This window comes from uncultured Pontibacter sp., from assembly GCF_947492645.1.
In the GTDB taxonomy this organism is placed as follows: domain Bacteria; phylum Bacteroidota; class Bacteroidia; order Cytophagales; family Hymenobacteraceae; genus Pontibacter.
On sequence record NZ_CANLMZ010000010.1, the window covers coordinates 57,672 to 115,342 of the forward strand.

Sequence of the window (57,671 nt, forward strand, 5' to 3'; positions counted from 1 at the left end):
GCAGAGAAACCGACTCTACTGAAAAAGCAGAGAAAGTAGTAAAGCCACCCAATATGCCAGTTGCCAGGAAAGGCCGCCATGTAGCGGCTAAATCTCCTTTGGCTAGCAAGGCAAATATCACTCCCATTAAAAAGCAGCCTATTAAATTAACGCCAAGCGTGCCAAAAGGAAAAGCGATGGCAGAGCGAGTTTGTATAAACTGTGCTAAAGTATAACGCAGTACACCACCAATAAAGCTGCCTGCCCCAACTGCTAAAAGTATCTTCATGTAAGTAAAAGTATCCTAAAAAGTATAAAAGCAGCCATTTTAAGCTTTCTGCAAAAGTATAGTAAGGATGCGCGGTACTCCTGTGTTCTCGTTATCGTCGAAATATTCATTTATATCCAGAAGCTTAAGGCCGTGCTGCTTTGCTGTTTGCGTAAACTCCGAAAGGTGATGCGTATAGCACTCCACTTCCTGCCTCCCCTGCTCAGTTTCAAACCTGGCTTTGGTACCGGTATACTGTTTAAAAGGATGCAACTCACCAATGTATACATACCCGCCTTGGTGTAGCACCGCAGCTGTTTGCTTAAAAATATGATCCAGGTTTGCAATGTGCTCCAGCACCAGGCTAAAACTTACAAGGTCGTAGGGCTGTGTTGCAAAACTCCATTCCTGGGTAATATCGGCCTGCAGAAACTCCGCCTTATTTGAGCTGACCTTTTTTCTTGCCCGCTGCAGCATCTCCTCCGAGAAGTCTACGGCAGTAACGTGCATGGCTTTCCGTACCAACCACTCTGTATTTTTGCCTGTACCACAGCCAACCTCCAGGCAAGCCTTAAAAGGTATACTTGCCAGCGTGGCGCGCAGGGCCACAGCTTCTAAATCGCGTGTGCGGTTTTTGTTGGTGTCGTATTGATTGGCCCAGTTATTATAGGCTTGTTGTGTGTTCATAATTCTTTCAGCATCCAGATATTACAGGCAAAATGGCCTGAGTTGCCAAGCGCATGCGGCAAAGGCTTAAAACCTGCTTTTTCATACATTCCTACGGCCTTTGCCAACTCAGGAAACGACTCTAAGTATAGCTGGCTGTAACCTAACTTCCGGGCTTGTGTTATACTTTGCTGCATCAGTCTGTTCCCGATTCCTTTGCCGCGGGCATTGGCAGATAAGTAAAATTTAACCAGTTCAGCACATCCTGCAGGCAAACCATCGGTGGGGTATATGCCACAGCCACCTACTATTTCTCCGCTTTCTTCGGCAACAAAGTAAACGCTGCCCGGCTGCCGGAAAAGGCCGAACAAATTATCTGTTGTAGGATCGGTGTAAACGGTGCCTGGCCTGTCAATTTTAAACTCCCTGAAAACCCGCCGTATTAGTGTTGCCAGCGCCTGGTTGTCTGTTTCCTGTATTGGCCTTATGGTAACGCTCATTTTAGTAAATCGTTTATCTACAGCAGTTTAATCAAAACACAAAGCATTTTTTAAGCCGCCGCTGTTACAAGAGTTAATACCTGAAATCCAGAGTTGCTCCGTTCTCAACAGGTATGCACAGCTTCAAACATAATAAAAATGGCGAAAACGCTTCAGAATAAATTTATCCGGTGGCAACTATGCGCTTTTACTAAAGTCTGTTTTGTTACTGTTAGCTTGCGCATAAAGTTCAGGCACCTGAAGTTACAGGAATTCCTCTTCCTGAAGTCTTACGCACAAACTGCACCTCTCCTACCAACTATCCCTCTACAATACACTATATTTGCAGGCAGATACTCAAGAGCTGCGAGGCTTTGAATTACAACAAAGTATAAATTTTGAAGTTACTCTACGACATCGGACTTAAAGCTTACCAGGCTGCTATTGCGCTGGCTTCACCTTTCAGCGAAAAGGTCAGGCTAATGCAACAGGGCCGCGTGGGGCAGTTCGAGAAGCTGGAGAAGGCTTTTGAAGGCAACCAGGCGCCGGTAGTGTGGTTTCATTGTGCCTCGTTGGGTGAGTTTGAGCAGGGGCGGCCGCTGATGGAGGCATTTCGGGAAGCATACCCAAAGTATAAAATCCTGCTTACCTTCTTCTCCCCTTCGGGCTACGAAATTCGTAGAAACTACACAGGCGCTGACTATATTTTTTACCTGCCCCTGGATAGCGCCGCTAACGCCACACGGTTTCTGGACATTACAAAGCCAGAGCTGGCGGTGTTTGTAAAGTATGAATTCTGGCATTATTACCTACAGCAGCTGCAGCAGCGCAACATACCTATACTTTCGGTCTCCGCTATTTTCCGGCAAGAGCAGGTTTTCTTTAAGCCCTACGGCGAGTTTAACCGCAGCATGCTGCGCCGCTTCACGCATATTTACACCCAGAACAACACCTCGCTGAAGCTGCTGCAAAGTATAAGCATAACCCAGGCAAGTATAGCCGGCGACACCCGCTTTGACAGAGTTTTACAGACAGCGGCAAGTATAAAAACCATATCTTTAGTTGAAGCTTTTGCTGCCGGCAGAGAGGTGTTTATGATAGGCAGCAGCTGGCCCGCTGACATTGAAGTGCTATTACCGCTTATTCAGAAGTATAGCCCAAGTATAAAATTCATCATAGCGCCCCATGAAGTAAACGAACCAAGTATAAACCAAGTAATGCAAACGCTCGGCATAGGTGCTGTTCGGTTTTCTAAAACCAGCGAAACAGACGCAGCAAAGTATAACGTGCTGGTAATTGATAACATCGGCATGCTGTCGTCGCTGTACAGCTACGGCACATACGCCTATATTGGCGGCGCTTTTGGAAAAGGGCTGCACAATACCCTGGAGGCCGCTGTGTTCGGTTTGCCGTTGTTCTTCGGGCCTAAGTACAACAAGTTTCAGGAAGCTAAAGACTTAGTAGCCATAGGCTGCGCCTTTCCGGTAAACGATAGCCAGGAACTGTTAAAAAAATTTGAGGAGGTGCACACAACACCCGGAATGCGGCAAAGTATAACCAGCAAAGAAAAAACATACGTACAAGAGCAAGCCGGCGCCACCGCTAAAATCATGGCCGACATTAGTGCTTTGCTTAAAAAGAATTCATGAAAGGAGTTGTAGTAAAATCAACGGGGTCGTGGTACCTGCTGCGCGACGAAGAAGGACAATTACACCGTGCCCGCCTGCGCGGTAAGTTTAAGCTGAAAGGCATGAAAGTGAGTAACCCGCTTGCCGTAGGCGATAATGTGGAGTTTGATGTAGAAACGACCGGAGAAGACACAGCAGTAATCCATAAAATAGCGAACCGAGACAACTACATCATCCGTCAGAGCACACATAAATCGGCTTACTCTCATATTATAGCCGCCAACCTCGACCAGGCCCTGCTTATAGTAACGCTGGTATCGCCACGCACTTCGTTTGGCTTTATAGATCGGTTTTTGGTTACTGCCGAGGCTTACAGCATTCCTACTGTTATCGTGTATAATAAAACCGACATGTATGACGATGAGATGCGGGATTACCAGCGCCAGATAAGCCATATGTATGAGCAGATAGGATATAAAAGTATGGCTGTATCTGCAAAAACCAGAGAAGGATTAGATGAAATTGAGGAATTGCTCCAAGGCAAAACCACATTACTTTCCGGGCATTCCGGCGTAGGAAAATCAACGCTCATCAACTTGCTGGTACCTGATCTGGAACTGAAGACATCTGAAATTTCTGATTTTTCAGACAAAGGCGTGCACACGACCACATTCGCCGAAATGTTTGAAGTAAATAAAGACACCTTTATCATTGACACGCCAGGTATAAAAGAACTCGGCATTGTGGATATACCCGCGGCAGAACTAGGGCATTACTTCCCGGAGATGCGTGAGCGTCTGAACCAATGCCGCTTTAACAACTGCACACACTTTAACGAGCCCGGATGCGCTGTGATAGAAGCCGTACGCCAAAACGACATTTCGCTTACGCGCTATGAAAGTTACCTAAGTATGATGCACGGGCAGGATAACCGCAAATAAGGCAGGAACACAAGTTTTAGGGAGGTGGTATGCTGTAATAGCTTACCACCTTTTTTTGTTTTATCGAATCCAGCCACCACCTGATCAACAATTCCCCTCCTGCTCCGTTAGTTACAACTAAACATTCAAACTTAATCTCCTGCAATGAAACTTAACAACGCAAACATTCTGATAACCGGCGGTACTTTAGGAATTGGACACGCTACCGCAAAACTATTGATAGAAAAGGGTGCCAATGTAGCCATTACTGGTCGCGACGAAAAAAGAACCTTGAAAACGGCACGTGATATCGGAGCAATGCCTATTACAGCAGATGTGGCTAACCCGGAAGATGTCCGCCGTACTATCCACACGTTTATGAATGAGTTTGGCCGGCTGGACGCATTGATCAACAATGCTGGCATTGGCATGTCTAAGCCTCTTGAAGAACTAACCGTTGAGGACTTTGAAAAGATATACCGCGTAAATGTATTTGGAGCAGCTATGATGGCGGCACAGGCAGCCAAGGTATTCAAGAAACAGAACTACGGTAACATCATCAACATTGGCTCTACAGCTGGCAGTAATGGCTACGAAGGTGGTTCGGTGTACGCATCGTCTAAGGCGGCCCTCAAAAGTATGACCCAAAGCTGGCAGAAAGAGCTACGCAAGCATAACGTGCGAGTTATGCTGATAAACCCAAGTGAGGTTACTACGGCCTTTGGCAACACCAACCGCGAAGAGCGTGACGACCAGCCAAACAAGCTGCGTAGCGAGGAGATAGCCTGGGCAATAAAAAGTGCGCTGCAAATGGATGACCGAGGTTTTATACCAGAATTAACTGTATGGGCCACCAACCCGTTTTAAAATAAAGCAGCAGGGGCAGGTAATTTTTACCTGCCCCTGCTGCTTTAATGTGGTTACCTAATAAGTTATTTTGCCTCTGGCACCATCACTTTGTTTATCACATGCACAACACCGTTAGAACTCATATTGTCGGCCGTCTCTATTTTGGCGCCATTTATCATGGTGTCTGCACCGCGTTTGCTTACCCTTAGCTGCTGCCCTCCTATCGTTTTTAAGATGGCTCCGTCCTGCAGGCTTTCCGCTGAAAGCTTTCCGGCTATCACATGGTTGTTCAGCAGTTCCACCAGTTGCTGCTTGTTCTCGTTTTTCATTAGGTCGCTTAACCGGCCATCTGGCAAAGCTTCAAAAGACCCGTTGTTTGGCGCCAGCACCGTATAGGGACCTGTGCCGTTTAGGGTTTTAACTAACTCAGCTTTACGCATGGCAGATGCAAACGTCGTGATGTCGGGTACAGAGTTGATGTTCTCAACTATATTCTGAGACGGGGACATTTCTCTGCCACCTATTTCTGAGATTGTTCCGGAAGCGTCAACCTCTCTTCCGCCCTTAGAGTCTCCTTCTCCGGACTGGTGTCCGTCTGTGTTTTGGTTCGTTCCCCTTGCTTCAGTTTCTGAGCCAAGGTTTGGCCTGCTTCGCTCTTCCTGCATCGGGTTTTCGTTTCTGCTGTCGTCGGCACCGCCACACCCAGCCAGCATGGTACTGCACATTAGCGCACAGGCAATTAGATATAAGCTTCCTTTTTTCATAGCTGTAGTTTTATTACTGTTGTCACGCATTAGCCACCTTATAAAGGCACTAGTTTGTCTTCTTAAACTATAAAATCCGTACTTTTGTTATCTACATTGTTTTACCGAAAAAAGATAAACCATGAAAACTGCAGAAATCCATACTGGCAAGGGTGTCATGAAAGTTGAGTTCTACGAAAAAGATGCTCCCAAAACAGTACAAAATTTTATAGATCTGGCTAAAAAAGGCTTTTACGACGGGCTTACTTTCCACCGTGTTATTCCTGATTTTGTGATACAGGGCGGTTGCCCTAACTCTCGTGAGGGTGCTAAAGGCGTGCCAGGCACAGGTGGCCCAGGCTACAAAATCGACTGCGAACTAACAGGCGAAAACCAATACCACGACCGTGGCGTGCTTTCGATGGCGCATGCTGGCCGTAACACCGGCGGGTCGCAGTTCTTTATCTGCCACAGCCGCAAAAACACCGCGCACTTAGACCGTAACCATACTTGTTTTGGCAAGGTGGTAGAAGGCGACGAGGTAATCGACCAGATCAAAGCCAATGACAAGATCGAAAAAATCGTTGTAACAGAAGAATAAGCTAAACAGGTTACCTGTTCACACCAACAAAAAAGCCGCTCCCGTAGCGGCTTTTTTGTTTCTTTACCTGCCCTGCTTCCTGTATTTTTACAAGTTATAAAGGTATGTTTTAAACATTAAATTCTCTTACTGAGTAATTATGCTTAGCTTTACCTTAAGCCTGTCCTGTATTAAAAAGGGCATTTTTACTTCGCCCATACTTGCTTAGAGCAACACCAGGCTGTGTATAACTACTATTATACTTTACTTTAACCGGGTATCCGCCCTTGGTGTGGCCCCATTCTGGTAACATGAAAAAACTTGCATTACATTGGCAGATCCTCATCGGCATGACGCTTGGCGTGTTGTGGGGTATTTTTGCCAGCTCTACCGGCCTTGTCAGCTTCACCCTGGATTGGCTAAAACCGTTTGGAACGATCTTTATAAACCTGCTTAAGCTTATTGCCGTGCCGCTGGTGCTGGTATCGCTTATAACAGGTGTTTCCAGCCTTAGCGATATAAGCAAGCTGTCGCGCATCGGCTCCAAAACCATAGGCATTTATTTAGGCACCACAGTTCTGGCAGTAACCATGGGCCTGCTGCTGGTTAATATTTTTGAGCCAGGCAAAGCCTTTTCACCGGAAAAGCGCGAGGAGTTTAAAGAGCAATTCGCCTCCACTACAACCCAAAAATCAACTGATGCAGCTGCCGTGGAGCAGCAAGCGCCGCTGCAACCGCTTATTGATATTGTGCCTGACAACATCTTCAGTTCGCTGACGGACAATGGCAGTATGCTGCAGGTTATCTTTTTTGCGCTACTCTTCGGTATTGCCCTCATTATGATACCACCCAATAAGGCCGCCCCGGTAAACGATTTTTTTGAGGGTGTGAATATGGTTATACTTAAGATAGTAGACATCATTATGAAGTTTGCCCCCTATGGCGTGTTCGCGCTGCTGGCTGGGCTGGTGGTAGAGTTTGCCGGCGATGATCCCGGTGCCGCCGTAGAACTGCTGATGGTGCTTGGCTATTACTGTATTGTAGTTGTTATAGGCCTTGCTTTGATGATTGCGGTAGTATACCCGGTATTGGTGACTACAATAGGTAAAACAAAGTATAAAGACTTTTTTAAAGGAATTTTTCCGGCGCAGATGCTGGCTTTCTCCACTTCATCAAGCGCGGCAACTTTGCCTGTAACCATGGAGCGTTGCGAGCAGAACCTGGGCATAAACAAAGAAATATCGAGCTTTGTGCTGCCATTAGGTGCCACCATCAACATGGACGGCACTAGCCTTTACCAGGCTGTAGCGGCTGTATTTATTGCCCAGGCGTATGGCATGGACCTGGACCTGATGACTCAGCTTGGCATTGTACTTACGGCAACATTAGCCTCTATTGGCGCTGCAGCCGTACCAGGCGCAGGCACTATCATGCTGGTAATTGTGCTGCAACAAGCAGGTATACCTGTAGAGGGCATTGCGCTTATACTTGCCCCTGACCGTATTCTGGATATGTGCCGCACCGTAGTAAACGTAACCGGCGATGCAACAGTAGCAATGGTAGTAGCCAGAACCGAAGGCCAGTTGCACCCCCCTGTTGAAGAGACGGTATAGCGCTAACTGAAATTTAGAACAGCCCTAAGAAATATGTTTTCTTAGGGCTGTTCTTTTTTGGCTTAAACCGTTTCCTTCGCTTCTTATAACAAACTTAAAGTGTAAAATTTAAAATGCGATTTACTATCTTAGGTCTTAACAGTATTTGTTTCAACCTCACGACTCCACACATAGGGCAGATAAGCGTATGTTTTCGTTTAGTTGCTAGTTAAACTTCCTGCTACATCCAACGGTAGTGCACACTCAACCAGATTTGATGGAGACTGCATTTTATCTCCGGCCTCACAACACCATAAAAATAAAGGCCTTCTGGCAAAGCACAAAAGCTGCAGCAATCGTATAGATTGTTTTCTGACAAGCGGCATCAACCACAAGAAAATCTGCCCGGTTTTTGTTAGAACCATTCCCAAACAACAAAAGAACATTACCAACTATAACATGAGAGCAAACCTCCTTCGCAACCTAAAGGCAACTGCTGCCTTTTTCTTACTTAGCGGCTCGTTGGCCTTTGCCCAGGACGGCGGCGTAACGTCGGTATCGGAGTTAGATAAAGCTTACCATAACTGGTATAACCTGGATGCCAGGCAAGACAAGGTGCCAGGTGTAAGCGTAAACCGCGCCTATAACGAATTACTGGTCTCTAAAAAGCCAAAGAAAAAAGTAGTGGTAGCTGTAATAGACAGCGGCACCGATATAAATCACGAAGAGCTAAAAAGCAGGATATGGGTAAATAAGAACGAGATTCCGGGAAATGGCATAGACGATGACAATAACGGCTATGTGGACGATGTGCATGGCTGGGGCTTTTTGGGAAATGCCGCTGGCGAGAACATAGAGTTTGAAACTTACGAATACGTGCGCCTGCTGCGCAAGCTTGCCCCAAAGTATGAAAATGTAACGTCGGTACAAGGCCTATCTGAAGCAGAGCAGCAAGCGTATAATACTTACCTGACTACCCGCCAAAACTACGAGAAGGAGCTGGACGACCGCTTGAAGGTAAAAGAGAACCTCGACGCTTTTGCAGAAGTGCTGGCCCATTGCGAAGCCATCATCGGAAAACATCTCGGCAAAGACACTTATACGGTACAGGAGCTAAAGGCCATCCAGACAAAAGACCAGGACCTTGCCCGCGCCCGGAACTGGCTGGTGCTAAAGTATAACCAGGGTTTCACGCCAGAGTCGTTTAGGGGCTACCAAGCGCACATTGATAAGTTTGTAAACTACCACCTTAACCTGAATTTCGACCCAAGGGCAGCTGTGGTACAAGATAACCCCGAAGACATTACCGATAACAAGTATGGCAACAACGATGTAATTGGCCCAAGAGCCGACCACGGCACGCCTGTGTCAGGTATAATTGCGGGCATAAGAGGAAACGGCGTGGGCATAGATGGCATTGCCGAAAACGTAGAGATTATGGTGCTGCGTGCTGTGCCTAGCGGCGATGAGTACGACAAAGACATTGCGCTGGCCATACGCTACGCAGTAGACAACGGAGCCAATATTATCAATATGAGCTTTGGCAAGGATTTCTCTCCACAAAAGCAGTTTGTAGACGAAGCCGTAAAGTATGCCGAGTCTAATAACGTGCTGCTGGTGCACGCTGCCGGCAACGACAGCAAAGACATAGATACGGAGAACAACTTCCCGACAAAGCAGCACCTGGATGGCACCCGCGCCAGCACCTGGCTTGAAGTAGGCGCTACCTCCAAAAACCTGGATAAGACATTTGTAGGCGAGTTTTCTAACTACGGTAAAAAAAACGTGGATATTTTCGCACCCGGTGTAGACCTGGTATTGCTAGCCCCAGACAATAAGTATGACATAATGGACGGCACCAGCTTCGCCAGTCCTGTCGTATCAGGTGTGGCTGCCTTGGTATGGTCATACTACCCAGAGCTTACTGCCGCAGAATTAAAAGAGGTGCTGCTACAGTCTTCTGTTAAGTACCCAAAGCTTAAAGTATACTACCCTACCGAAGACCCCAAAGGTAAAAAGACAGCAAAATTCGCTGACCTGTCGGCTTCTGGTGGCCTGGTGAATGCCTACGAGGCGCTAAAGCTGGCGGAGAAGGTTGCACAGAAGAAAAGCTTGTAAAACGTATAAACAGGAAGCATGTAGCTTCCTGTTTTTTTATTTAAACATACTTTAACGTTAATCATAAAGTATAGCACATGAAAATTGCGATTATTGGTACTGGTGGCGTAGGCGGATTTTTTGGAGCAAAACTGGCAAAGGCGGGCCATGAGGTTACGTTTCTGGCAAGAGGCAGGCACCTGCAAGCCATGCAAACAAATGGCCTTAGCGTAAAAAGTATAAAAGGCGATTTTAAGCTTGATAAAGTAACAGCCACCGATAGTATAAAAGCCATCGGCCCCACAGATTTAATGATGGTATGCGTAAAGGCCTGGCAGGTAAAAGAGACTGCTGCAGAGCTGGCCGCCATCGTATCCCCGGACACACTTATACTTCCGATGCAGAACGGCGTTTTGGCCACAGAAGAACTGGCAGCGCATTTACCAGAAAAAAATATACTTGGAGGGTTGTGCCGCATCATCAGCAAAATAGATGCACCGGGGGTTATCAATCATTTCGGAGTGGAGCCTACCATCATATTCGGGGAGTTAGACAACACGCAATCTGACCGTGCAAAGCAGTTGCAGGCAACATTTGAGCAGGCAGGCATCCAAACTAAATTAGCCGATGATATACAGGCTGAGCTTTGGAAGAAGTTCATCAGCATTTGCGTAAGTGGGCTGTTAGCGGTAACGCGCTCAAACTACAGGCAGGTGCTGGAACTGCCACAAACAAAGCAGTTGCTGGAGGATGTTTTAACTGAGGTTTACACGTTGTCGCAGCGCATTGGCATTACCATAGAGCCAGACTTTGTGGCCAAAGCCATTGCAACTTTCAAGTCTCTCCCACCCGAGTCCACGGCATCGCTTACCAGGGATGTCTGGGAAGGCAAACCCTCTGAGATTGAGTATCAGAATGGCACCGTCGTGAAGCTGGCCGAAAAGTATAATGTACCGGTACCGGCTAACCGCTTTATCTATTACAGCATATTGCCCATGGAGAAACGCGCACGTAAGCCAGTATACACCCATGAGCCTGCACATCTTTAAGCAAAGCCTGGCTGCTGCCACACCACCTTCAGGTGCAACGGTATACTTACAAGCGCTCTGGCACGAAGCAAAAGGAAATTGGGAGCAGGCACACATACTTGTACAGGACCTTCCGGATAAAACCGCTGCCTGGATCCACGCTTACCTGCACCGCCAGGAAGGCGACACCTGGAACGCAGATTACTGGTACAGCAAAGCAGGCAAAAAAAGACCCGCCACATCGCTTGAGGCGGAGTGGGAAAGTATAGTTTCTACATTGCTGGTTGAAGAATAGCATGCACATTTATACTTTAGACTTCACTAGCCCCGATGCCGTTAACTTAAGCTAAAAGATTGGCACCTTAGTCTTATTAACCTTCGGGAGAAACCTGGAGCAGCTCGGAGATCTGAGTACATCACAGGTTTATCACTAAGCTTAAACTGAAAGCCACAAGTATAAAACGGCAAAGGCGCAGAATCTGCGCCTTTGCCGTTTTATACTTGTGGCTTTTATACCTTAAAAGTCATCCTCATCTTCGTCGCCAAAGCTTGGCATACTAAACATACCACTAAGCAGATCCTTAAACTGCAGACCGGTAGTGAGGCGGTTTTTACTTAGCTGGCTGTGTTCTGCAAGGCCGTGCAGGGCAAACTCCATCAGAAACAGCTTTTCATCACCTTTTGCTTTTGGCTGGTGCTTCTCTACAAGGTCCTGCAATCCCGGCACCTTGTTTAAGGTTTTCTTGTAATCAGCAGCAGCGGCATCATTTAATATATCAATGGTGTTGCCGTCGCCAAACCAGTCTGTTATGGTTTTGTAGGTGTTGCCTGTTTTTGCTTTTTTGGCTTTGTCCGGGTCAGGGAAGTATTTTAGAAATTGCGTACGGATGGCTTTTCCCATCAGCACCTGCGCCACATGGCCTGCTCCTTCCTGTTCGCCTTCGTACACCAACTCTACTTTACCTGTAACCGACGGGATGGTGTTCAGGAAGTCAGAAACACGGATGTAGGTTTTGGTTTCGCCGTTAAGCAAGGCACGGCGCTCGGCAGCGCTTAGCAGGTTTTCGTAAGCCGATATGGTTAAGCGCGCTGATACACCACTTTTCGCATCCACATACTCACTCTCACGGGCCTCAAATGCCACCTGCTCTATCAGGTCGCCTATAATATCGTTTGTTTGCACCAGTTCGCCTTGTCCGGCCTTCACCCTTGCTTCCTGGCTTGTAATTTTCTTTCCTGTCTCGATGTCTTTCGGGTAGTGCGTGATGATCTGCGAATCAATACGGTCTTTCAGCGGCGTTACAATAGATCCACGGTTTGTATAGTCCTCCGGGTTGGCGGTAAACACAAACTGGATATCCAATGGCAGCCTCACTTTAAAACCGCGTATTTGTATATCGCCTTCCTGCAAAATATTAAACAGCGCCACCTGTATGCGCGCCTGTAAGTCAGGCAATTCGTTTATTACAAATATGCAACGGTGCGAGCGCGGTATCAGACCAAAGTGTATCACGCGCTCATCAGAGTATGGCAGCTTCATGGTGGCCGCTTTTATCGGGTCTGCGTCGCCTATCAGGTCGGCTACCGATACATCGGGTGTGGCCAGCTTTTCGGTATAGCGGTCAGAGCGATGCAGCCAACTAATAGGAGTGTCATCGCCATGTTCGTGCACCTGGTCTTTGGCATAGCGTGAGAGCGGCTGCAGCGGGTCGTCGTTCAGTTCTGAGCCCTGCACAACAGGTATGTACTCGTCCAGGAGGTCTATCATCTGGCGGGCAATTCTTGTTTTGGCCTGCCCTCTTAAGCCCAGCAAGTTAATGTGATGCATCGATAGTATGGCGCGCTGCATATCCGGGATTACGGTTTCCTCATAACCCCATATACCCGGAAAAATCTCCTCCTTTTGCTGTAACTTTTTTATCAGGTTTTGCCTTAGCTCCTGCTTTACACTCTGTGGTTCGTAACCAGCGGCCTTCAGTTGGCCAAGTGTTTTTATCTTCAGTAAGTTTTCGGCTGGTATGTCTTTATAGTTCATCTATGGTTGATAGTTGAATGACTGATTAAAGTTTGACTAAATACTATTGTTAGCTTCATATTAAAACTATATCTTTAGTTTATGAAAAAGCCATCTATTTATACTTTGTTACTGTGCCTTGCAACACTTATCGTTGTCGGTGGAGCAGTTTTAAGGATAATGCACATAATTAGCTCCAGCGCATCTCAGCTAACCTTTGCTGCTTCTCTCCTCCTTTATTTTATAGCGGGTAGGTTTAAACCTAACAGCAAAAGCCAAGACGCATAAAGCATAAACTGCTGTTTATCAAATAAGCAAAGCCTTTCTGACAACGCCAGACATCCTTCTTAAAACGATTTGCGGCGGTTTTGTTTATAATCCTTAAACACCAGGTGCCCCAAGCCCTTTAAGCTGCTGTAGTACGCCTGGCCGTTATTCACCTTCGTAAACTCATCAACAAACTGCTGCAAGTATGGGTCTGTAGCAATCATAAAAGTAGTTATAGGGATTTTAAGGCGGCGGCATTGCGCTGCCAGGTTCAGCGTTTTGTTTACCACCTTTCTATCTAGCCCAAAGCTGTTCTTGTAGTAATGCAGGCCTTCTTTTAAGCAGGTGGGCTTGCCATCGGTAATCATAAAAATCTGCTTGTTGGGTGTTTTGCGTTTGCGAAGTATATCCATAGCCAACTCTAGGCCGGCAACAGTATTTGTATGGTAGGGGCCAACCTCTAAGTATGGCAGGTCTTTTACCTCAATTTGCCAGGCATCGTTACCGAACACAAGTATATCCAGGGTGTCTTTGGGATATTTTTGCTTGATAAGTTCTGCCAGGGCCATCGCTACTTTCTTGGCCGGAGTTATACGATCTTCTCCGTACAAAATCATGGAGTGCGATATGTCAATCATCAGTACCGTGGAGGCTTGTGTTTTATGTTCCGTCTCGGTTACTTCCAGGTCCTGCTCTGTGAGCCGCAAATCGCCGATGCCGTGGTTTATCTGGGCATTACGGATTGAGTCTGTCATGGAGATCTGCTCCAGCGCATCACCAAAACGGTATTCGCGGCGGTCGGTGCTGGCCTCGTCGCCGATGCCGGTATGCGGTGTGGCATGGCTGCCTTTGCCGCCTTTCTTCAGTTTGCCAAAAATTTCTTCTAAAGCACTTTTGCGTATACTTTGCTCGCTTTTGGCGGTAAGCTGGAATGCGCCTTTCTCCTGCGGTTTCTCATCCAGGTAACCTTTCTTTTTAAGGTCTTCTATAAAATCGCCAATACCGTAATCATCGCCGGTCAGGTTGTATTGCTTGTCCAGGGAGCTCAGCCAGTTTAGCGCCTCTCCTACATCGCCGGCGCTTATTGTTACCAGCTGCAGGAAAATCTTCAACAGCGATTCAAAGCCTGGCTTATCGTCCTGCGGAGGTATATAGTCTGTAAATCGGTATCCTAAGGCCATAGTGTTAAGTAGTTTAATGGTATAACAAGGTTTAGCTGTGTTATGTTACTGCAAACCTTAAACCCGAAAGTATAGAAACGAAAAAGGGTTAGCTTTTGGCTAACCCTTTCCTTTATTTTAAAAGCTACTGCTTAGTCAATCCAACGGAATTTGTACTCTAACTGAGGCACTCGCATACGTTCCGCTACGCGCTTCAAACGGTTAGGCAATGCCACTACGTAATCGCGGGCACGCTCACCGGCTTCGTTAAGGCCTGATAGCGTCTCCACTTTCCACTCGGCAATCAAGCCCTCCAGAATATCTGTGTAATCAGCAGAAGTATAAACGCCGATACGCTGCGCGGCATCTGTAAAGTGACCAAAGGTTTTGCCCAGGTCAACTCCTAACTCACGCATGTAATGGGCAGGCATTACGATTTTCTTACGCATCATGTCCTCAAAAGCCAGCATCATCTCGTTCGGGTCGGCTTCAAATATTTTACCAACAAACGACTTGTACGCTTTAGCATGTCTTGCTTCGTCGGCGGCAACGTGGCCACAAAGTTTTGCAAGCATGTTATCGCCCTGCTTCTTGGCAATCTGGGCTACCCTACGGTGCGAAATATTGGTGGCGGTTTCCTGGAACGAAGTATAAACAAAAGAACGGTAAGGATCATTGTCTGTCATCAGGTCAAAGCCATCAGCAATTAAGTATTGCGTTGAGGCTTCCATTTCGCGCATGTTGATGCGGCCGCTCAAATAAAGGTAACGGTTAAGCGCATCGCCGTGGCGGTTTTCTTCAGCAGTCCAGGCACGGTTCCAGCGCATCCATGGTCCTTTAGGATCTTGTGGCAAACCATCAATGGTCATCAGCCAGCTTTCGTAAGTAGGCAGGGCCTCTTCTGTGATCGTGTCGCCAACAAGTACAGCTAACAGGTCGTAGCTCAGGTCGCGGGCACGCTCGCGCAATTCCTTTATCTCGCTGAAGAACGTATCAAGCGTTGCATCCGGCAAAAGATCTGCTGGTTGCCAACTATCTTCTACTGATTTTAAGAATTCGGACATTTTCTCATTCACGAAATCTTCCATCCACTTGATGACTTCTGAGCGGGAAGCTGAAACTGCTGTAATCATTTTGTTTTGTTTGTTGAAAGGCCAAATATACTTATAAATGCCAATATAGCACTCCTGCCTGTTAATAAAATGCTGCTAACAAAAGCAGAAACCCTACTTGGAGACTAACTTAACTACTATCTACGAAGAACTGCGGCTAAGTGATGCCTGTTGGCCTACTTTATAACGTAAGTTTCAGAAAATTAGTGCAATAAATTATTTACCTTTTACTATATGATACATAACCCGCAGGAAACCCAAGTTAATTTTTTGTTTACTTAAGTACGCTATCACACGGTAAGTTACCGGTAGTGCAACTGTGGTTTCCAGCAGGTGCAGCAACGCAGTAGCTTCCCGGAAATTCGCTGTCAGGTAGGCGTGCCTTGCCTCATACTTTAGCCGCTGCACAAGTGCTTGTTGCTCGGCTTGTGTTTGTACCAACGCGGCGGCCTTTCTGCAAACTACCACCGTAGAAGCCAGCATCTTATCTCCCGATTTGTACAACTTCCCCGAAAGCGATGCATCGTGCACGCGTCGTTTTGTAGTTACTTTATCCAGGTAATAATACTTAAACTCCCTGGCTGATCTCACCCAAAAATCAAAGTCTTCATAAGCCAGCGTGGCATCATATCCGCCAAGTTTTTCGAGCACCGCGCGCCGTACCATTACTGTTGGCGGACAGATAAAATAACGCCTGAGCACTTCAGCAAATACATCACCGTCAGGGGCAGCTTTATACTTTTGGCTGTGCAAGTACAGGTATTCAGAGGCATCTGTGATATAAGCAGCATCAGAGTATACCACCCCGTAACTTTTGTCCAGTTTCTGGAAGGCCTCTACCTGCTGTGCCACCCGCTCCGGCAGCAGTACATCATCTGTTGCGAAGTCAATAATAAAGTCGCCGGTGCTTGCTTGCCAGCCCATATTAAAGGCAGAGCAGTTGCCAACATTTTGCCCCGTACTGATAAAGGTGATCTGTGGATGCTTTGCCAAGTATGCTTGTATGATGGCCACGCTACCATCGGTGCTGCTATCATCTACAATAATTACTTCCAGATTAGGATACGTTTGCGCCAGCACAGAATCGAGGGCCTCCGCCAGGAAACACTCGTGGTTGTAGCATAAACAGATAATGGTTACGCGCGGCTGCATCATGGGCGGATGTATTTATGGTAATACAACATAGCAAAGGCCAGCGTGGCAGCATAGCGCAAAGCATGTGCTAAGGTTATGCCTTCTAAACCGAATGGCTCTATCAGTACGCTTACCAATGTAATGTACAGCAAAGCCGATGCCAGTTGCCAGCCAATGTATAGCTTTACGTTTGCCCGCACCACAATCAGGTTTGTAAGTACGATGCTCCACATCCTGAAGAAATCGCCCAGCAACTGGTAATCGAAAAGGTACTCGGCCTCTACAAAATCCTTGTTAAAAAGCAGCAGCAGCACCCAATCGCGCAACAGGTACACAAGCAGCAGCGCTAAAATTAACCCTGGCAGCACCAGGTAAAAGGTGTTTCGCACAAATCTCCGCAGCGCGTCTTCCTCGTTAACCATGGCGGCCATGCGCGGGTACACCACCATGCCTATTAAGGCAGTATAAACGGTGCTGTAGTTTTCGGATACTTTTACTACTGCCTGCCAAAGCCCCGTCTGGTACAAGTCAAAGCGTGCTATCACATAATCCCGGATAAAAAAGTCTGTAAGCTTCAGGCAAACCACCGCGCTCAGGGCCATCAGAATATACTTCCAGAGGTCTTTGTAAATGCTTTTGGGGATACTTATTCTTTTTAGCGGCGGCAGCAGGTGTTTAAAGTACAGCACAAGCAGCGTTACAAAGAAAGCCGATGCCTGCACACCAAGCACTAACAGCAACACCTTGTTCAGGGGCATTTTGCCTTGTGTATAGTATATAACAGCTACAGCCCCAAAGGTCATATAGGCTATACTTAGCACATGCCATTTTAACTCTCGCCTTGCCAGCACAACTGCCAGCAGCATCAGGTTAAACATTACCAGTATACTTCCGGCCCCAAACATCAAAGCCCATAGCCATACTTCGCTTACGCCAAGGCCATTTATAAAAGCATCCAGGTAGTACCCCGAAAAGCTAAAGATTATACTTAGCGCCGCTGCAGCACAAAGCACGTTCAGTATGGCCCCTGCCCAAAAGTAGCGCCTGTAGTTACGCGAAACAGAACGGCCATTTGCCAGAAACCTGATCAGCCCAATGTTAGTGCCGCCATCAGGCACGGTGGTTACAATGGAAAGCAGGTTTTGGAAGTGCGCGTAAAGCGTGATGCCATTAGGACCATAGTACATGGCAAAAAGCTTATTAATAGCCACGCTGGATACTGCACGAACCAGAACCGACAGAAAAGACCAGAAGGATGATTTTAACAGTTGCAGCATTTAATTGGCCAAAGCTACCGCAAAATAAGATTTTTATGTGGCAGATGTATTCTGTGGATGGAAGAATGTGAGATAAAAGCGTTACAGGATCAGCCGTTTTACGCACCTGCACCCCTTACGGGCTCTGCCATTTATACTACCATTGTTGGTTTTTACTCTGATAAAACTCCTTTACCGCCTGCACCACCCGCGCCTGTTCCAGGTCCGTCATACCCGGAAACAGCGGCAAACTTAAACTGGTGTTGGCCAACTCCTCAGCTACCGGGAAAGCCCCTGCATTAAATCCCAAAAAAGCATAGGCCTGCTGCAAATGCACCGGCACCGGGTAATGAATGGCTGTGCTTATACCTTGCTCTTTTAGGTAGCTTTGCAATGCATCTCTATACTTTGTACGGATGTTGAAGATGTGGTACACATGCGTGCACTTTGGGGCTGTGTACGGAAGTATCAGGTCGCCTGTACTTTGGAGCTCCTGCAAGTATACTTGTGCCAGGCGCTGCCGCGCTGCATTAAGTGCATCCAGGTACTGCAGTTTTACCCGCAGCACAGCAGCCTGTAAGGTATCCAGCCTGGAGTTTATACCTACTATTTTGTTATGGTACTTCTGCTCCTGCCCATAGTTGCGGTACATGCGTGCAAAAGCTGTAAGTTCGGCATCACTCGTTACCACGGCCCCTCCGTCGCCTAAGGCTCCGAGGTTTTTGGTAGGGTAAAAGCTGGTTGCATTTATATGCCCAAAGCTACCAACAGGTTTGCCGGCAAAAGTGGCACCTTGCGCCTGGGCAAAGTCCTCTATCACAATTAGCTCATGAGCTGCCGCAAGCTGCATAAGTTCCTCCATTTGGCACGCTTGCCCATACAAGTGCACCGGTATAATCGCTTTGGTATGCTTGGTAATGGCCTCCGCTGCGGTTTCTGCTGTTATATTATACGTATGTATATCCGGCTCTACCAATACAGGGGTTGCCCCTACATGCACTACTGCATTAACGGTAGCAATAAAAGTGTTGGCTGGCACAATCACCTCATCTCCGGGACTTACTCCTGCTGCTTTTAAGGCAACTACCAGCGCATCAAAGCCATTGCCTACGCCTATGGCTGCACCGGTACCGGCACCCACAGCCGCTGCAAACTCCTGCTCAAAGGCCTCTACCTCTTCCCCTAGTATAAAGCTGTTGCCTGTAGCTGCCTGCATCAAAGCCTGCTCTACTTCCCGGTTTATACCTTCCGGAAAATCCCTGAACACGAAGTATGGTATGGCGTTGATTGGCATAAGAGCAAGTATAAAATAAGCTACAGCGCAAGATGCGTAGCCAGCCGTTTAAATAAGTCGTACTCCCGGATATAATCCGCGTCGTCGTAATCCGTTGATGCCAGGCAAAGGCCGATGGCACCTTCCGAAAAGTGCAGCGTTGTCCAGCACATGGCGGGTATGTATAAGCCTTGTGTGGGATTATTCAGTACAAAGGTTTCGGTGCTGCGGCCGGTATCGGCTACTACGGTTATACTTCCGGTAAGCGCTACTAATACTTCCTCTGTTGCCTTGTTTGCGTGCTGCCCTCGCTGCACCGTTTGAGGTGTGCCGTAGGTCCAGAAAACACGCTTTATACCAAAGGGTATATGCTGGGCAAATTGCGTGGTGGCAATGTAACCGCTGGCATCGCTCCCGATTTCGGTAAACTGTAACGTATATGGTATGGCTGACAAATACAGAATGGTTAGTACAGGTACAAATTAAAACATTTTTAGGGTAATATAGCTACTGCGGCCCCTTTGCTATTGCGCATGCCTGCAGTTAAAGTAAATTTGTGAGGCAACGGCATTACCTGTCTTCTCTATTTTATGCTTTACCTTATACTTAGCATCATCGTTAGCGCTACGCTGATCTTTATTTTTAAGCTCTTTCAGCGTTATAACGTGCACACGTTTCAGGCGATTGTGGTAAACTATACTACCTGTATTTTGGTGGGGCTAATGTTTCCGGGAGGTACTGATGTGCTGCAGCCAGGCATTTTCGGGCACACCTGGGCTTACGCTGCCATAGTGCTGGGCACTATTTTTATACTTACGTTTTACCTCATCGCACTCAGCACGCAAAAAGTAGGTGTAACGGCAACCTCCATAGCAGCTAAAATTTCGCTGGTAATTCCTGTGCTGTTTAGTTTACTTGTCCTGAACACAAACCTCAAAGCTTACAACATCCTCAACTATACGGGTATGGTGGCTGCCATAGTGGCTATTGTGCTCTCCTCTATCAGGCCGCGCCACAACGGTACAGTAAAAGCCTCTCCTGCCACGGCGCTGCTGCCTTTTATCATCTTCATCAGTAGCGGCATTGCCGATTCGCTCATCAACTACACCAACCAGCACTACCTGCAACCGCACCAGGCAAGCCAGTTTACCATGCTTACGTTTGCTACCTCGGCAGTTGTTGGCATTTTGGTACTGCTATACTTGCTGCTACGCCGTAAAGTGCGCCTAAATTTCAGAAGTATAGCTGCTGGTGTTTTGCTGGGCATCCCAAACTATTTTTCTATTTATTTCCTGATAAAAGCGCTTACGGCCTTTGGCAACGACGGTGCTTTTCTTTACCCGATCAACAACATCGGGATTATACTTGCAGGCGCCATCGGGGCGGTTGTTTTCTTTAACGAAAAGCTTAACAGGCTTAATCTGGTCGGTATTGTTGTGGCTGTTATAGCTATTGTGCTTATCTCGTATCAGGAAATTTTAGCTAACTTACCTTAGCTTATGCAAGACACCTACAAAACCATAGAGGCACCCTCCGAAGGGCTTTACAAAGAGAAAGGCAGCAAATTTATAGCCCTTGCTTATCCTGTTTATACCGAAGATGAGGTGAAGGACATTCTGGCGGAAGTGAAGAAGAAGTACTACGATGCCCGCCACCATTGCTATGCCTATACCTTAGGAGCCGATAAAAGCCGCTACCGCGCCAACGACGACGGCGAACCGAACCACTCTGCCGGCGACCCCATACTTGGCCAGATACGCTCTGCCGACCTGAGCAATGTGTTGGTGATAGTGGTGCGCTATTTTGGCGGCACCAAGCTGGGCGTGAGCGGCCTGATAACTGCCTATAAAACAGCCACCGCCGATGCCCTGGCTGTGGCGACTATCATAGAGAAACACGAAACTGTTTTGCTGCAGGCCCACTACGGCTACCCCCAGATGAACGACGTAATGAGCCTGATAAAAGACTACGACCTGCCTGTGCGCGACCAGCAGTTTGAACTGGACTGTAAACTAACTATTGAGGTAAGAAAGCAGCTGCAGGAGGAGGTAACAGCCAAGCTTGAGGATGCAGAAGGTGTTGTAGTAAAGGTACTTGAGTAATTAAGTATAAACTTAAATATGGCACAGCTTCAAATGCCTTCGTCTCCATTAGTTTCTGTAGAATGGCTAAGCCAAAACCTGCACCACCCCCAAGTTGTGGTACTGGATGCCAGCCTGAAGCAACCTCAAAATAATACCGCAACTTTTGTGCAGCAGCCTGTGCAGATTCCCAGTGCACGCTTCTTTGATATAGAACATGTGTTTAGCCATAAGCAAAGCCACCTGCCGCACATGCTGCCCAGCCCCGAAGACTTTACCCGCGAGGCTCGGAACCTGGGCATCTATAGAAACAGCTTAATAGTGGTTTATGACAACCGGGGCATTTACGCTAGCCCAAGAGCCTGGTGGATGTTTAAGGCAATGGGGCACGAGCAAGTACACGTACTTAATGGTGGCCTACCACAATGGCTGGCGGCTGGTTTTGCCGCTGAGCCTGCTACACAGAAAGAAGTGGCTAAAGGAGATTTTGAAGCAAAGTATAATCCCGCGCTGGTTAGCTCCAGGGCAGAGGTGGCAGTAGCTTTAACAAACAGCAATTGCAGCGTAATTGATGCCCGGCCCGCAGTCAGGTTTTACGGACAAGCCCCTGAGCCAAGACAGGGCTTGCGCTTAGGCCACATGCCCAAGGCTGTAAACATTCCCTTTAATACCCTCATAGAAAGGGGCTTGATGCGCACACAACCTGAACTGGAGGAAATCTTTAAACGCTATTTGTCCGGAAACAGAAAACTCATCTTCAGCTGCGGCTCTGGGGTAACGGCTTGTATAACAGCTCTCGGGGCTATCTTAGCTGGCCTTTCAAATATCGCTGTTTACGATGGCTCCTGGAGCGAATGGGGTGCATCTGCTGAACTGCCTGTAGTATAACAGCTTAATCTGCCATTCTCTTTGCTTTGGCATTCTACCCAAAGTATAAATTTACCATTCCCGCGATAACTTATTATCTTGCTGCATGGCCAAACGCAAACTTAAACGCAGACAGGAAAAAATACTGGGACGCAAAGCAGGTGTAAAACCAGGTACCGTGGTGGTATCCACAGAAGCCTACAAGCCGCGCTTTTTCCTGATGTCATTTAGCGACACATACTTCGAGGAAACCGAGCTGCAAAGCTACCATGAACTGATGCAGCATGTAAAAGCTCACCCCGAGGCGCGGCATTGGATCGATATCAGGGGCTACGGCGACCAGGCGATGCTGGAGCAGCTTATCTCAGATTTTGGCCTGCACCCACTTCAGATGGAGGACGTTATCAATGATTATCAGCGCCCCAAGGTAGAGGAGTTTGACGATAACCGTTTGTTCATTATTACACGCATGCTGCGCTGGTCGCCGGAGTTTCGATCTCTGGACGATGTGCAGCTATCTATTTTTACTGGCACCAACTATGTGCTAACCCTGCAAAGCGATTACGGCGACTGCCTGGACTCGCTGCGTGAACGCATCAGGGTGGGCAAAGGCATAATTCGTACGCGCCCCACCATGTACATGGCCTATGCTATACTTGATGTAGTGCTTGATTATTATTTTCCGGTAATGGCCGAGATTGGCCAATACATAGAAGACCTGGAGCAGAAAGTGCTTCGCCAGCCGTCTAAATCAAATCTATCGGAGATACTTGACCTTAAAAGTGAACTGGTAAAGCTCCGCCGCATAGCCTGGCCCGAACGCGACCTGATGAACGAGTTGCTGCGCATGGATGACACCACTATACCGGATAGTCTTAAAGTATACTTCAGAGATGCCTACGACCACGCTGTACAACTGATAGACCTGATTGAGAACCACCGGGAAATGTCGTCGAGTTTAGTGGAGCTTTATATGTCTACGGTTAGCAACCGTATGAACGAGATCATGAAAGTGCTGACTATTATCTCCAGTATTTTTATCCCGCTTAGTTTTATTGTAGGCCTCTACGGCATGAACTTCTCCCGCGAAAATCCGGAAACGGGTAGGGTTTTCCGGTATAGTATGCCTGAACTATATGAGCCATACTCGTACCCTATCTTGCTCGCGCTGATGGCTACGCTTATACTTTTGCAGTTATACTTCTTTTACCGGAAAGGCTGGTTCAGGAGTTTTTAAAACAAGTATGTTTAGTGGGGCTTAAAGGGTTTTGAAGCGACAAGCTGGCGTTAATGGTAGAGGCCGGGGCTACCGTTAAGTAATTGCTGGTTTCTGGTGTCTTTACTGTTCTTGTTTTCTGCAGGTTATTAGCCAGAATTTTTGCGTGGAGCTGTTTCCATTATTCCTGGTAGGTTCATCTACTTCTTTTGATTCAACCAATCCATACTTGCCAAACTCTTCTTCTACAGCATCTGCGTCATAGAAGAAGAGTTGAACGCCGTGCTTTGTTCTAAATCTGTTTTTGCTTAATTCTTCTCCAACGCCATACCTAGCATCATTTTTAGAGATCGCCACAAAAACCATGTACCCATTCAATTTCAGTTGACTATAGCAATCTTTAACCAGCTTAACCCGCTCATTTTTATCTAACAGATGGATTAAGGCGTAGCAAAAAATGCCATCGTATACTTCCTGGTCAAATGGCATAGCACTAACAGCACCATGATACACTTGCACATCGCTTCCATAGTGCTTATGGGCTAAGTCGATGGCCGTTTCTGAAATCTCTATCCCAGTTACCTTGAACCCAGCATCGGTAAAGATTTTTGCATTTCTGCCGTAACCAAACCCAGGTATAAGAATTTTGTTAAGCTTTTTTTCCCGAAAGAGGTTTAAGGTAGCTATTGCGGAACCTGCAGGTTCAAATCCCCACATGGTTTTTTTATCTCTAAAGCTTGACTCCCAGAATTCTGCCATACTATTTCCCTAAATTCAGATTAAGAAGATATTTCTCTTTACTGGTACTTAGTTATCAATCAAAAGTACGCTTTGCTGCACTTTAAGCCTAACGAGTATTTTTATACTTTAAAGTATAAGTAGGTTACTAATTCACCAACCTAAAGCGAATCTTCTGCAGCTCTCTTCTGAACACTTTGTACAAAGTATAGTCATTAGATGCCTCGTTATGGTAGATGATGACGGGCCTGCTGTTTTCGAGGGTGCTGTTGCCTATAAGCTTACCCTTGCTGGTATATAGGTAGGTTTTCTGAGGTCCGGTTTCGGTGATGGCATATACTTTGTTGTCGCCGCCAAAGTTAAAGTACTGCACAATTTTAGGTGCCGAGGTAACGTAGCGTTTCTCGAACTGCAGGCTCAGGTCCTGGTCAAAAACAGCTATTTTGCCTTGCTCCTGCCGCACAATAACAAACGATTTGCCGTTATTTTCTTCTGGCACCAGCTCAAAAAAGGCACTCTTGCTTGGCCGTATAAGCTGTTCACGTTTCAGCAGTTTGCCCTGTAGGTTGATGGTCATGACGCTGCCATACTTTGTAACAACCGTAACCTCTGTTTTGCGCAGGTCGGCTCCGGCCTTTACCATTGCCCCTGAGGTAAGCGGTGATTTCAGGTTCATCGGGAAACCCGGATAAGCTTCGCCTCGGGTATTGAGGGCGTACACGTAGCCGTTCTCCAGAAGCACCAGAATTACATCGCGTCCACCTACGCGCAGGTGCTGTGGCTCTACGGCCAGCTTGTAATCCATGCGGCGCGGCTGCCAGCCTTCCACGGCATTGCCCCGGATGTCGTACATGTACAGGTTTCCAAGGTAATCATCAACTAAAAGGCGGTAGTTCTGATCCTTTTCGTAATCAAAAACGGCAAGGTGCTGTATGTTGAGCGAGTCCCCGATGTTAAAAGGAAAATTGTCCAGGTTTTGCCCCTGGTTGTTGATGGCGTGGATGCGAGTGTCGGTTGCAAACAGGTAACGTAGTTTATTTTCAGGGCCCAGCTCTACCTGTTTTATACTTCCTTTGATGGCAGTACCCACGGTATCTACCCACCCCTGTTTGCCGGTGGCCGCTATATTTATAAGCGTATGGGCAGAGTCTTGCACTACTACTTCACGGCTACGGTCTACGGCGTTTTGTATGGCAAACGGCACAGAGGTAATGCGCGAGCTGAAAGGAATGGTTAACTCTGTTGTAAAGGTGTCTTCGCCGGTACTGGCACCGCGGTCCTGCTTCCGGAAAATAAAGCTGGTATAGTACTGCTTTCCTACGTTGGAGAACTGGAAGCTTACCTGGTTAAAGCGTTTAATCAATGTGGCGTTCTGCAGCAGGTCCTCGCGGCTGTTATCTGTCATGTAGCGGCTAAGTACATACCAGGCATTTACCGTGTTTAAGTACAGGCTAAAGTTACCTTCCTGCAGCGTTTCCTCTAAAAAGGCTTTCTGTGCCACAGATTTCCCCCACACGTTCTCCGCAGAAATATCATCCATCAGGTCGCGGAGTGCGGCAATCTCATCCGAAAAAATCAGGTAACCATCTACCTCTGCCACATAGCTTTGCTCAAACCCCGAAAACAGGCTCCCGAAAAGCTTTTCAGGCAGTTCCGGCACCTCTATCATATTTATCGTGAAGCTGCCATACTTTTCGGTGTAAGTTTTTTTATTGCGCGAGGCAAGCACCTGCTGGTTTAGTTTTTTAAGTAGCCTGCCAGCAAGTATGGTATCTCCTACATGGGCAAAAGCTATTTTTTCGGGCCTGGCACTCATCGAGCTAGACTCCATATAGGCCAACGCCACCTCTTTGCTGAATGCCCTCGACAGGCTATCCAACGTGGCACCGTAAGCAGAACCGACAGCTTCTTTTTGTGCAGACTGCCTTTTAAGCTTTGCCACCTCTTCCAGGCCAAAGTGCATAAGGATGGCAGTACGGTTGGGCAGGTAGTTTTTTATACCCAGCGGCTGCGGCTTAACCGGGCTAATGTTGCTGTGGAATGAGTTATTTGCGTTTTCTGGCTCTGAAAAACCATTCAGAAAAATTTTATCCTTCTCCAGTTTAAGTTCCAGCATGGCAGAGTGGTTCAGGCTGGAGAGGTAACGCACCTGTGGCATCAGGTCCGGTTGCAGAAACAAACCCAATATATTGGGCAGGTTTTTGTAATTGATGAAGACATTGGCGTATACTTCAGGCTGATCGAGGTAGTTCGTGTTTTTAAAGTTAGCTGCCACCGAGGTTGGTTTACCTTTGTTTATGCGGCGCACAATTTCCTCAACCAGCACCGGCGACGGGCTAAGTATAATGTTGTTGTGGTAAGTAAAATATGTAAAGCTGGTGCCTAGGCGGTTATTTGTAACATCGGTTAGCAATACGCCCTGGTATTGCCTGCTCTCCTGCTCAAATATATCGCTTTTGCTGATGTTCTCGGTAATGGTACGCAAAAAGCGGTGCTCGCCCACCGAGGTAACCGGTACATAATACACAAACTCCACATTGGTTTTACCAACCACATGGATTGAGGTAAGTATACTTTTCTTATCAAAGAAACGCTCGCGCCGCTGGTTACCCGGCGACACACTATCCAGGTAGGCCATGTTCTCCTCAAACTCCTGGTAAGCAGAAAGCGTGGCAAAGCTTTCCAGAAGCTTTGTTTCCTGCAGATGCGCCATCAGGGAGCTGTGGTTGTTTGTTTCTACTACAAAAGCAGCGCTTTCCGGCACCATCGCCCACAGGTCTACCTTCTCCCGGGAGTCCTTCCAGCGGTTAAATCCATAGTAGGCCAGCGATGCCAGCACAACAAACCCAATGAAGTAGAATACGATGCGTTTAGGCATGTGTAGCAATTAGGGATTACAAACTTAGCCTTTTTTTTGAAAACTGACAGCAGCATGCATGCTAATGCTCGTTACGTGCACTTCATTTCCATACTTTGCCCCTGCACAGTACAACCCTGAAACAGCCACACGTATAAATAGCCAAACCCACACCAATGCCTGATGTTCAAGATTCTTATACCTGTTGATTTTACTGAGGACTCCGAGAAAGCAAGCCGCTATGCACTTACCCTGGCTACTGCCGCCCCACAGGCCCAGCTGTTGCTGCTGCATTGCTACCAGGATTACCTGGCCGATGCAGACACCGACACGCCCATGGACATGACGGACTCGGAAGAAGTAACAGAACGTGTTATATACCGAAATGTAACGGAAGCTGAAGAGCAACTGGAGGACCTGTACCAGCAACTGCGCGCAGAGGCTACAACACGCAACGAGCACACCCGCCTGGAGCGTGCCTTTATACATGGCCTGCCTGAAGACGTGATTGTGGAGGAAGTACAGCGGTTTAAGCCAGACCTTGTTATTATGGGTACTAAAGGAGAATCCAACATCTCCAGGTCTTTTTTTGGCACCGTAACCACCAAAGTAGTACAAGACCTTAATGTGCCGGTGCTTACTGTACCCAGTACCTACCAAGGCAACCGTCCCGTAACGGTAGCCTACGCCTCCAACTTCGATACAACCGACAGTAAAGCTATACTACAGCTGCAGCAGCTACTACAGCCTTTTAATCCATTGCTGCAATGTGTGCACATTTCTAAAAGCCGCAATGCAGAGCAGGACAAAAAGCAACTGGATACCTTAAAAAGAACGTTTGCGCAAAACAGCCCAGGCACAAGTATAAAGTATACTTTATTAGAGGGAGATAATGTGACTAAAGCCTTGCAGGATTTCGTGCAGGAGCAGCGCATAAACCTGCTTGCCCTTACCACGCACAAACGCAGTAGCTTTGGCAACATCTTAAACCCCAGCCTGGCCCAAAAACTTATACTTGAGTCGGAGGTGCCATTGCTGATATTCCATTCACCCGAAGATGCAGCTTAAAACCTTTAAGCCATCTCCTGCAGGTGCTCCATTACAGCCTGGTAGTAACGCTCAAAGGCGCCCTCGCTGGTAGCCATAAATAAGAATGGTTCTATCAGTTCCAGCTCCATCAGGTAAAGTTCCCCGTTTATCTCCACGCCATCAACACGGGCATACAGGCAGCCTTGTGCAAAGCCGTCTACTATATTGTGGGCCGTTTCGAGCAGGGCGGCAGGTGGCTCTGGTGTATGAATAGTGCCCCCAAAGAAATGCTGTACCCTGAAATCGCCGGGTTTAACTGTTTTGAGCACCGTGTGGCTGTACGCTCCGTTAAAGAAAAGAAACGACCATTCGCCTTTTGTCTTGATCTCCTCCACAAAGGGCTGCACCAGGAAAGCTTCTTCCTGCAGTAGTTCATTTATACTTTGGGTTTTAGCCTCGGCATCGGTTGGGTTAAGAGCAAATGTGTTTTTGGCGCCGCCGCTCACGCTTGGCTTTACAATTATCTTTTCAGCGCCTAAGGCAGTAAACGCTTCTGCCGGCGTAAACTTGCTGCCTTTCTCCAGCCAGATAGTCGGCACTATTTTCATGCCTTTGTCCTGCACATCTTTCAGGTAGCGTTTGTCGGCATTCCAGCGAACAGTAGCAACCGGGTTAAGCACGCGGCAATTTAATTGCTCCAGCTTTGCCAGCCAGGTATAAAAAGCGTCAATCTTATCAAAGTAATCCCACGGCGATTTAAGTATGATCAAATCAAATTTGCTCCAGTCCACTTGGGGGTCGTCCCAGATCTGATACGACACAGCAAGGCCTTTTTGCGTTAAATAATCAAACAATGCGTCGTTTTCCTCGTCTGAGATTCCGCTAAAATTACCTGTATTAAAATAAGTTATGAGCGCTATTTGCTGTGTATCCATATTTATGCAATCTTTGCCGCAAAATTATACTTTTACAGGCGCAGATACTACTGGCTAAATCACTTTTAGTCAAAACTTTTAAGCAGGCAGCACTCGTATGTATGGTATAGTTCCTAACGCCTACTTACGTTTACCATGCCCTACCTATTCTACAACAGCTGTCGCTGGAAGTACAGTTTAACTGTACGGCTGATGATCTTGTTGTTTATGGTGAACACGATTGCTTCGGCCTGCACCTCAGACCCCGCCAAGGAAGAGCAGAAGCAAATGCCGCGTGAACATGAGAAATCCCTTGCAGCCGATACCACCTCTACCAGGAGAAACGCCATTCCGGCAACTACAAGCTTGCTAGGCAACCCATTTGTGGCCAACCGCAGCAAAGGCAATTTTCTTAGCTCCTACTACGACCGTATTAATTCTGATTTTACAATAGATGCCGACCCTATCGAAAACCGCCACCGGTCCAGCGTGACTGATACGGTGTTTACGATTCGCTTCGGTACCTCCATGCTTGAGTTTTATGCCCCAAGCCAAACCGGCGACCTGCTGCTGCAAGTAGCGGACATACGAAACAGCGACATTACGCTCCGCAATAATATGCGCGTTGGCATGTCGCAGGCCGAGCTGATGAGCAGGCTTAAAGCATTTGGCAAGGATATAAGAGTTACCCAAAGTTCTGCTGAGGTAGTTGCTTCCAGCCACGAAGGCGCTCCTACCACACTACACTTCTATCTTAAAAACGGAAAAGTTAATCGCATTCTTTACGAAGGCTACGTAGATTAATTTGTAATTGCGTATCTCTTGTGCTGCCGCCCTCACTTGCCGGTAATATCAGAAAAAGAACCAGCGCAGAGCTAAATGCTTTTACCATAAATCATCGTTCAGGCAATGTAGCCATACAGCAATCTATTCTTATCTTTACCCGCAAACCAAGTGTAGTATAAGTATGCGTGTAGTGATACAGCGGGTAACGCAGGCATCCGTAACAATAGAGCAAAAGATAAAAGGCCAGATCGAACAAGGCTTACTTCTTTTAGTTGGCATTTGCCCCGACGATACCGAAGAAGACCTGAAATGGCTTGCCACTAAAATAGCCCAACTCCGGATATTTAGTGACGAAGATGATAAGATGAACCTGAGCGTGCAGGATGTAAAGGGCGACATATTAGTTATCAGCCAGTTTACCTTGTATGCCAATACAAAAAAAGGAAACCGTCCGTCTTATATCAATGCCGCCCCACCCGCCATCGCCATACCTTTATATGAGCGCTTTGTAAGTATACTTGAAGGGGTAATAGGCAAACCGGTGCAGACGGGAGAGTTTGGCGCTGATATGAAGGTATCGCTGCTAAACGATGGCCCCGTTACCATTATCATGGACACCAAAAACAAAGACATTTTTTAACATGACCATAGCAGAGGCACAGGCCATAGTAGACAACTGGATAAAGGAGAATGGAGTGCGTTATTTTAACGAGCTCACCAACATGGCCATACTTACCGAAGAGGTTGGCGAAGTGGCCCGCATTATTTCCAGGCAGTATGGTGAGCAGTCGTTCAAGAAAAGCGACGAAGGCAAGCAGCTTTCTGATGAATTGGCCGATGTGCTGTTCGTGCTTATCTGCCTGGCTAACCAAACCGGCATTAACCTGACAGAGGCGCTACAGAAGAACCTTGAGAAAAAAACTCAGCGCGACAGCCAGCGCCACAAGGAGAACGAGAAGCTAAAATAAGGTATCCAAGTATAAGCTTATACTGCAGGTTTAGCGGCATAGATAGTATAAAATAAAAAGGGGGAAGTATAAGTAGGGCTTATACTTTCCCCTTTTTATCAGGCTATAAATTATTTAATTCTTAAGCTCCTTTACCCCAATATCAACCAGCCTACCCTGCTGCCAAACAGGTAATACACTAAATTTATCGTGCTGCAGGCAGAACTCAATGTCTTTATGTATTTCGAGGTGCTCTAAGCGGCGCACATGCGAAGACTGGCGCAGAAAGGAGAGCAAATCGCTTTTGGCGGTTTGGTACAGGTATAACGAGGCAAGGGTGGCGTCGTTTTCAAAAGCAAAGGCAGCTTTCAGGCGCTCTACCAATGCACCCGCGTACAGCGTGTCCTCCAGGTTAAACTTCCCTTTCCAGCCAGCGCAAACTACAAGCACATCCAGCCCCAGCTCCTGCAGGTGATCAGCCACAGCCTGTAAGTTCAAAAATGAGCCGATAATTATCTCATCTGCCTCCCGGGACAAATGGATGGCGCGTGTTCCGTTGGTGGTGGTAATGGCAATGGTTCTTCCCTGCACGTTGCCATTCATGTAGGCAAACGGAGAGTTTCCCAAGTCGAATCCCTCTGCTTTTACACCATCGCGCTCTGCGGCTATAAGGCAACCCTTCGCAGCAAAAGCCTGGCAGTCTTCCAGGTTCATCACCGGTATAATATCGGCAGCACCATTCGCAAAGGCTGTTACCATAGTAGAGGTAGCCCGCAGAATATCCACAGCCACCACAGCCTTACCCTTCAAATCATACAGGTGCAACAGCTCCGGGCTAAAGCACACATCTATACTTGGCATATATTTTAGATAGTTAGACTATACAACAAAGGACTCAAAGACAAAAAACATAGGCGCATAGACCAAGGTCTTTTGTCAATGTGTCCTTTGTCTAATAGTCACAAATTTACTTCTTCAGGATTGGCAGTTTAACCACCTGTGCTTTCATGTCTTTGTTACGCACACGTACAAAAACCTCTGTGCCGGGCTTGCTAAACTCGGTGGTTACATAACCAAGGCCAATACCTTTGCCCATACTCGGCGACATGGTACCAGAAGTTACTTCACCGATCTGCTCTCCTTCAGCGTTTACAATCTCGTAGTGCGCTCTCGGAATGGCTTTCTCCAGCATCTCGAAACCAACCAGTTTGCGCTGTACACCGGCTTCTTTTTGAGCTTTAAGGTTAGCAGCGTTTATAAAGTCTTTATCAAACTTCGTGATCCAGCCCAAGCCTGCCTCAAGTGGAGACGTAGTGTCGTTGATATCGTTGCCATACAAGCAGAAGCCCATCTCCAGGCGCAGCGTATCGCGGGCGCCTAAACCGATCGGCTTGATACCTTGCTCTTTACCTGCCTCCATGATAGCATCAAATACTTTTCTGGCGTCTTCGTTTTTAACGTAAATCTCGAATCCACCTGAACCGGTATAACCCGTAGCCGACACGATCACATCCTGCACACCGGCAAACTCGCCTTTATCGAAAGTATAGTATACCATGTTGGCCAGGTCTATTTGAGTAAGCGGCTGCAATGCGGCAACAGCTTTCGGGCCTTGCACAGCAAACAAAGACATCTCGTCAGAGATGTTTTCCAGCTCTGCGCCTTCCGTGTTATACTTACTTACCCATGCCCAGTCTTTATCAATGTTAGAGGCATTTACAACCAGCATATACTCTTCTTCGCTTAAGCGGTACACCAGCAGGTCGTCTACAATGCCGCCTTGCCCGTTAGGGAAACAAGAGTACTGCACCTTACCATCGGCCAGCTTTGAGGCATCGTTAGTGGTAATGCGCTGAATCAGATCCAGGGCTTTTGGGCCGCGCAGCATAAACTCGCCCATATGCGACACATCAAAAATACCTACTGCGTTGCGTACGGTGTTATGCTCATCAAGGTCAGAGGAATAACGAACCGGCATATTATAACCTGCAAAAGGCACCATTTTAGCACCAAGGGCCTCGTGCACATCGTTTAAAGCAATTTTTTTCAGTTCCATATTGTTTTGGCTGTTCTGATTTATAAAGCATCAAAATTAATCAAATTTAAACCGCATCCGAAATTAATTGGCAGCTGCATGCTGTAAATTATAAGTATGCAACCTATACTCCTGCTTGGCCCAAAATCATTTGTAATCTACAAAAAGAGTGCAAAAAAGGAATAAACCTCTTAGTGCCTTCGTGCGTATTTGCTACGGTATAATTAGCCAAAGGAACCATGTTATCTAACCAACTACCTGAGTTTATCACCCCAAGCATACCTCCTGTTTAAGTTTTAACGCTTATATTGTTAACAGTTTCCCAGCTTTTGCTTCTGCTTTACTAGTTGCGTAAAAGCCGGAACGGAGCCCTTTAGTCGCTATTCTAAAATTTTGGCGGCCAATATCAGCCAGCTTAGGTGTGCAAAATCCATGAAATTATCTGTAAAACTTTTTGTCGGGTTCGTTCTGATCTCGGTGCTATTTACGGCGGTTGCCATTGTAAATTTTCAGCTTTCGGAGGATGTGATCAAAAACTCGCAATGGGTTACGCGTTCGCAGATTGTGGTGCGAAACTCCGCAGCCCTGCAGCGAAACATCATTGACATGGAAACAGGTTTGCGCGGTTACCTGCTAAACGGAAACGAAACTTTCCTGCGGCCATACTATGTAGCTGAAGAGCAACTAAGTAACTTGTTTGAAGAGACAAAGCGATTCACAGCAGACTCTCCGGAGCAAACCGAAAAGATCAACCGGATCATTGTTCTCCAAAAAGACTTTCAGACAAACTACGCCGAGCCGTTGATAGCCATGGTACGTGCCGATACCGCTGGGTCTAACATAGATTTCAGCTTGAAAATTGACAGCCTAGTGCTAGGTGAAAAGGCCCTGACCGACTCTATTCGTACCTCGTTTAAAGAGTTTAACGCTTACGAATACAAGGTGCGGGAGGAGCGAGCCAAACGTTTGAGCCAAAGTATAGACACCACCCGCCATGTATCAACTATACTTACCATACTCTCTGTTATACTTGCTTTGGGCTGGGCCTACTACATTATCCGCATTATCTCGGAGCGAATTATGCAAATGGTTAATTTAGCCGAGCAGATTTCTAAAGGCGATTATAAGACCAAGATTGTGGATACCTCCCGGGACGAACTAAGCCAGCTTTCGCATTCGCTTAACCTTATGTCTGCCACCATTGATGAGTCATTTTCTGAACTAGACCGCAAGAATAAGGAGCTTGACCAATTTGCCTACGTGGTGTCTCATGACTTAAAGGCACCGTTGCGTGGCATTGAGGTAGCCTCCAGGTGGGTAGAGGAAGACATGGGCACCCAATTGCCGGCAAATGTGCAGGAGTATCTTATGATGATGCGCGTACGCGTGCACCGCATGGAGAACCTGATTAACGGTATACTTGCCCTTACCCGCATTGGCCGCACCGAGCAGGTGGAAGAATCGGTGGATGTAAATGAATTGCTGGTGGAGGTAGTTGATATGCTGGCACCTCCAAGGAATTTTGTAATTAATGTTCAAGAAGACCTGCCGGTACTTCGCACCATTCGTATACAGCTGCACCAGGTTTTTAGTAACCTGATAGGCAACGCCATTAAATACCACAACAGGGAAAATGGCATAATAGATGTCCGCCACCACGAAACGGATACACATCACGTGTTCTCCGTTTCCGACGATGGCCCTGGTATAGACCCGGATTACCACGAAAGGATTTTCGTTATTTTCCAGACGTTACAGGAACGGGATGCCGTTGAAAGTACTGGCGTGGGCCTTGCCATCGTTAAGAAGATCGTTGAATGGCAGGGATGCACCATCTGGCTAGACTCTAAGCCTGGCCATGGCTCTACGTTTACATTTACGTGGCCAAAAAATAATGCTTGAGAAATATAATTTTAGTAATTTTGTTTTTAACGCACCTGAAGTACAAATATAAATGAGTGACAAAGAAGTAAATATCCTGTTAGTTGAAGATGACTACCTGGATATTATGAATGTAGAGCGCGAGTTAAAAAAGATCAGCCTGAATCACCCTATCCATGTAGCGCGCAACGGCCGTGAGGCTCTTAATATGCTACGCGGTGAGGGCACTACTAAAATATCCCCGGCTCCAAGTGTTATTTTGCTGGATATAAACATGCCCAAGATGAATGGCCTCGAATTTCTGACGGAACTTAGACGCGAGCCGGAATTCAACCACATCCCGGTATTTATCATGACAACATCCAACGAGGAAACAGATAGAATGGCCGCCCAGCGCCTGAACGTGTCCGGGTATATTGTGAAGCCCCTTACATTTGATAGCTTCGAAAACAGCCACTCGTCACTTGATAGTTTCAGCCTTTTCCTGGACCTGATAAAACTTAAGTAACCGGCAGTAGCAAGTATAAAATTCTTGTCTATTTAAACCTGTTTTGGAAGTAATGCAAAGGAGAGCCTGTGGTGCGGGCTTGTTCCATGTGTGGCGATAGCTTCCCGGTGTCTCTTTGTAGGGTAGCCTGCATTTTGGCCCCAGCCATACTTTTCGCAGTCTCCCGCCAGGCTGCACATGTAGTCATCTCTATGCGTTTTGGCCAGTACCGATGCCGCCGCTATAGACAAGTATTTGCCATCTCCTTTTACAATGCAGGCGTAAGGTATAGCCAATTCAGTCTTAAACCTGTTTCCGTCAATCAATAAGTACTCTGGTTGTAAATTTAAACCGGCTATGGCCCGGTGCATAGCCAGGTAAGTGGCATTTAAGATATTGATGCGATCAATTTCTACCGGGCTGGCCTCGCCTATTGCCCATGCTACAGCATCCCGAAGTATAACCTCACGCAACTGCTCCCGCTGTTTTTTGCTTAGTTGTTTAGAGTCGTTTAAAAGTGGATGGCTGTAATCTGTGGGAAGTATAACGGCAGCTGCCACTACCGGCCCTGCCAGGCAACCACGCCCAGCCTCATCAATGCCTGCCTCTAAGGTATAGCCGCTGTAGTTTGGTAAAAGCATAAGTATAACGTATAGGCGCAAGTAAAAAAAGAAAACCCCGCCAGTCAAGCGACTAACGGGGTTTTAAACATGTATGTAGAAAAAGTTCTTGTATTATAACAGAGGGTTAGTCTGATACTCAGTTGTTGGGATAGGGAATATGTATCTGCTATCGTTTGCAGGTATTTGTGCACCAGCTCCGATAGATGGGATAGATTGGCCCCTTCTCATGATATCATTCGTTCTAAAACCTTCTGACAGCAATTCAATTCTTCTTTCTGTTAAGATCGAGTTTATCAAATCTGGTTTGCTTGTGCCTGTATAAGACCAAGTAGCGTCAGAGCGTTTATGCACAGCCTCCAGAAGTGCGATGGCACGTGTCTCGCTACCTACTTCAGCTTCTGCTTCAGCCAGGTTTAACAATACCTCAGAGTATCTGATAATCGGCACCCAGTCAATAAACGGAGACAAACCGCTAAATTTGGTTACATACCGCTGTCCTGAAATAGTTGCAGTCAGATCTGTTTTACGAACATCAGTATCTCTGAACTGTGGATTGGTGTAGATACCAGTAATACCTGTCGGATTCACATTCAGATAGTACTCTCTGTTACCATTTGGTGTACCGTTGTAATAATAGCCCAGCTGGTTTTGCGTGCCAGGTGCACTATTCGTAGTCATCGGCGCAGAGAAAATCGACTCCGTAGTAGTGTAGTTTGTGAATACAGTTTTGATACTTGGCTGTAATGCATGCACTACACGGTTAGGCGAAGTGAAAGGCGCCGCTGCAGAAACTATCTTGTTACCTTCTTCAATCACCTTTCCATAGTTACCCATAGCTAAGTAAACACGTGTTTTAAGTGCAATAGCAGTATTCTTATGCGCACGTGTTGTGTTAAGGTTAGCTGAACTATAGTTGTCTGGCAGTTCTGCTTCAGCTTCGTTCAGGTCTTTTAAAATCTGAGCATAAATTTGAGCCACAGTACTTCTTGCCAATCCATTATTTTCAGGACCTGTTTCACCTTGCAGACGTAGCGGCAAGCCCGGAGAGGCACCGTTATCTAGTACATAAGGTTTAGCATAGATCTGAACCAAAGAAAAATAGGTAAGGGCTCTTACAAACTTTGCTTCGCCTTTATACTGCTGTAGTTTAGCAGGGTTGATTTTTGAAGCGTTAGCATCTAATCCCTCTAAAAACAGGTTTGATCTGTTAATGGCAAGGTATCCAGTAATCCAGAAGTTTCCCAGGTATGTGTCGTCGCCGCCGATTGTGTGCGCATAAGCCCAGGCTCCTGTTACACCGTTGTTGTTACGGTTGATGAATTCTTCAGCACGTATATCGTTGTATACCTGGTATCGCCCTCCAAGAAAAGCACCTGACTTGATGGTTGCATAAAGTCCGTTAGCCTGCGCCTCAACACGCTCCGGCGTATCAAAAGCACTCTCAACTGAAACTGAAGTACGTGGCGTTGCTTCCAAGAAATCATCTGCACAAGACGTTACCATCGGAGCTAAAGGAATACTCAATAAGGCTAACCTCAGCAAGTATTTTCTATTCGTTTTATTATTAAGAATATTCATTGGTAAGAAGATTAAAGATTAAAAGCCTAAGTTAACACCCAGTGTAAACATTCTTCCTTGAGGCACAGTATTTCGCTCTACACCTGGAGCCAGGTTAGAATTACCGTTTGTAGAGATCTCAGGGTCAACGCCGCTATACTTTGTAACAAGGAATGCATTGTCAACCTGGCCGTACACTCTAAGAGATGAGATGCCAGTTTTGCCAAATAACTGCGCTGGCAATCTGTAACCCAGTACTGTATTCTGAAGACGCAGGAAGTCGCCTTTCTCAACGTTTGTGTCGATTGCAAAAGCTGAACCGTTTGACACGTTATCACCAAAGATAGGACGTGGGATATCAGTTCTGTCTCCTTCATTTTGCCAGTGACCTAATACATCAGTATGGTTGTTCCAGAAACGCTGATCTCTCAGGCCTGCTTGTGTACCATTGTAGATGTAGTTGCCGCCAGAGTAAGTAAACAATAGGCTCAGGTCAAAGTTGCCGTAAGTGATATTGTTTGTAAAGCCACCATACCAGGTTGGTAAAGTGTTGTACATAGCTGAGGCGTCAGCACCGGAAACTGCAGAAGCAGTTCTGCCATCAAGGTACGTCCAGGCGTTAGCGCCACCACCGTGCAGGTACTGAACTTCTTCACCATTTTTGTTTATGAAGATTCTTCTGCCATTCTGCGGATTGACACCATTTGTTTTTACAACCCAAAGGCTACCAACTGAATTACCTACCCTTGTTAAGTTAGCTGTTTCAAGCTGAGTTACACCAGGGATTGGAGCGTTGCCGCCGGCAAGTGCTGTAACTTCGTTCTTATTAAGTGTCAGGTTAAGGTTTGTTCTCCAGGTAAATTTGCCTTTATCGATTGGTGTTGCACCAAGAGAGAATTCAAAGCCTTTGTTGTACATAGAGCCAACGTTCTGCAGGATACTGTTGCCAGGTATACCTTTAGAAGGTGCCTGTGGCGCTTCCAAAATAAGGTCGCTTACGTCGTTGTGGTAATAATTAACTTCTAAAGTAACTCTGTTGTTCAGCAAGCCTAAGTCAACACCTACGTTTGTCTGATCACTTGTTTCCCAAGAAAGGAATTTGTTACCAGCCTGTGAATATACAAGTGTTGAGATCTCTCCATATAAACCTGTTCCGAACAGAGAATATGAACCGAAGTCGCTTGGTAAGTTTCCGTTACCTACACGGCCCCAGCTACCTTTAAATCGAAGGTTTGATACAGTGTTAGCAAGAGAGCTGTTCTTAAAGAAATCTTCTTCAGAAAGGGCCCAACCTACTGAAGCGCCGCCAAAGTCACCCCAACGCTGCTCAGGAGCTAATGCAGAGTTACCGTCTCTTCTGTAGTTAGCGCTCAGGAAGTACTTGCCGCCGTAGTTATAGCTAATGCTTGACAGGTATGACTCGTATGCTCTTAAGCTAATTCCGTTACCGCCTGCAACGTTAGTAGTATAACCCGCCTGGAACACATCAAATCCTACGTCAGTAAGCGCCTGACGCACAGCACCCCAGTTTGTTACAGTAATTTTCTGAACATCAGTACCAGCCAGTATGCTAATGTTGTGCTTATCTGCTAATGTTGTCTGATACTGTAATGTGTTAACCCAGTTCCAGTTTTCTCTTCTGGCAGTATTGTTATAAGCGTAACCGCCCCAGCTAAAGCCGTCACCATGAACAGGGCTCCAGAACTGGATGTTCTCTGTGTTACCTCTGTCATAAGAGTAAGTAGTTCTAGCAGTTAAACCCTTCAGAATTGTAAAGTCAGCACCAATGTTAGAGATCAACCTGCTGTTTTCAGAGGTGTTTGTATTCAGATCCATAATTGGAAGCGGGTTCTGATACGTAATTGCAGCAAGGTTATTTCCCTGTCCAATTGTGTTTGAACCAGTAATGTTGTAGCTACCGTCAGGGTTTCTTGGTGCAATGTTTGGAGGCAACACAAGTGCAAGACGAGCCAGACCAGAAGACGCGAAAGACGCACCTGGAAGAGAGCCTGTCTGTGGCGCCTCGTTCATTGAGTTTGAATACGTTACATTACCTCTGAAATTAAACCAGTCTGTTACTTTGTGGTTTATGTTCAGCCTGGTGTTTTTACGATTGAACGAGTTTGTTTTGATAAAACCATCCTGATCAGTTACACCTACTGAGAAGTAATATGACGTGTTCTCATTGCCACCAGAAACTGACAGCGCGTGATTTTGAGAAATAGAACGACGATAAATCTCGTCATACCAATTAGTATCTACATTACCATCACCAGCAAAAAAGCTAACTCCGTTTGCATCACGCTGCGCCGTAGGAACTAGTGCCGGGTTAACAGAAAGAGCATTACTTATAGCTTTATTTTTGTAGTTTATATACTGCTCTGCATTAAGCATTTCTGGTAAACGCGCTGCTACACCAGTACCAACCCATCCATCGTAAGATACTTTCGCTTTACCTTGCTTACCTTTCTTTGTTGTGATGATCAATACACCAGCCGCGGCTCTTGATCCATAAATAGAAGTTGAGGCCGCATCCTTTAAAATATCAATAGACTCGATATCAGATGGATTGATGTCACCAAGCGGGTTGTTCGCAGCTGAGTTTGCTGACGCATCACCTGTGGCGATTGGAATACCGTCTACTACGATAAGAGGGAATGAGCTAAGCGAGATAGAGTTTATACCACGGATACGGATAACTGGAGGGTTGTTAAGTACACCATTTGGCTGTACAATGTTCACACCAGAAGCCTGACCTGTTAGTGCCTGCACAAAGCTTTGTACCGGACGGTCCTTGATAGCCTCGCCAGTTACAGAAGCCGCTGCACCAGTAAATTCTTCTCTGCTTTGCGTAGCATAGCCAGTTACAACAACTTCTTGCAATTGCTTATTATCCAGGGCCATTGCAACGTTTATTGTAGCAGAGTTACCCACCGCTCTTTCTACTGGCAGGTATCCAATATAACGGAACACAAGTGTATTGCCGCCTGCCGGTAGGTTAATAGTATAGGTACCGTCTGCAGATGTAGTTGTACCCACAGAAGTACCTTTAACAACGACAGCTACCCCTGGCAATCCTTGCGAGTTGGTCTGGTCCGTTACAGTACCAGACACGGTTTTGCTTTGAGCAACTGCCTGGTTCAGCAGCGTGAGCACCAAAGCAAAACTCATGAGTAATAGTTTTCTCATTTAAGTGTTTGAATTAAGGTGAATAATAGGTAAAAGGTTAGTAAAAGCTTATTTAGTGGCAATAACATTCCTGGTGCCTTACCAGAGGCACAAAAAATGTAGATATACAAAAGCACAGGCTGCTGTTAAAGCATGCCGTTTTTTTGATTTAAATAAGTTTTAGTAAGAGTATGTATACATCCTGCTATACAACAGACAGGACTTCAGGAAAAAAAACAAGCTGTTGTTGGAGCCTTAAAATTCAATTACACGAAAAGTTCTTCAGGCGATAGATCTCCAAATCTTCATCCAATGATATATAGGATTCAGGTAATTTGCAAACTTTGTTTAAATATTTTTTTCGACTAACGAGCAATTTTTCTCTACAAAATCAATGTTACACCATTTAAAGTAGATTAAAATCGCGTTTTACAGATAACATCTAGCCTCGGCTGTTTTAAAAGAGGCTTGAGTTTCAGTAATAATTCACAAAACTATATTATTAGAATAATTATAATAACTGCAAGTATAGCATAGATTATTGTCTTCTAATAGCTAACAGCAATTAAAAATGCACGTATAAAATGACACTACATTGTAATATATAACGAATATATATTACTATTAGCCACTACTCCTACACCTTACGCAGGCAGAGCCTTTGCCAGTATACCGCATAATATGCGGTGTTATCCTGCCACCCCTCCGGGATAACCTGTATCCATAACGCTTGATTACCATGCTTATTAATTTACTTAAACCCAACTAACAAATGAAAACACTACTACTATTGAGTTTTGTGCTTGTATTTGCTTTGCTGCAGCAGGCAATGGCACAAAGCCGAACAGTAACAGGCAGAGTTACTGATCAGGAAACAGCGCAGGGGCTACCGGGTGTAGCGGTGCTGGTAAAAGGAACAACGGTTGGCACAACAACAGGTGCTAACGGAGAGTACTCCATCAACGTGCCGGCAGATGGCAATACCCTGGTATACCGCTTTATTGGGTATACCACTATAGAACGCAGCATCGGCAACAGCGCCACCATTGATGTGGTAATGCGTGTGGATGCCAAACAGCTGGAAGAAGTAGTCGTAACAGCGGTTGGTATTGAACGTCAGAAAAGAGAAATATCTTATGCTGTTCAGGATGTTGGCGGAGAGCAAATTTCCCAAAAATCGGAACCGAACGTAGTTAACGCTTTGCAGGGAAAGGTGGCAGGTGTCGAAATCATCTCTTCCAGCGGCTTGCCCGGTGCAGGCACGCAGGTGTTTATCAGGGGCATTTCATCTGCTACAGGCAATAACCAACCGCTTTTTGTAGTGGATGGCATTCCCATTGACAACTCTACCAACTATACTTCGGCCCCTACGGTGGGTGGTGCCGCTTATTCTAACCGAGGCCTTGACATCAACCCAAATGATATTGAGTCGATGACTGTTTTGAAAGGGCCTGCTGCTGCTGCACTTTATGGCTCAAGAGCTGCAAACGGCGCTATACTTATCACAACCAAACGAGGCAGGGCTGGCGATGCAAACAAGGGCTTTGAGGTAACTGTTACTTCGTCTTACAACATGCAGGAAGTATACGGCCTGCCAGAATACCAGAATGACTATGGTGCCGGCAGCAATTTCAGGTACAGCCCAAATGTAACAGATAGTTGGGGGCCGCGCTTTGGCACACCAGGTATAACAACGGTACCCAATGCTGTTGGCAACCCCCTAGCCGAATTGGAGTACAGAGCCTACCCCGATAACGTTAAAGATTTTTTTGATCGCGGAAGGATTCTTGACAACGGTATTCAGCTTTCTGGAGCCGGAGAAAAAACACGTTATATTTTTAGCGCAAACAGCACAAATCAAAAAGGGATAATTCCTAATAGCGAACTAGACCGTATTTCACTTCGTGCTGCAGGTACTGCAGAGCTTTCTTATGGGCTTTCACTTGATGCATCCATTATCTACACCAACACAGATCAGGGAGGCTCGCTGCAGGGTAACTCTGGTTCAAGCCCATGGTTTACCTTGCCGTTTATTCCCAGAAGCTTAGACATAGAAAGAATACCATACAAATTGGCCCCAGGTGTGCAGGCCCCAACACTATTTAGTGCACTCAACCGGGATAACCCCCTTTGGAGCGTAAACGAGAACTTTTACGAAAGCGAAGTAAACAGAACTATTACAAGCGCCACTTTAAACTGGACCCCTGGCTTTTTCGAGGATGTGACTTTAACATACCGCATCGGCCTTGATCAATACTCAGATAAACGACGTGAAGCGGTGGCATTCGGGTCTATCAACTCCAACGGTAATACTGCCACAAACAGGCGCGGCTCCCAGATTTACGACGATATTTTCTACAGCCAGTTTAACCAGGATATTTTTGGTGTGTACCAAAAGGACATAACAGAAGATATAGGGCTCCGCTTTATGCTCGGCAACCAGATTAACACAATTAATACCGACAACCGAAATATAAGAGCAGAAGACCTGATCACGCCAGAATTCTACAACCTGATAAACCACACCAACACTAATATCTTTACTTTAAACACCGAAACCCAACGTAGACTGATAGGCGTGTATGGCCAATTGGGTTTGTCGTACAAGAACTGGCTTTTCGCAGAGTTCCAGGCACGTAACGACTGGTCATCTACCCTTTCCCTTGACCGTAACAGTTATTTCTATCCTGCGGTTAGCTTAGGGTTTGTATTTACAGATGCCTTAGGTATAGCAAACAACATACTTAGCTACGGTAAGTTAAGAGCCAGCTATGCAAGAGTTGGTAATGATGCCGGCATCTACCTGACAAACACAGTTTTTGTAAACCAGGGTTTTGGCAACAACGTGGCTGGCGTTTCTTTCCCGTTCAATGGCACGGTGGCAGCCTTAACAAGGGGAAACAGAAGAGGAAACGAATTGCTTAGTCCTGAATTTACAACCTCATACGAGGCAGGTGCAGAATTCACTTTACTCGATGGCCTTGCTTCGCTGGATGTAAACTACTTCTTCAACAAAACTACCGACCAGATTTTTAACGTGGCTGTACCTGGCTCAACTGGCTTTACAACATTTACTCAAAACGCTGGCCGCATTGATAACAAAGGTTGGGAAATATCGGCCACAGTAACGCCGGTTAACATCACGGATGGCTTCCGATGGGATATCAACGCTAACTTTACAGATATAAACTCAGAAGTTAAGTCGCTGGCTCCCGGCCTCGATGAATTCACGTTGCTAACAGGCGCGGGTGGTGGAGCATTTACTGGGTTAAGTCCGCTTCTGATTCCGGGCCAGCCATTCGGCATTATCCAATCGTCCGCATTCAGAAGAAACGACCAGGGCCAGTTTATTATCAACCCCAATACCGGCGTACCGGTTGTGGACCAAAACCCACAGATAATCGCCAACCCTAACGCTGATTGGTGGGGCAGCCTTTCCAACACCTTTAGCTTTAAAGGATTTTCTCTGGATGTGCTGCTGCAGTATGTGCACGGAGGCGACTTTTATTCCAGGCAAACACAAATTTCGCGCTTAAGGGGAGTACTGGAAGAACAGACAGAACGTGAGCGGCCTTACATGTTCCAGGGAGTGCTTGCCAATGCGGATGGTACTGCGAGTGATGTGCCGAACAATATACAGATATCAGCACAGGAATACTGGACAGCTTTGAACAACGCTAACGAGTTTGCTGTGTTTGACGCATCTGTGTTCCGGTTACGAGAGGTAACATTAGCTTATGCCTTACCGGCATCTATACTTGAAAGAACGCCTTTCGGGGCTGCTTCTATTTCGCTGACTGGCCGTAACCTCTTTTTCCATGCGCCAAACCTGCCACACGCCGACCCTGAGTCGAACCAGCTGGGAGGTAATACACGTGGTTTCGAGTTTAACTCTCCTCCTGCCGTGAGAAATTATGGCGTGAACCTGCGATTCACCTTCTAACCATTACGACTACGAATCATGAAAAAGCTAAATTTTATAAAAACAGCCATACTTACGCTTTCGTTTTTTGTCATCAGCGCCTGCGATGACTACCTTGATGTAAATGAGAGCCCCAACAACCTGCCAACAGCAGCTGTACAGAGCCTCTTGCCTGGCGCTGAAATAGGAACAGGATTCCTGGTTGGCAATACTGCACAAATAGTCAGTTCGCTGTGGATGCAGCAAATGGCAGGTACAGGTACGCAAACCGACCCATACGACAGGTACAACGTTTCGCCAGGTGATTTCAACAACGAATGGAACGCGCTATACGCTACTTTGCTAGATGACTTGCAGCAGATAAAAGTGCAAGGCCGTGAGGAAGGCAACTTTCACCATGCCGGCATGGCACAGATACTGCAAGTGTACGTATGGGCGTTAACGACTGATATCTGGGGCGATGTGCCGTTTAGCCAGGGTTTAAACTTTGATGAGTTTGACAAACCTGCCTATGACTCACAAGAGGAAATATACACAAGATTAATCACGCTATTGGATGAAGGCCTTGCAGACCTTGATAACACAACTGTGATTGCAGCCTCGCAAGGTGATCAGATTTACCAGGGCAACCTCGACAACTGGAGAAGAGCCGCTAATTCCATCAAGCTGAAGCTATACTTGCAGAGCCGCCTAAAAAACCCTGCCTCCGCAGAAGGGATAAACCAGCTAATATCTGACAATAACCTGATTAGCGCTAACGGCCAGAACTTTAACATTAACTTTTTTAGCTCTCCGGGATCATTTAACCCTATTTATCAATACAATCACTTAACCAGGGCTAATGACATGATTCTGAGCCAGCGTTTCTACGATTCGCTTAGTGTGCTGAATGACCCCCGGCTTCCTGTATTTTTTACTACTACAGGTGGTAACTTTGTAACCTATGATAATGGTGTGCATACTGCCACAAACTTTACAAGTCCCAACAGGTCTCGCTGGGGTGTGTATGTAGTCGGAAATGGCAACCAAAACGCTGATGGCACTATATCAAATGGCGGAGGTGCTCCCATACGGTTGATCACAACTTCCATGGTTAACTTCTGGCTGGCAGAGGCTGCCTTAACGCTTGGCACAACCGGTGACGCAGAAACATACTTCAGGCAGGCACTTGAGGCGCAGTTTAGCGATATCACCTCATTTGTTAGCGGGGCTAGTTTACCGGCAAACTTTGCCACCAACGCAACAGCTTACATCGACAGGCGGGTAGCAGCGTTCAATGCGGCATCTTCGCAGCAAGCAAAGTTAAATATACTTATCCGTGATAAATGGGCATCAAGTGTTGGCAATGCTTACGAAGCTTACAATGATTTTCGACGTACTGGCTTCCCCAACCTGCAAATAGCCCAGAACGCGCAGGCAGGCGTAACCCGTATTCCGGTAAGGTGGCCTTATGCACAGTCAGAAATACAGTCTAATGCTGCAAATGTGCCTCTTCAGGATTATCCTTCGGGTTTGCTTGTACCCGTTTGGTGGATGCCAGAATAGTATAAACCTTAAAGAAAACGACCATGAAAATCAACAATATACTTAGTAAGTGTGCCGCAATCCTGTTTGTGGCTTTTGCCGCATCAAGCTGCGAAGACGACGAATTTGACGGACTATTGAATGTAGACCCCGTGCCCGAGGCGGCGGTTACGTTTCCCCAGTCTGTTGGCGCCAATGGTTTTGCTCAATTAGACGAGGGGGCTTTCATTATCTTCCAGAACGCTATCTCTACAGGGGCCATCTCGGTAGATGTGCAGGTGCCTGAGGGTAAAGAAATAACAGCGGTATCTGTGGCTGCCCAACGCTTTAGAAACGGTGCGGCGACCTCTCCTAACATAAGCCCGACCTTGCCTACCACCACAACGCAGGCTGGTTTAAATGCACGTGCCCCTAATGCGGTTATCAACAGAAATACGGCTCCTAATATTGCTGTAAACCAGCCCATAGGGCCAGGCAGGACAGTTACATTTACCATTCCGGCTGGCGACTTACCGGCAGCTATTACAGACGAAGCCTTAGGCCCGCTGCAGGTAAACGATGTGATCCGCATGTTTTTTAGGGTAACGCTAGCGGATGGCACAGTACAGCGTGCCATGGAAGTGCGCGTTGTAGTTACAGGCTGACCACTCTAAGCCTGAAGTATAAAACCATCGCAGGGCTTAATTAGTGGTGCCCCGTGATGGTTTTATACTTTTCACCAAAAAGCAGGGCGCTCTGTCGTGCTTCTGCTTATCACACGGCAATCATCCGGAAAAACATACTCCCCAACCCGCACCCCCAGGTCTTCGCGCCCGATAACGACCACTTTGCTTGTTACCGCCGCTGCACCAAAGAAGCCGAGCGCTTTTACATCCGGATCGTTTGTGCTGGTAATGTTGCCGATTATAGTGGCCGGCGGCGGATCCTGTATACTCTCTCCGATCTCAATCTGTGCTTTGAGTAGCCGCCAGTAGTCGTAGGCAGCCTCTGAAACGGACATTTGCTTTACCTCCAGGTGGTATTTAGTACCAAAGGCCTGCTCTGTCACGGGGATGCTCGTAACCACATGCCTGCTAAGTATTCTGCCGTTAATCAGTCGGTCGTTCTGCACGTTTACACGGTTGCCAGGACTGGTAACCCAGCATACTTCGCAGCAATCTTTGGGCATTGGCACCCACACCCCTCTCACTTTTTCAGCGTAATTCCAGGGTTGGGTGTTTACCTGAAAGGTGCCTTGCCACTGCCATTTGTAATAGTTCCTCTCCTGTAAAGGGTCCGGCACATCCACCAGCACATCCACAACATACATCGTCTCTTCTACCTCAACCTCATTCAGGATCTGCTGCGCCCGCACTTCAAAGTATAAACTATCCATCGGGGGCACAGGCTGCAGCGTTTCCGGGGCTGAAGTATACTCCTGCCCATTTCTTGTGCGGATGCTTAAAGTATACGTATGGCCTACTTCGCCTTGTATACCTGCCTGGCTTGTCTGGTATACTCCCGGCTCTGTTTCTGTAAGCGTTTCCTGGTTTCCCCGGTCATCAACTATTACAACTGTAGCCCGCGCTTCTACTGCGTTCCAGCTGTCAGTGTAGGTGTTGTAGGGCTTGCTTCTGCTTAGGCGCACGGTGTAGGGCCCTGGCTCATTAGTGATCATGCCGTCCACTACCAACTGCTCTGCCTGGTTCTCTATCTCCAGATCAAGCGGGTCGATGCAGCTGTTGGTAAACAAAAGCACTATACTTAAGATAATAGCTTTTCTCATAAGGCCTTACCTGAATTTAAAGTCGTAGGAAACAGATGGCAGCGGCACCCCTACTACCGCCAGCTGGTAAGCTCTTGGGGGTGATCCCTGAATTTGCCTGAAAAACACAGCGTAAGGATTTTTGCGCCCGTACACATTGTAAAGCGAGAGGTTCCAGGTTCCTTGCCAACGCTTGCTTTTCGCCTTTTGCGGCAACAGCGACACCGACAAGTCCAGGCGATGATAATCGGGAATACGCTGTTGGTTACGATCTCCGAAATGGGGAACCACAAAATCGCCAATAACATAATGCGAGAGCGGCGCCGTGACAGGGCGGCCTGTGCTGTAAGTAAAATTACCTGCCAGCACCCACCGTTTGCCTGCTTCATAGCTGCCTACCAGGTTCAGGGTATGCGGTTTGTCGTAGCTGGTCGGGTAGTAATTTCCGTTATTGATGGTCTCTGCTGCAGTAGCGCCTTTAATGGAGATCTCGGAGCGGGCATAAGTATAGTTTAGCCAACCGGTAAGTTTGCCGCTAACCTTATTTATACTTGCCTCCACCCCATACGCTCTGCCTGCGCCTGCCAACAGGTCTGCTTCCAGGGTCTTGTTCAAGTATAAATTAGCTCCATTCTTATAATCCGGCATATTTTTAATCTGTTTAAAATAACCCTCTACAGAGGCCTCTATCACATTCTGCCTGAAGTTTCGGAAATACCCCAGGCTAAGCTGATCCCCTACCTGAGGCCTCACATACGTGTTGCTGCTCTTCCAGATATCGGTGGGTGAAATGGTGGTGGTATTGGAGATGAGGTGAATGTATTGCCTGTGGCGGTTATACCCTAGTTTGATGGCGCTTCGCTCGTTTAAAGTATAATTAACGGCTACCCTTGGCTCGGCCCCGTGGTACGTTTCGATGATCTCGCCGCTCTTAAAATGTAGCGTATCGGTAATGGTACGCTCCTGCTTAGGCACTCCCGGCTGATACTGGTATACTTGTCCCGCTCCGTAATTAGCATAAAAAGAGTAACGCAAGCCATACATCAGCGATAATTTGGGCGACACTTTTACCTCATCATTCAGGTACAGGGCGCTCTCCAGGGCGTGTTCCTGCTGCAATTGCAAAGGCAACACCTGCGATTCGGGGGCGGTGGGTTTAAGGCTGCCCTGCCGGAAAGTATAATCCATGGCTGACGCACCAAAGTTTGCCGTATGCTTGCCCGCCACCAGCATAAAATCCGCTTTTATACTTTTAAGCTCTATCCCGTTGCTGTACTCCGAAGCGTTAACCCGTTCCTCAGCATTCACTTTAAAAGTATAAGCAGTATACACACCGGTAATATCCATAGAGAAGCCTGGGCTAAAGCGATGGGTATACTTTGCGGTGCCAGCGTTAGTAGACCAGTTGTAGAGGGTGTCGCCGGAGAAGCCAAATGCGTCGGAGCTGCGGTAACCCGATAGCGAAAGCTTGCTGCGCTGATGAAAGCTATGGCTTATTTTTGCCGACACGTCATAGAAAGAGGCGCTGCTGTTGCGGATAGTTGCGTCAGGCATTTTGCGCAAAAGCCAATCGGAGTATGAACTGCGGCCAGCTATCAGAAAAGATGTTTTACCTGTAATTATCGGCCCCTCCACAGCCAGCCTTGCAGAGATAATCCCAACCCCTCCATTTAAGGCAAAACCCTCTAAGCTTCCCTCCCGCTGCCTTACATCCAACACCGACGAAATGCGCCCGCCATATTGTGCCGGCACCCCGCCCCGGTATAGCGTAACATCCGCTACCGCATCAGGATTAAAAACTGAAAAAAAGCCGAAGAGGTGAGCACTATTAAAAAGAGGCGCACCATCCAGTAGCACCAGGTTTTGATCTATACTTCCGCCACGCACATTAAAGCCTGTAGCCGCCTCTCCCACCGAACTTACGCCGGGCAGCAACTTTATACTTTTCACAACGTCTACCTCTCCCAAAAAGGCAGGCACAGATTTAACTGTAACTATACTAAGGTTGGTGATGCCGCTTTGAACGCTGTTAATGTTATCATGTGCTGGCCTCTGCGCCACCACTCCCACTTCGGATAGCTGCACCGAAGATCGCACCAGTTGCACGTTTAGCGTTGTGTTCTTGCTGCCGTTAAAGCGGAGGCTTATTTTTTCGTAGCCCAAGTATGAAACGGTAAGGGTGTTCTCTCCTGCTTGCACAGCCAATCTAAAATACCCCTTTTCATCTGTCGTGGTTCCTGCGTTGCCTTTTTCAGCAACTACGGCTGCGCCTGCGATGGCCTCTCCTGTCTGGGCATCGCGCACAGTACCGCTTACGGTACTTTTTTGGTTAGGCTGAGCGATTTGTGCTGCTTTCGTATACTGATGCAGCACCCCATGGAACACCATACAAAGTATGAGGAGGCGGAGCAGTAGCAGCTTCATAGCGTTAAAACCTACAGAGAGTTTAAGTATGCGTGTAAAGTTGAAAGCAGCTAAAAGACAGACCCGTTTTGAGTCTGCCTTTTAGCTGCTTTCAACTTTCAATTATTCGAATCCTGTGCTTCGGTGCCCGTACACGTGGTAAATTGTGCCGAAAGGGCTTGGGTTACCTTCGGCATCTTCATCATCGTCGAAGGATACTCTAAAGTAGATGCTGTCTCTCTGGATGCCGTTCACCTGCGCCCCGTTAAGAAATACCCGCCCATCGGTTATCGTAACCTGCGAGGCACGTGTAGTATTTTGCAGATTCTCTCCTCCAAAGCTTAGGTCGCTTATGTTTGTCGGGGTTTTCGCTTTAAAATCCCAGAAACTGCCATGGTCATCCACCCATACTTCAGAAGGCACGTTGGCTGCTGTATTGTATATCAGGAGTTCCGCGTGATCCAGTAATGGCTCAAACTGGCCGGGAGCCGTTTCTATACTGTAGGTTACCGTCCAATCGCCGGCAATAGGATAGGCTGCCGTAAATTCTATGTCATCGTCATCATCGTCATCGCAGGCTGTAAAACACCCTAACGACAAGAACAAAAGAAGCAGTAAAGTATATTTAAGTTTCATAGCAGTTCAGGTTTATAGTTTAACAAATGTTCGGAGTACATCTCCGTAGCCCGGGTTTATTACCGCCCAACTATAGCTTACCCCAGGTATTACAGTTCCATCAACAGCAGAAAACAAGCTTCCCTGTACATCCTGCGGCGGCACTCCCAACTGGCCAACATCATAATGAAAGAACCTGACAGTGGTTGCAGGCCCAGGTGCAGCAACACCTCCAATGTTATCTGTTTGATATAAACCCGGCTCTATAAGGGTTACTGTGGATACTCCCTCTGCGCCAGCATTGCGCTTATACTGCCCGCTCAAGTCAATGGCGGCGGCTTCAGGAGTGATAACGCCAACATACCTTGTGGCAGAGGCGGAAAAGCCTTCCTGGTTAAAAGCAGTATATGTTAGCACATACACCCCCGGTGTATTCACATCCACAGCACCTGTTGTAGTTACCTCGATAGGCGTTTCTCCTTCCAAAGCTTCCGCACCAGGGTCTGTAAAGGCTTCCCCAACCATAAGCACATTCCATTGCTCCCCGTTGATATTAACGATAGGGTATGTTGTTACAAAAGATACTTTTGCCGTTTCATCATCTTTCTCGCAGCCACTCAGGAAAACAACTATGAACGCAAAGGCTACGGATAAAAACTTATTTCTATTTTTCATCTTTTCTAAATCTAAATTTCTACACTAGTCTTTTACATCCCACCAAACTGGCACAGTAGTTTCCACAAGACCTGGGTAGCTTGTATTTCGGGTAGCCTCGGTATTCGGATAAACTAAACGCTTTGGTATGATGCCCGCGCCCAGCGTAGAAGCCGCAGAGGGCTCAATAAAGCTAGGATACCCCGTTCTCCTGTACTCCGTCCAGGCTTCGAAACCTTGAACTCCGCTAAACGAAACCCATTTCTGAGTAATTATCTGCTCGACCTGCTCCTCTACTGCCGCTCCGGTAGGGTAGACTACACCAGGCCGCTGCAGAAATGCTGTCACGCTTGCTGCATCTTCGCCAACGTAATCAAACGAGGCTCTTATACCCTGTGCATACAGTTCACTTGCGGTGCCTGCACCGTTTGTCCAGCCTCTGGCTACTGCCTCCGCCTGCAAAAAGTAGCTTTCGGCTGCGGTAATTAGTGGTATTGCGGTTGTTGGGCTCGCTACTGCCGGGCCGGGCTTAGATACCGTGTTGGCCTGGTTACCTGTTCTTTCAGGGGTGCATTCTACCCCCTGGTCCACGCCAACAAAGTTTCCGGCACCGGCACCACTTTCTACCGGGGCAAAAAACTCATCTATTCGCGGATCATTGGTATCCTGCAGATAATTGAGAACTGTGTTACTGGCCACCACATCCACTCCTCCTCTAAATACCACCTGTGTCTGGTAAAACGGATTCCTATTTTGAGTCTGGTCAGCAAATTCCACGTCTGCAGTTTCGCCAATATCCAAGAACTGTGCCCCTGCGCTATACATGGCCTGTATTCCGGACTGCGCAACATCAGGCCTTACATAAGCCTGTCGGAGAAATATTTTCAGCTTAAGTGTGTTGGCAAATTTTGTCCATAGGTTCATGTCACCATTAAATACAAGATCATCGCGCGCCGGTGAGTCGGCATTGGGGTCTATTAAAGCGATGGCTGCATCCAACCTCGAGATCAGGTCGTTGTAGATTTCTTCCTGGGGCTGGTATTCTGGGTTAAGGTTTTCAAGTCCTTGTAGTGATGCAGAAGCTGGAACATCTCCCCAGGCATCCGTAATTACCTGTATCGTATAAACCTGCATAATCTCACCGATGGCAGCATAATTTGACTGCTCGTTTAAGGTTGCCTCATCGGCCACGAACCTGAAATCGTTCAAGGCTCCGGCATACAGCTCGCCCCATACACGTGCATCGTAACTGGAGGATTGGATTTCGTAAAGCTCCAGCACACAATACTGGTTAGCGGCACCGGCTTGTGTCCAGTGCTGCGCAAAGAAGTTACCTAAAAACTGGAATTGGTTACCTAGCACGTAAGCCAGCTCACCTTGCCCTACCGGCAAGGTAAGTTCTGGTGTAGATACAGCCGGGTTATTCGGATCCGTGTTTACATCCAAGAAGTTTTCGCAGGCAGTTAAACTCATAAATGAAGCTAAAACTGTCGCAAACACATATTTATATATCTTTTTCATGATTTCTCTGTTCAGGTGTCTTAAAAAGTAACTCTGATGTTAGCACCCCATGAGCGTGTACTAGGCGTACTGGTGAAGTCGTAGCCTTGCAGGTTTCCATTACCAAAGCTGTTCATCTCAGGGTCGATGTATGTATTCTCATCAGGCGTCCAGAGAATCAGGTTTCTGCCAGAAACACCAACCTCGATATTGCCAAGGAAAGTTTTTTCAGTTATTGATGCTGGCAGTCTGTAAGACAGGCTAACCTCTCTTAGCTTTGTAAAAGAGGCATCAATGATGTTTGTGCCTTCCGGCAAGTTGCCCCAGTAATCGTAAAGGTTACTGTTCGTTAGTGGTGTTGTGTTTTCGGCATACTCTCCGGTAGTACCAACTTCTACCACAGAATTAGGAATGATGAAAGGTTGGCGGTCGTTGTAGATTGTTTCTGGGGCTGTACCTGCAAACCGTTGTGTTGCCCTGGTCCTGGAGTACATTTTACCGCCCTGTCTTGTATCAAACACAATGGATAAGCGCGCCCCTTTATACTTGAATGTATTCACCAATCCTCCCGTCCAGTCCGGCTGTATACTGCCCTGGTAGGTTTGCTCAGTTGATGACCTTGGCCTACCTGTTGCAGGGTTTACAACGATGCGGCCTTGCGGATCGCGCAGGTAATCCTCTGCTAGGAATGTACCATAGGGCCTTCCTTCTGAAACAACTAAGGTAGCAGAGGCCAAGCCTCCTAAAGATATTTCTGTTCCTACCGCTACCTCTTCTACGGTGTTCTCAATTTTTGTAAAATTGACGCTCACATCCCATGAAAAATCATTCGTTTCGAATGGAATACCGCCAACCAGCAACTCAAGGCCTTTATTGCGAACAGTTGCTGCATTCAGGTTAGCATTACCAAAGCCTGAGGCATAAGAGATAGGCACCGATAGTATCTGGTCAACAGATTTGGAGTCAAAGTAAGCTGCATCCAGCCTTACCCGATCATTAAACAGCCTGATATCTGCACCAACTTCCCAGGAGCCTGTATTTTCTGGTTGCAGCTCGTTATTAGGAATTACGTTGCTTACTTCAAACCCAGGGATTCCTGCAAAAGGGAAATTCAGGTCTGTACCGGCAAAGCCATCGCTGATATTACCCGACACAAACACACGCTGTGTAAAAAATGGAGGAGCGCCGTTGCCAACATCGGCATAATTGATGCGCAATTTGGCAAAGTTGAATGGTGTCGATTCGCTTAACCCAAAAGCCTCTGCAGCATCAAAAGCAAGGTTTACCGAAGGATAAAAGAAGCTCCAGTCACCTACTGGTAACGTAGAAGCCCAGTCGTTACGGCCTGTAACTTCTAACCATATAAAATCTCTGAAGCCCACCTTGGCAGATCCGTACACTCCGATCAGCCTTCTTGGCTCTCTAAAGCTGCTTGCCAAAGGTGTACCCACAATATTGCTGAGCGACCTAACCTGGTTATTTGCCAGGGCGTCGGCCTGAGCAAACAGGTTCTCAGTTACCTGGGCTGTTATTGCCTGGCCCAAAAGCACTTCCAGCGAAATGTCCTCGTTTATATCACGGTTATAGTTAACCATGAAGTCTGAATTTATTTCACGGTAATATATCTGCTGCTCCGAGTAAGAACCGTTGTCGTTGTTTGAAACATTTTGCCCCTCTACATCTCTGATGGCCTGAAATTGCTTGCGGCGATCAATGTAAAAATCTGTACCAATGCGGTATACAAAATTCAGGTTCTCATTTAGCTCATACCCTAACTGCACGTTACCAAACAGCCTGTCCACATCATTTGTAAATGTTTGGTTTCGGATGGCCCAATAAGGATTAATGGTATAAGGGGAATAAAAACCTGCCTCATCATTAAAGGGGTTATTCAGGTCTTCCAATTCCCGCACCGGAATATCGCGAGGGGTTTGAATAAGTTGGTTGAACACAGAATTACCTTGTCCGGTAATGGCAAAATCGCCTCCGGATTTGGTATAGGTGATGGATACATTTGAATTAAACTTGTTTGCCAGCTTGGCTGTGCCTTTAAACGCTAACGAATTTCGCTCATACTCTGTGCCTGGCACCACCCCTTCCTGCTGGGTGTTGGAGTACGAAGTATAGTATGTTACATTTTCACCGGCTCCGGACAGGGATGCAGTATTTGTCCAGTTAGAGCCATAATCGAAAAATTCTTCGATGTTATCCTCCAGGGCCACATAAGGCTTTACGCGCTGCTGGCCGTCAATTATTTGTCCCCAAGGCAGCAGCTCACCTGTAAACACAGGCCCCCAACTGGTATTTTCCAGTAAGTCTGGCGCACCGAAGAAACCCTGCCCATAACGGTTTTGCAGCTCCGGATATCGAAGTATGTCTTCGACTACATAAGAAGAAAGTAAGGTGATTTCGGCTTTCTTGGTTGCCCCTCTGCCTGATTTAGTTGTAATCATGATTACCCCGTTAGCTGCCCGGGAGCCATAAAGTGCAGCTGCGGCAGGCCCCTTAAGTATGTTCACCGACTCAATGTCGTCGGGGTTAATGTCGTTGGCGCGGTTACCCACGTCTACACCATTGTTAAGGTTATCGCTTGTGCCGGAGCTGCTATTATCTACCGGAACCCCATCAATTACAAAGAGTGCCTGGTTAGAGCCTATGATAGATTTAGAGCCCCTAATAACCACACGAGTAGAAGAACCCGGACCACCGCCCTGGCTTTGTATGTTAACGCCGGCAACTTTGCCCTGCAGCGCATTGGCCACACTTCGCTCACGGCCCTGCGTTAGCGTTTCTGAACCTACCTGCTGCGTCGCGTAGCCTAGTGTTCTTTCTTCTTGCTCACGGCCAAGGGCTGTTACCACAACCTCTTGCAGTTGCTTGGCATCCACGCCCAGCGCCACGTTTATGGTAGTTGCATTGCCTATTTCTCGTGTTACAGTAGCATATCCAATAAAACGGAATTCTAAAGTATTGGCGGTTTCCGGAACGGTTATAGAATATTCTCCTGTCGCCCCTGTGGTAGTACCAGTAGTGGTACCCCTAACAATTACTGCAACGCCCGGTAATCCATCTCCCGTAGCTTGGTCTGTTACAGTACCTGTTATAGTTCTGCCCTGTGCCCAAGCCTGCTGCATGCAGACAAATAGCAAGGCAAAACTTACTAGTAGTAGTTTTTTCATGGTGTGGTAGTTTTGTTTATTGATAGATCAGAACATGGCAGTCTTCTGTGCCAATTTCTTTACCCGGACCTTGCTCTACTCCTGATCAACATCCAGCTTAAATAATTTGCATTTTACCAATATTGAATAAATTTAAATAATAAAATATACAGCTTCTTAAAAGTATAAATTTTGTTTATTTTATTAAATAATATACGGTTGATGATTATTTAAGTACAGCTAAAGAAGCAAATATTATAAAAAAACAACCGCAGTATGCAAATATGTAAAATTTAAATATTCTAATAAAAGGCGACTTAAATAGAGCGCTATTTGAGAATATAGATAGGTAAGTATGATCATGTTTTGAGCTGCACCAAAAGCAAAGAGGGGCACCCTTCAGTGGGTGCCCCTCTTTGCTTTTGGTGTTATGTATAAGGATGCTATTATGCCTGCATCAGGAATGCCTTTATGTACTCATCCAGGTCTCCATCCAGCACATTCTGCACATCAGAACGCTCTACACCGGTGCGTATGTCTTTTACGAGTTTGTAAGGGTGCAACACGTAATTTCGTATCTGCGAGCCAAAATCGATACGCTTTTTGGTGCTTTCGATACGGTCACGCTCTTCGTTGCGCTTCTCCATTTCTATCTGGTAAAGGCGCGACTTTAACATGCGCAAGGCATGTTCTTTGTTCATGAGCTGCGAGCGCTCAATCTGACATTCGATCACGATGCCAGTCGGCTTGTGCTTCAGGCGAACAGCTGTTTCTACTTTGTTCACGTTCTGGCCACCTGCACCACCCGCACGATACGTGTCCCAGTCAATATCGCTTGGGTTTATTTCGATGTTGATCGTATCATCCACAACCGGATAGGCAAATACCGAAGCAAATGAAGTATGACGACGGCCCCCTGAATCGAATGGCGAGATGCGCACCAGGCGATGTACTCCAATTTCAGACTTTAAATAGCCGTAGGCAAAATCACCGGTAATCTCCAATGTGGCCGACTTTATACCTGCGCCTTCGCCAGCATTGTAGTTTATTTGCTTCACACCGAATTTATGCGATTCAGCCCACATGATGTACATGCGCATCAGCATCTCCGCCCAGTCCTGGCTTTCAGTACCGCCTGCTCCCGGGTTAATTTCCAGTATGGCGCTAAGCTGATCTTCTTCGCCGCTGAGCATCCGCTTAAATTCAAGTCCTTCAACGGCCTCTAAAGCTTTTTTATACTCTCCCTGTATATCCTCTTCTGATACATCACCTTCTTTATAGAAGTCGAACAGCACCTCAAAGTCAGACACGGCTTTTTCAACTTCTTCGTAGTGGTCCGTCCATACTTTTATGGATTTTACCTCTTTCAGTACTTTCTCTGCCTCTTTGGGGTCATCCCAGAAATTTGAGGCGGTGGTGCGTTCCTCGGTTTGGGCTATTTCCTGCTTTTTGGTATCGTAGTCAAAGGTACCTCCTCAAGGCCTCTACTCTGGCCTTCAACTCTTTTAATTGCTCGGTTGTCATTAGCTATGCGGTTATACTTTATTTTAAATACAAAATGCTGAAGTATAAACCATTGCTTATACTTCAGCATGCTTAATTCTGGCGTTATACTTACAGGTTGATGCGGTATACCCAGTTATGAGTGTCCGGAGCCTCGCCTGTCTTGATCTTATCCAGTTCTGTGGCAACCTTGTTAGATATTTCACGCCCTTCTATTGCAGGCAGCTCCATATCTGCACCATTGTGGTGGATAACAGCAATCTGAGCTATGGTAGCGGCTGTACCTGTACCAAATGCCTCCTGCAGCTTTCCAGCCTTATGAGCCTCCACAATTTCATCTACAGCTACTTTGCGCTCTTCTACAGTATACCCAAGGTCGCGGGCAAGCTGCAGCACGCTGTCTCTTGTTATACCTTT

48 protein-coding genes (2 of these 48 cut by a window edge) are annotated in these 57,671 nt (G+C 46.8%); 21 read left to right on the plus strand and 27 right to left on the minus strand.

Annotated elements, in window-relative coordinates; translation table 11 throughout:
- The 3 genes in view from crcB to Q1A23_RS15780 are tightly spaced (at most 39 nt apart) and all read right to left on the minus strand, a layout consistent with a single transcriptional unit that may run on beyond the window.
- Positions 1-268, minus strand: partial view of a fluoride efflux transporter CrcB gene (crcB, locus tag Q1A23_RS15770; RefSeq protein WP_299824999.1) — the 5' portion only. Its footprint begins 104 nt before the window's first position; only the first 268 of its 372 coding nucleotides appear in the window; its start codon is at positions 266-268; its stop codon lies off the left edge, out of view.
- 39 nt (positions 269-307) lie between these two features.
- Entirely contained in the window at positions 308-934 is a 627-nt protein-coding gene (locus Q1A23_RS15775; RefSeq protein WP_299825001.1) for a class I SAM-dependent methyltransferase, read from the minus strand.
- Positions 931-1,413 carry a GNAT family N-acetyltransferase gene (locus Q1A23_RS15780; RefSeq protein WP_299825002.1) on the minus strand — a complete coding sequence of 161 codons (483 nt, stop codon included), beginning with the start codon at positions 1,411-1,413 and terminating at the stop codon, positions 931-933. The genes Q1A23_RS15775 and Q1A23_RS15780 overlap by 4 nt, the downstream gene beginning before the upstream one ends.
- Before the next feature lie 377 nt (positions 1,414-1,790).
- Here Q1A23_RS15780 and Q1A23_RS15785 point away from each other — a divergent pair, with 377 nt between their 5' ends.
- From Q1A23_RS15785 to Q1A23_RS15795, 3 genes are all read left to right on the plus strand, one after another.
- Positions 1,791-3,041, plus strand: coding sequence for a glycosyltransferase N-terminal domain-containing protein (locus Q1A23_RS15785; RefSeq protein WP_299825004.1), 1,251 nt, complete (start codon positions 1,791-1,793; stop codon positions 3,039-3,041).
- On the plus strand, positions 3,038-3,961 hold the full coding sequence (gene rsgA / locus Q1A23_RS15790) for a ribosome small subunit-dependent GTPase A (protein ID WP_299825005.1): 924 nt from the start codon (positions 3,038-3,040) through the stop codon (positions 3,959-3,961). The genes Q1A23_RS15785 and rsgA overlap by 4 nt, the downstream gene beginning before the upstream one ends.
- A gap of 144 nt (positions 3,962-4,105) precedes the next feature.
- Positions 4,106-4,807 carry an SDR family oxidoreductase gene (locus Q1A23_RS15795; protein ID WP_299825006.1) on the plus strand — a complete coding sequence of 234 codons (702 nt, stop codon included), beginning with the start codon at positions 4,106-4,108 and terminating at the stop codon, positions 4,805-4,807.
- Positions 4,808-4,872: 65 nt separating this feature from the next.
- Here Q1A23_RS15795 and Q1A23_RS15800 read toward each other — a convergent pair whose 3' ends face one another.
- Positions 4,873-5,553: a fasciclin domain-containing protein gene (locus Q1A23_RS15800; protein ID WP_299825007.1), complete on the minus strand. Its 681-nt coding sequence runs from the start codon at positions 5,551-5,553 to the stop codon at positions 4,873-4,875.
- A 121-nt stretch (positions 5,554-5,674) separates the two neighbouring features.
- Here Q1A23_RS15800 and Q1A23_RS15805 point away from each other — a divergent pair, with 121 nt between their 5' ends.
- From Q1A23_RS15805 to Q1A23_RS15825, 5 genes are all read left to right on the plus strand, one after another.
- Positions 5,675-6,133 (plus strand): peptidylprolyl isomerase, encoded by a 459-nt coding sequence (locus Q1A23_RS15805; RefSeq protein ID WP_187067230.1) that lies wholly within the window; start codon positions 5,675-5,677, stop codon positions 6,131-6,133.
- A 290-nt stretch (positions 6,134-6,423) separates the two neighbouring features.
- Complete coding sequence (locus tag Q1A23_RS15810; RefSeq protein WP_299825011.1) at positions 6,424-7,725, plus strand: dicarboxylate/amino acid:cation symporter; 1,302 nt, start codon at positions 6,424-6,426, stop codon at positions 7,723-7,725.
- A 438-nt stretch (positions 7,726-8,163) separates the two neighbouring features.
- Complete coding sequence (locus tag Q1A23_RS15815) at positions 8,164-9,822, plus strand: S8 family serine peptidase (RefSeq protein ID WP_299825013.1); 1,659 nt, start codon at positions 8,164-8,166, stop codon at positions 9,820-9,822.
- 77 nt (positions 9,823-9,899) lie between these two features.
- Positions 9,900-10,850, plus strand: a complete 951-nt coding sequence (locus Q1A23_RS15820; RefSeq protein ID WP_299825015.1) for a 2-dehydropantoate 2-reductase — start codon at positions 9,900-9,902, stop codon at positions 10,848-10,850.
- Positions 10,831-11,124 carry a hypothetical protein gene (locus tag Q1A23_RS15825; RefSeq protein ID WP_299825017.1) on the plus strand — a complete coding sequence of 98 codons (294 nt, stop codon included), beginning with the start codon at positions 10,831-10,833 and terminating at the stop codon, positions 11,122-11,124. Before Q1A23_RS15820 ends, Q1A23_RS15825 begins: the two co-directional genes overlap by 20 nt.
- Positions 11,125-11,346: 222 nt before the next feature.
- Here the strand turns inward: Q1A23_RS15825 and Q1A23_RS15830 are convergent, their stop codons facing one another.
- The 7 genes from Q1A23_RS15830 to Q1A23_RS15860 form a co-directional block, all read right to left on the minus strand.
- Entirely contained in the window at positions 11,347-12,864 is a 1,518-nt protein-coding gene (locus Q1A23_RS15830; protein ID WP_299825019.1) for a magnesium chelatase, read from the minus strand.
- Positions 12,865-13,190: 326 nt separating this feature from the next.
- Positions 13,191-14,291 carry a VWA domain-containing protein gene (locus Q1A23_RS15835; protein WP_299825021.1) on the minus strand — a complete coding sequence of 367 codons (1,101 nt, stop codon included), beginning with the start codon at positions 14,289-14,291 and terminating at the stop codon, positions 13,191-13,193.
- A gap of 131 nt (positions 14,292-14,422) precedes the next feature.
- Entirely contained in the window at positions 14,423-15,403 is a 981-nt protein-coding gene (locus Q1A23_RS15840; protein ID WP_299825022.1) for an acyl-ACP desaturase, read from the minus strand.
- Between the two features lie 195 nt (positions 15,404-15,598).
- On the minus strand, positions 15,599-16,537 hold the full coding sequence (locus Q1A23_RS15845; RefSeq protein ID WP_299825024.1) for a glycosyltransferase: 939 nt from the start codon (positions 16,535-16,537) through the stop codon (positions 15,599-15,601).
- Entirely contained in the window at positions 16,534-17,793 is a 1,260-nt protein-coding gene (locus Q1A23_RS15850) for a hypothetical protein (RefSeq protein ID WP_299825026.1), read from the minus strand. The genes Q1A23_RS15845 and Q1A23_RS15850 overlap by 4 nt, the downstream gene beginning before the upstream one ends.
- A gap of 136 nt (positions 17,794-17,929) precedes the next feature.
- On the minus strand, positions 17,930-19,066 hold the full coding sequence (locus Q1A23_RS15855) for a DegT/DnrJ/EryC1/StrS family aminotransferase (RefSeq protein ID WP_299825028.1): 1,137 nt from the start codon (positions 19,064-19,066) through the stop codon (positions 17,930-17,932).
- Positions 19,067-19,086: 20 nt separating this feature from the next.
- The gene (locus tag Q1A23_RS15860; RefSeq protein ID WP_299825029.1) at positions 19,087-19,500 is read right to left on the minus strand and encodes an FdtA/QdtA family cupin domain-containing protein; all 414 of its coding nucleotides are present in this window, start codon (positions 19,498-19,500) and stop codon (positions 19,087-19,089) included.
- Positions 19,501-19,635: 135 nt separating this feature from the next.
- Here Q1A23_RS15860 and Q1A23_RS15865 point away from each other — a divergent pair, with 135 nt between their 5' ends.
- The 4 genes from Q1A23_RS15865 to corA all read left to right on the plus strand — a co-directional run bounded on the left by Q1A23_RS15865 (position 19,636) and on the right by corA (position 23,230).
- A complete protein-coding gene (locus Q1A23_RS15865; protein ID WP_299825031.1) occupies positions 19,636-20,541 on the plus strand; it encodes a hypothetical protein in 906 nt (301 codons plus the stop codon).
- Positions 20,542-20,544: 3 nt separating this feature from the next.
- Positions 20,545-21,147, plus strand: coding sequence for a YigZ family protein (locus Q1A23_RS15870; protein ID WP_299825032.1), 603 nt, complete (start codon positions 20,545-20,547; stop codon positions 21,145-21,147).
- 18 nt (positions 21,148-21,165) lie between these two features.
- Positions 21,166-22,014, plus strand: coding sequence for a 3-mercaptopyruvate sulfurtransferase (gene sseA, locus Q1A23_RS15875; RefSeq protein ID WP_299825034.1), 849 nt, complete (start codon positions 21,166-21,168; stop codon positions 22,012-22,014).
- 85 nt (positions 22,015-22,099) lie between these two features.
- The gene (gene corA / locus Q1A23_RS15880; protein ID WP_299825036.1) at positions 22,100-23,230 is read left to right on the plus strand and encodes a magnesium/cobalt transporter CorA; all 1,131 of its coding nucleotides are present in this window, start codon (positions 22,100-22,102) and stop codon (positions 23,228-23,230) included.
- A gap of 102 nt (positions 23,231-23,332) precedes the next feature.
- Here the strand turns inward: corA and Q1A23_RS15885 are convergent, their stop codons facing one another.
- Together Q1A23_RS15885 and Q1A23_RS15890 are read right to left on the minus strand one after the other, a co-directional pair.
- A complete protein-coding gene (locus tag Q1A23_RS15885) occupies positions 23,333-23,968 on the minus strand; it encodes a class I SAM-dependent methyltransferase (RefSeq protein ID WP_299825038.1) in 636 nt (211 codons plus the stop codon).
- A gap of 127 nt (positions 23,969-24,095) precedes the next feature.
- A complete protein-coding gene (locus tag Q1A23_RS15890; RefSeq protein WP_299825040.1) occupies positions 24,096-26,825 on the minus strand; it encodes a hypothetical protein in 2,730 nt (909 codons plus the stop codon).
- 162 nt (positions 26,826-26,987) lie between these two features.
- Here Q1A23_RS15890 and Q1A23_RS15895 point away from each other — a divergent pair, with 162 nt between their 5' ends.
- Positions 26,988-27,872, plus strand: coding sequence for a universal stress protein (locus Q1A23_RS15895; protein WP_299825042.1), 885 nt, complete (start codon positions 26,988-26,990; stop codon positions 27,870-27,872).
- 5 nt (positions 27,873-27,877) lie between these two features.
- On the opposite strand, the gene Q1A23_RS15900 is transcribed toward Q1A23_RS15895, so the two are convergent.
- Positions 27,878-28,768, minus strand: coding sequence for a hypothetical protein (locus tag Q1A23_RS15900; protein WP_299825044.1), 891 nt, complete (start codon positions 28,766-28,768; stop codon positions 27,878-27,880).
- Between the two features lie 135 nt (positions 28,769-28,903).
- Here Q1A23_RS15900 and Q1A23_RS15905 point away from each other — a divergent pair, with 135 nt between their 5' ends.
- The 3 genes from Q1A23_RS15905 to Q1A23_RS15915 all read left to right on the plus strand — a co-directional run bounded on the left by Q1A23_RS15905 (position 28,904) and on the right by Q1A23_RS15915 (position 30,501).
- On the plus strand, positions 28,904-29,551 hold the full coding sequence (locus tag Q1A23_RS15905; protein WP_299825046.1) for a hypothetical protein: 648 nt from the start codon (positions 28,904-28,906) through the stop codon (positions 29,549-29,551).
- Between the two features lie 163 nt (positions 29,552-29,714).
- The gene (dtd, locus tag Q1A23_RS15910; RefSeq protein ID WP_299825048.1) at positions 29,715-30,173 is read left to right on the plus strand and encodes a D-aminoacyl-tRNA deacylase; all 459 of its coding nucleotides are present in this window, start codon (positions 29,715-29,717) and stop codon (positions 30,171-30,173) included.
- A gap of 1 nt (position 30,174) precedes the next feature.
- A complete protein-coding gene (locus Q1A23_RS15915; protein ID WP_299825049.1) occupies positions 30,175-30,501 on the plus strand; it encodes a nucleotide pyrophosphohydrolase in 327 nt (108 codons plus the stop codon).
- 114 nt (positions 30,502-30,615) lie between these two features.
- On the opposite strand, the gene Q1A23_RS15920 is transcribed toward Q1A23_RS15915, so the two are convergent.
- Both Q1A23_RS15920 and gcvT read right to left on the minus strand, forming a co-directional pair.
- Positions 30,616-31,341, minus strand: coding sequence for a 2-phosphosulfolactate phosphatase (locus tag Q1A23_RS15920; protein WP_299825051.1), 726 nt, complete (start codon positions 31,339-31,341; stop codon positions 30,616-30,618).
- Between the two features lie 106 nt (positions 31,342-31,447).
- Entirely contained in the window at positions 31,448-32,536 is a 1,089-nt protein-coding gene (gene gcvT, locus Q1A23_RS15925) for a glycine cleavage system aminomethyltransferase GcvT (RefSeq protein WP_299825053.1), read from the minus strand.
- 411 nt (positions 32,537-32,947) lie between these two features.
- Between gcvT and Q1A23_RS15930 the strand changes: the two genes are divergently transcribed.
- Both Q1A23_RS15930 and Q1A23_RS15935 read left to right on the plus strand, forming a co-directional pair.
- Entirely contained in the window at positions 32,948-34,417 is a 1,470-nt protein-coding gene (locus Q1A23_RS15930) for a CHASE3 domain-containing protein (protein ID WP_299825055.1), read from the plus strand.
- Between the two features lie 52 nt (positions 34,418-34,469).
- Positions 34,470-34,904: a response regulator gene (locus tag Q1A23_RS15935; protein WP_299825056.1), complete on the plus strand. Its 435-nt coding sequence runs from the start codon at positions 34,470-34,472 to the stop codon at positions 34,902-34,904.
- A gap of 32 nt (positions 34,905-34,936) precedes the next feature.
- On the opposite strand, the gene Q1A23_RS15940 is transcribed toward Q1A23_RS15935, so the two are convergent.
- The 3 genes from Q1A23_RS15940 to Q1A23_RS15950 form a co-directional block, all read right to left on the minus strand.
- The gene (locus tag Q1A23_RS15940; RefSeq protein WP_299825058.1) at positions 34,937-35,524 is read right to left on the minus strand and encodes a ribonuclease HII; all 588 of its coding nucleotides are present in this window, start codon (positions 35,522-35,524) and stop codon (positions 34,937-34,939) included.
- A 93-nt stretch (positions 35,525-35,617) separates the two neighbouring features.
- Positions 35,618-37,030 (minus strand): RagB/SusD family nutrient uptake outer membrane protein, encoded by a 1,413-nt coding sequence (locus Q1A23_RS15945; RefSeq protein WP_299825060.1) that lies wholly within the window; start codon positions 37,028-37,030, stop codon positions 35,618-35,620.
- Between the two features lie 72 nt (positions 37,031-37,102).
- Positions 37,103-40,252 (minus strand): TonB-dependent receptor, encoded by a 3,150-nt coding sequence (locus Q1A23_RS15950; RefSeq protein WP_299825062.1) that lies wholly within the window; start codon positions 40,250-40,252, stop codon positions 37,103-37,105.
- 751 nt (positions 40,253-41,003) lie between these two features.
- Here Q1A23_RS15950 and Q1A23_RS15955 point away from each other — a divergent pair.
- Genes Q1A23_RS15955 through Q1A23_RS15965 form a run of 3 tightly spaced genes read left to right on the plus strand, consistent with a single transcriptional unit; the run spans position 41,004 to position 46,321 of the window.
- The gene (locus Q1A23_RS15955) at positions 41,004-44,174 is read left to right on the plus strand and encodes a SusC/RagA family TonB-linked outer membrane protein (protein ID WP_299825063.1); all 3,171 of its coding nucleotides are present in this window, start codon (positions 41,004-41,006) and stop codon (positions 44,172-44,174) included.
- Positions 44,175-44,192: 18 nt separating this feature from the next.
- Positions 44,193-45,698 carry a SusD/RagB family nutrient-binding outer membrane lipoprotein gene (locus Q1A23_RS15960; protein WP_299825064.1) on the plus strand — a complete coding sequence of 502 codons (1,506 nt, stop codon included), beginning with the start codon at positions 44,193-44,195 and terminating at the stop codon, positions 45,696-45,698.
- 23 nt (positions 45,699-45,721) lie between these two features.
- Positions 45,722-46,321 carry a hypothetical protein gene (locus tag Q1A23_RS15965; RefSeq protein ID WP_299825066.1) on the plus strand — a complete coding sequence of 200 codons (600 nt, stop codon included), beginning with the start codon at positions 45,722-45,724 and terminating at the stop codon, positions 46,319-46,321.
- 71 nt (positions 46,322-46,392) lie between these two features.
- Here the strand turns inward: Q1A23_RS15965 and Q1A23_RS15970 are convergent, their stop codons facing one another.
- The 8 genes from Q1A23_RS15970 to Q1A23_RS16005 all read right to left on the minus strand — a co-directional run.
- Positions 46,393-47,442: a DUF4249 domain-containing protein gene (locus Q1A23_RS15970; protein ID WP_299825068.1), complete on the minus strand. Its 1,050-nt coding sequence runs from the start codon at positions 47,440-47,442 to the stop codon at positions 46,393-46,395.
- Positions 47,443-47,448: 6 nt separating this feature from the next.
- Positions 47,449-49,845, minus strand: coding sequence for a TonB-dependent receptor (locus Q1A23_RS15975; protein ID WP_299825070.1), 2,397 nt, complete (start codon positions 49,843-49,845; stop codon positions 47,449-47,451).
- Between the two features lie 102 nt (positions 49,846-49,947).
- Complete coding sequence (locus Q1A23_RS15980) at positions 49,948-50,460, minus strand: lipid-binding protein (protein ID WP_299825072.1); 513 nt, start codon at positions 50,458-50,460, stop codon at positions 49,948-49,950.
- A 12-nt stretch (positions 50,461-50,472) separates the two neighbouring features.
- Positions 50,473-51,114 carry an immunoglobulin-like domain-containing protein gene (locus tag Q1A23_RS15985; protein WP_299825074.1) on the minus strand — a complete coding sequence of 214 codons (642 nt, stop codon included), beginning with the start codon at positions 51,112-51,114 and terminating at the stop codon, positions 50,473-50,475.
- A 24-nt stretch (positions 51,115-51,138) separates the two neighbouring features.
- The gene (locus tag Q1A23_RS15990) at positions 51,139-52,614 is read right to left on the minus strand and encodes a SusD/RagB family nutrient-binding outer membrane lipoprotein (RefSeq protein WP_299825075.1); all 1,476 of its coding nucleotides are present in this window, start codon (positions 52,612-52,614) and stop codon (positions 51,139-51,141) included.
- A gap of 20 nt (positions 52,615-52,634) precedes the next feature.
- Entirely contained in the window at positions 52,635-55,772 is a 3,138-nt protein-coding gene (locus Q1A23_RS15995) for a SusC/RagA family TonB-linked outer membrane protein (protein ID WP_299825076.1), read from the minus strand.
- A gap of 425 nt (positions 55,773-56,197) precedes the next feature.
- A protein-coding gene (gene prfB / locus Q1A23_RS16000; protein WP_299825077.1) for a peptide chain release factor 2 occupies positions 56,198-57,275 on the minus strand; the annotation gives its coding sequence in 2 pieces (ribosomal slippage) (positions 56,198-57,214 and positions 57,216-57,275; 1,077 coding nt in all).
- Positions 57,276-57,365: 90 nt separating this feature from the next.
- A protein-coding gene (locus Q1A23_RS16005; protein ID WP_299825078.1) for a branched-chain amino acid aminotransferase crosses the window boundary here: on the minus strand, positions 57,366-57,671 show its end. The gene runs 768 nt beyond the window's last position; only the last 306 of its 1,074 coding nucleotides appear in the window; its start codon lies beyond the right edge, outside the window; the stop codon is at positions 57,366-57,368.

Coding starts and splice junctions, on each gene's coding strand:
- Q1A23_RS15920 (WP_299825051.1), bottom strand. CDS start 31,341: ATGCCAAGTATAGATGTGTGCTTTAGCCCGGAGCTGTTGCACCTGTAT.
- Q1A23_RS15810 (WP_299825011.1), top strand. CDS start 6,424: ATGAAAAAACTTGCATTACATTGGCAGATCCTCATCGGCATGACGCTT.
- Q1A23_RS15995 (WP_299825076.1), bottom strand. CDS start 55,772: ATGAAAAAACTACTACTAGTAAGTTTTGCCTTGCTATTTGTCTGCATG.
- Q1A23_RS15950 (WP_299825062.1), bottom strand. CDS start 40,252: ATGAGAAAACTATTACTCATGAGTTTTGCTTTGGTGCTCACGCTGCTG.
- Q1A23_RS15840 (WP_299825022.1), bottom strand. CDS start 15,403: ATGATTACAGCAGTTTCAGCTTCCCGCTCAGAAGTCATCAAGTGGATG.
- Q1A23_RS15960 (WP_299825064.1), top strand. CDS start 44,193: ATGAAAAAGCTAAATTTTATAAAAACAGCCATACTTACGCTTTCGTTT.
- Q1A23_RS15805 (WP_187067230.1), top strand. CDS start 5,675: ATGAAAACTGCAGAAATCCATACTGGCAAGGGTGTCATGAAAGTTGAG.
- Q1A23_RS15930 (WP_299825055.1), top strand. CDS start 32,948: ATGAAATTATCTGTAAAACTTTTTGTCGGGTTCGTTCTGATCTCGGTG.
- Q1A23_RS15970 (WP_299825068.1), bottom strand. CDS start 47,442: ATGAGAAAAGCTATTATCTTAAGTATAGTGCTTTTGTTTACCAACAGC.
- Q1A23_RS15975 (WP_299825070.1), bottom strand. CDS start 49,845: ATGAAGCTGCTACTGCTCCGCCTCCTCATACTTTGTATGGTGTTCCAT.
- Q1A23_RS15900 (WP_299825044.1), bottom strand. CDS start 28,768: ATGGATACACAGCAAATAGCGCTCATAACTTATTTTAATACAGGTAAT.
- Q1A23_RS15985 (WP_299825074.1), bottom strand. CDS start 51,114: ATGAAAAATAGAAATAAGTTTTTATCCGTAGCCTTTGCGTTCATAGTT.
- Q1A23_RS15965 (WP_299825066.1), top strand. CDS start 45,722: ATGAAAATCAACAATATACTTAGTAAGTGTGCCGCAATCCTGTTTGTG.
- Q1A23_RS15830 (WP_299825019.1), bottom strand. CDS start 12,864: ATGAACTATAAAGACATACCAGCCGAAAACTTACTGAAGATAAAAACA.
- Q1A23_RS15780 (WP_299825002.1), bottom strand. CDS start 1,413: ATGAGCGTTACCATAAGGCCAATACAGGAAACAGACAACCAGGCGCTG.
- Q1A23_RS15895 (WP_299825042.1), top strand. CDS start 26,988: ATGTTCAAGATTCTTATACCTGTTGATTTTACTGAGGACTCCGAGAAA.
- Q1A23_RS15890 (WP_299825040.1), bottom strand. CDS start 26,825: ATGCCTAAACGCATCGTATTCTACTTCATTGGGTTTGTTGTGCTGGCA.
- Q1A23_RS15865 (WP_299825031.1), top strand. CDS start 19,636: ATGCTTTACCTTATACTTAGCATCATCGTTAGCGCTACGCTGATCTTT.
- Q1A23_RS15870 (WP_299825032.1), top strand. CDS start 20,545: ATGCAAGACACCTACAAAACCATAGAGGCACCCTCCGAAGGGCTTTAC.
- Q1A23_RS15935 (WP_299825056.1), top strand. CDS start 34,470: ATGAGTGACAAAGAAGTAAATATCCTGTTAGTTGAAGATGACTACCTG.
- Q1A23_RS15820 (WP_299825015.1), top strand. CDS start 9,900: ATGAAAATTGCGATTATTGGTACTGGTGGCGTAGGCGGATTTTTTGGA.
- Q1A23_RS15905 (WP_299825046.1), top strand. CDS start 28,904: ATGCCCTACCTATTCTACAACAGCTGTCGCTGGAAGTACAGTTTAACT.
- Q1A23_RS15980 (WP_299825072.1), bottom strand. CDS start 50,460: ATGAAACTTAAATATACTTTACTGCTTCTTTTGTTCTTGTCGTTAGGG.
- Q1A23_RS15850 (WP_299825026.1), bottom strand. CDS start 17,793: ATGCTGCAACTGTTAAAATCATCCTTCTGGTCTTTTCTGTCGGTTCTG.
- corA (WP_299825036.1), top strand. CDS start 22,100: ATGGCCAAACGCAAACTTAAACGCAGACAGGAAAAAATACTGGGACGC.
- Q1A23_RS15815 (WP_299825013.1), top strand. CDS start 8,164: ATGAGAGCAAACCTCCTTCGCAACCTAAAGGCAACTGCTGCCTTTTTC.
- Q1A23_RS15775 (WP_299825001.1), bottom strand. CDS start 934: ATGAACACACAACAAGCCTATAATAACTGGGCCAATCAATACGACACC.
- Q1A23_RS15835 (WP_299825021.1), bottom strand. CDS start 14,291: ATGGCCTTAGGATACCGATTTACAGACTATATACCTCCGCAGGACGAT.
- Q1A23_RS15885 (WP_299825038.1), bottom strand. CDS start 23,968: ATGGCAGAATTCTGGGAGTCAAGCTTTAGAGATAAAAAAACCATGTGG.
- Q1A23_RS15800 (WP_299825007.1), bottom strand. CDS start 5,553: ATGAAAAAAGGAAGCTTATATCTAATTGCCTGTGCGCTAATGTGCAGT.
- sseA (WP_299825034.1), top strand. CDS start 21,166: ATGGCACAGCTTCAAATGCCTTCGTCTCCATTAGTTTCTGTAGAATGG.
- Q1A23_RS15915 (WP_299825049.1), top strand. CDS start 30,175: ATGACCATAGCAGAGGCACAGGCCATAGTAGACAACTGGATAAAGGAG.
- Q1A23_RS15955 (WP_299825063.1), top strand. CDS start 41,004: ATGAAAACACTACTACTATTGAGTTTTGTGCTTGTATTTGCTTTGCTG.
- gcvT (WP_299825053.1), bottom strand. CDS start 32,536: ATGGAACTGAAAAAAATTGCTTTAAACGATGTGCACGAGGCCCTTGGT.
- Q1A23_RS15855 (WP_299825028.1), bottom strand. CDS start 19,066: ATGCCAATCAACGCCATACCATACTTCGTGTTCAGGGATTTTCCGGAA.
- Q1A23_RS15825 (WP_299825017.1), top strand. CDS start 10,831: ATGAGCCTGCACATCTTTAAGCAAAGCCTGGCTGCTGCCACACCACCT.
- Q1A23_RS15795 (WP_299825006.1), top strand. CDS start 4,106: ATGAAACTTAACAACGCAAACATTCTGATAACCGGCGGTACTTTAGGA.
- rsgA (WP_299825005.1), top strand. CDS start 3,038: ATGAAAGGAGTTGTAGTAAAATCAACGGGGTCGTGGTACCTGCTGCGC.
- Q1A23_RS15940 (WP_299825058.1), bottom strand. CDS start 35,524: ATGCTTTTACCAAACTACAGCGGCTATACCTTAGAGGCAGGCATTGAT.
- dtd (WP_299825048.1), top strand. CDS start 29,715: ATGCGTGTAGTGATACAGCGGGTAACGCAGGCATCCGTAACAATAGAG.
- Q1A23_RS15845 (WP_299825024.1), bottom strand. CDS start 16,537: ATGATGCAGCCGCGCGTAACCATTATCTGTTTATGCTACAACCACGAG.
- Q1A23_RS15990 (WP_299825075.1), bottom strand. CDS start 52,614: ATGAAAAAGATATATAAATATGTGTTTGCGACAGTTTTAGCTTCATTT.